At 47.3% G+C, this 57,671-nt stretch carries 61 protein-coding genes and 1 pseudogene (1 of these 62 running past the window's edge); 50 read left to right on the forward strand and 12 right to left on the reverse strand.

Annotated elements, in window-relative coordinates:
• The coding region (locus tag NC796_RS04870; protein WP_310682636.1) for a histidine kinase dimerization/phosphoacceptor domain -containing protein at window positions 1-535 on the forward strand (535 nt) is incomplete at its 5' end.
• A gap of 428 nt (window positions 536-963) precedes the next feature.
• Complete coding sequence (locus NC796_RS04875; RefSeq protein ID WP_310682638.1) at window positions 964-2,592, forward strand: ankyrin repeat domain-containing protein; 1,629 nt, start codon at window positions 964-966, stop codon at window positions 2,590-2,592.
• Window positions 2,593-2,708: 116 nt separating this feature from the next.
• Here NC796_RS04875 and NC796_RS04880 read toward each other — a convergent pair whose 3' ends face one another.
• From NC796_RS04880 to NC796_RS04895, 4 genes are all read right to left on the reverse strand, one after another.
• Complete coding sequence (locus NC796_RS04880) at window positions 2,709-3,389, reverse strand: hypothetical protein (protein WP_310682640.1); 681 nt, start codon at window positions 3,387-3,389, stop codon at window positions 2,709-2,711.
• Between the two features lie 145 nt (window positions 3,390-3,534).
• Entirely contained in the window at window positions 3,535-4,170 is a 636-nt protein-coding gene (locus NC796_RS04885; protein WP_310682642.1) for a hypothetical protein, read from the reverse strand.
• Between the two features lie 156 nt (window positions 4,171-4,326).
• Window positions 4,327-4,779: a VOC family protein gene (locus NC796_RS04890; RefSeq protein WP_310682644.1), complete on the reverse strand. Its 453-nt coding sequence runs from the start codon at window positions 4,777-4,779 to the stop codon at window positions 4,327-4,329.
• 345 nt (window positions 4,780-5,124) lie between these two features.
• Window positions 5,125-5,316: a hypothetical protein gene (locus NC796_RS04895; protein WP_310682646.1), complete on the reverse strand. Its 192-nt coding sequence runs from the start codon at window positions 5,314-5,316 to the stop codon at window positions 5,125-5,127.
• Window positions 5,317-5,446: 130 nt separating this feature from the next.
• Between NC796_RS04895 and NC796_RS04900 the strand changes: the two genes are divergently transcribed.
• Window positions 5,447-6,058, forward strand: coding sequence for a hypothetical protein (locus NC796_RS04900; protein ID WP_310682647.1), 612 nt, complete (start codon window positions 5,447-5,449; stop codon window positions 6,056-6,058).
• Between the two features lie 119 nt (window positions 6,059-6,177).
• Here the strand turns inward: NC796_RS04900 and NC796_RS04905 are convergent, their stop codons facing one another.
• A complete protein-coding gene (locus NC796_RS04905; RefSeq protein ID WP_310682648.1) occupies window positions 6,178-7,029 on the reverse strand; it encodes a hypothetical protein in 852 nt (283 codons plus the stop codon).
• A 502-nt stretch (window positions 7,030-7,531) separates the two neighbouring features.
• On the opposite strand from NC796_RS04905, the gene NC796_RS04910 reads away from it, so the two are divergent.
• Window positions 7,532-7,852, forward strand: a complete 321-nt coding sequence (locus NC796_RS04910; RefSeq protein ID WP_310682649.1) for a hypothetical protein — start codon at window positions 7,532-7,534, stop codon at window positions 7,850-7,852.
• A gap of 448 nt (window positions 7,853-8,300) precedes the next feature.
• Window positions 8,301-10,649, forward strand: a complete 2,349-nt coding sequence (locus NC796_RS04915) for a response regulator (RefSeq protein WP_310682650.1) — start codon at window positions 8,301-8,303, stop codon at window positions 10,647-10,649.
• 701 nt (window positions 10,650-11,350) lie between these two features.
• Here NC796_RS04915 and NC796_RS04920 read toward each other — a convergent pair.
• The 5 genes and pseudogenes from NC796_RS04920 to NC796_RS04940 all read right to left on the reverse strand — a co-directional run bounded on the left by NC796_RS04920 (window position 11,351) and on the right by NC796_RS04940 (window position 14,835).
• Window positions 11,351-12,109, reverse strand: coding sequence for a hypothetical protein (locus tag NC796_RS04920; RefSeq protein WP_310682651.1), 759 nt, complete (start codon window positions 12,107-12,109; stop codon window positions 11,351-11,353).
• An 88-nt stretch (window positions 12,110-12,197) separates the two neighbouring features.
• The gene (locus NC796_RS04925) at window positions 12,198-12,611 is read right to left on the reverse strand and encodes a cupin domain-containing protein (protein ID WP_310682652.1); all 414 of its coding nucleotides are present in this window, start codon (window positions 12,609-12,611) and stop codon (window positions 12,198-12,200) included.
• A gap of 147 nt (window positions 12,612-12,758) precedes the next feature.
• On the reverse strand, window positions 12,759-13,430 hold the full coding sequence (locus NC796_RS04930; protein ID WP_310682654.1) for a carboxymuconolactone decarboxylase family protein: 672 nt from the start codon (window positions 13,428-13,430) through the stop codon (window positions 12,759-12,761).
• Window positions 13,431-13,554: 124 nt separating this feature from the next.
• Window positions 13,555-13,870 (reverse strand): annotated as a pseudogene (locus NC796_RS04935) (nuclear transport factor 2 family protein); the annotation flags it as partial.
• Between the two features lie 116 nt (window positions 13,871-13,986).
• Window positions 13,987-14,835, reverse strand: coding sequence for an aldo/keto reductase (locus tag NC796_RS04940; protein WP_310682656.1), 849 nt, complete (start codon window positions 14,833-14,835; stop codon window positions 13,987-13,989).
• 637 nt (window positions 14,836-15,472) lie between these two features.
• Here NC796_RS04940 and NC796_RS04945 point away from each other — a divergent pair.
• From NC796_RS04945 to NC796_RS05135, 39 genes are all read left to right on the forward strand, one after another.
• A complete protein-coding gene (locus NC796_RS04945) occupies window positions 15,473-15,673 on the forward strand; it encodes a hypothetical protein (RefSeq protein WP_310682658.1) in 201 nt (66 codons plus the stop codon).
• A gap of 59 nt (window positions 15,674-15,732) precedes the next feature.
• A complete protein-coding gene (locus NC796_RS04950) occupies window positions 15,733-15,948 on the forward strand; it encodes a helix-turn-helix domain-containing protein (RefSeq protein WP_409070354.1) in 216 nt (71 codons plus the stop codon).
• A gap of 95 nt (window positions 15,949-16,043) precedes the next feature.
• Window positions 16,044-18,548 (forward strand): heavy metal translocating P-type ATPase, encoded by a 2,505-nt coding sequence (locus tag NC796_RS04955; protein ID WP_310682660.1) that lies wholly within the window; start codon window positions 16,044-16,046, stop codon window positions 18,546-18,548.
• A gap of 249 nt (window positions 18,549-18,797) precedes the next feature.
• Entirely contained in the window at window positions 18,798-19,232 is a 435-nt protein-coding gene (locus NC796_RS04960; RefSeq protein WP_310682662.1) for a hypothetical protein, read from the forward strand.
• 310 nt (window positions 19,233-19,542) lie between these two features.
• Entirely contained in the window at window positions 19,543-20,937 is a 1,395-nt protein-coding gene (locus NC796_RS04965; RefSeq protein ID WP_310682664.1) for a TolC family protein, read from the forward strand.
• A 20-nt stretch (window positions 20,938-20,957) separates the two neighbouring features.
• Entirely contained in the window at window positions 20,958-22,397 is a 1,440-nt protein-coding gene (locus NC796_RS04970; RefSeq protein ID WP_310682666.1) for an efflux RND transporter periplasmic adaptor subunit, read from the forward strand.
• Window positions 22,398-22,456: 59 nt separating this feature from the next.
• On the forward strand, window positions 22,457-25,621 hold the full coding sequence (locus tag NC796_RS04975) for an efflux RND transporter permease subunit (RefSeq protein WP_310682668.1): 3,165 nt from the start codon (window positions 22,457-22,459) through the stop codon (window positions 25,619-25,621).
• Between the two features lie 15 nt (window positions 25,622-25,636).
• The gene (locus NC796_RS04980) at window positions 25,637-25,999 is read left to right on the forward strand and encodes a P-II family nitrogen regulator (protein WP_310682670.1); all 363 of its coding nucleotides are present in this window, start codon (window positions 25,637-25,639) and stop codon (window positions 25,997-25,999) included.
• A 21-nt stretch (window positions 26,000-26,020) separates the two neighbouring features.
• Window positions 26,021-26,359, forward strand: a complete 339-nt coding sequence (locus NC796_RS04985; protein ID WP_310682672.1) for a P-II family nitrogen regulator — start codon at window positions 26,021-26,023, stop codon at window positions 26,357-26,359.
• A gap of 182 nt (window positions 26,360-26,541) precedes the next feature.
• On the forward strand, window positions 26,542-26,676 hold the full coding sequence (locus tag NC796_RS04990) for a hypothetical protein (protein WP_310682674.1): 135 nt from the start codon (window positions 26,542-26,544) through the stop codon (window positions 26,674-26,676).
• 2 nt (window positions 26,677-26,678) lie between these two features.
• Complete coding sequence (locus tag NC796_RS04995) at window positions 26,679-26,822, forward strand: hypothetical protein (protein ID WP_310682676.1); 144 nt, start codon at window positions 26,679-26,681, stop codon at window positions 26,820-26,822.
• A gap of 34 nt (window positions 26,823-26,856) precedes the next feature.
• Window positions 26,857-27,432, forward strand: a complete 576-nt coding sequence (locus NC796_RS05000) for an SCO family protein (RefSeq protein ID WP_310682678.1) — start codon at window positions 26,857-26,859, stop codon at window positions 27,430-27,432.
• A 44-nt stretch (window positions 27,433-27,476) separates the two neighbouring features.
• Window positions 27,477-27,974 carry a DUF411 domain-containing protein gene (locus tag NC796_RS05005; protein ID WP_310682680.1) on the forward strand — a complete coding sequence of 166 codons (498 nt, stop codon included), beginning with the start codon at window positions 27,477-27,479 and terminating at the stop codon, window positions 27,972-27,974.
• 50 nt (window positions 27,975-28,024) lie between these two features.
• Window positions 28,025-28,783 (forward strand): plastocyanin/azurin family copper-binding protein, encoded by a 759-nt coding sequence (locus tag NC796_RS05010; RefSeq protein WP_310682682.1) that lies wholly within the window; start codon window positions 28,025-28,027, stop codon window positions 28,781-28,783.
• 13 nt (window positions 28,784-28,796) lie between these two features.
• Complete coding sequence (locus NC796_RS05015) at window positions 28,797-29,381, forward strand: TlpA disulfide reductase family protein (RefSeq protein ID WP_310682683.1); 585 nt, start codon at window positions 28,797-28,799, stop codon at window positions 29,379-29,381.
• Window positions 29,382-29,412: 31 nt separating this feature from the next.
• The gene (locus tag NC796_RS05020; RefSeq protein ID WP_310682685.1) at window positions 29,413-31,209 is read left to right on the forward strand and encodes a cytochrome c biogenesis protein CcdA; all 1,797 of its coding nucleotides are present in this window, start codon (window positions 29,413-29,415) and stop codon (window positions 31,207-31,209) included.
• 15 nt (window positions 31,210-31,224) lie between these two features.
• Window positions 31,225-31,860 carry a class I SAM-dependent methyltransferase gene (locus tag NC796_RS05025; protein ID WP_310682687.1) on the forward strand — a complete coding sequence of 212 codons (636 nt, stop codon included), beginning with the start codon at window positions 31,225-31,227 and terminating at the stop codon, window positions 31,858-31,860.
• 52 nt (window positions 31,861-31,912) lie between these two features.
• Window positions 31,913-33,445: a multicopper oxidase domain-containing protein gene (locus NC796_RS05030; RefSeq protein ID WP_310682688.1), complete on the forward strand. Its 1,533-nt coding sequence runs from the start codon at window positions 31,913-31,915 to the stop codon at window positions 33,443-33,445.
• Between the two features lie 59 nt (window positions 33,446-33,504).
• On the forward strand, window positions 33,505-34,581 hold the full coding sequence (locus NC796_RS05035) for a DUF2231 domain-containing protein (RefSeq protein ID WP_310682689.1): 1,077 nt from the start codon (window positions 33,505-33,507) through the stop codon (window positions 34,579-34,581).
• Between the two features lie 9 nt (window positions 34,582-34,590).
• Window positions 34,591-34,851 carry a hypothetical protein gene (locus NC796_RS05040; RefSeq protein WP_310682690.1) on the forward strand — a complete coding sequence of 87 codons (261 nt, stop codon included), beginning with the start codon at window positions 34,591-34,593 and terminating at the stop codon, window positions 34,849-34,851.
• A 60-nt stretch (window positions 34,852-34,911) separates the two neighbouring features.
• Entirely contained in the window at window positions 34,912-35,283 is a 372-nt protein-coding gene (locus NC796_RS05045) for a hypothetical protein (RefSeq protein WP_310682691.1), read from the forward strand.
• Between the two features lie 185 nt (window positions 35,284-35,468).
• Window positions 35,469-36,296 (forward strand): hypothetical protein, encoded by an 828-nt coding sequence (locus NC796_RS05050; RefSeq protein WP_310682692.1) that lies wholly within the window; start codon window positions 35,469-35,471, stop codon window positions 36,294-36,296.
• A gap of 144 nt (window positions 36,297-36,440) precedes the next feature.
• Window positions 36,441-36,806: a heavy-metal-associated domain-containing protein gene (locus tag NC796_RS05055; protein WP_310682693.1), complete on the forward strand. Its 366-nt coding sequence runs from the start codon at window positions 36,441-36,443 to the stop codon at window positions 36,804-36,806.
• Window positions 36,803-37,234, forward strand: a complete 432-nt coding sequence (locus tag NC796_RS05060) for a hypothetical protein (RefSeq protein WP_310682694.1) — start codon at window positions 36,803-36,805, stop codon at window positions 37,232-37,234. Before NC796_RS05055 ends, NC796_RS05060 begins: the two co-directional genes overlap by 4 nt.
• 37 nt (window positions 37,235-37,271) lie before the next feature.
• On the forward strand, window positions 37,272-37,505 hold the full coding sequence (locus NC796_RS05065) for a heavy-metal-associated domain-containing protein (protein WP_310682695.1): 234 nt from the start codon (window positions 37,272-37,274) through the stop codon (window positions 37,503-37,505).
• Between the two features lie 84 nt (window positions 37,506-37,589).
• Window positions 37,590-39,980: a heavy metal translocating P-type ATPase gene (locus tag NC796_RS05070; RefSeq protein ID WP_409070355.1), complete on the forward strand. Its 2,391-nt coding sequence runs from the start codon at window positions 37,590-37,592 to the stop codon at window positions 39,978-39,980.
• A gap of 23 nt (window positions 39,981-40,003) precedes the next feature.
• A complete protein-coding gene (locus NC796_RS05075; RefSeq protein ID WP_310682696.1) occupies window positions 40,004-40,573 on the forward strand; it encodes a hypothetical protein in 570 nt (189 codons plus the stop codon).
• Window positions 40,574-40,643: 70 nt separating this feature from the next.
• Entirely contained in the window at window positions 40,644-41,060 is a 417-nt protein-coding gene (locus NC796_RS05080) for a hypothetical protein (RefSeq protein WP_310682698.1), read from the forward strand.
• Window positions 41,061-41,085: 25 nt separating this feature from the next.
• Complete coding sequence (locus NC796_RS05085) at window positions 41,086-41,955, forward strand: hypothetical protein (protein WP_310682700.1); 870 nt, start codon at window positions 41,086-41,088, stop codon at window positions 41,953-41,955.
• 23 nt (window positions 41,956-41,978) lie between these two features.
• Window positions 41,979-42,476, forward strand: a complete 498-nt coding sequence (locus tag NC796_RS05090; RefSeq protein WP_310682702.1) for a heavy metal-associated domain-containing protein — start codon at window positions 41,979-41,981, stop codon at window positions 42,474-42,476.
• Between the two features lie 30 nt (window positions 42,477-42,506).
• Window positions 42,507-42,965 (forward strand): heavy metal-responsive transcriptional regulator, encoded by a 459-nt coding sequence (locus tag NC796_RS05095; RefSeq protein ID WP_310682704.1) that lies wholly within the window; start codon window positions 42,507-42,509, stop codon window positions 42,963-42,965.
• A gap of 103 nt (window positions 42,966-43,068) precedes the next feature.
• On the forward strand, window positions 43,069-43,449 hold the full coding sequence (locus NC796_RS05100) for a metalloregulator ArsR/SmtB family transcription factor (protein ID WP_310682706.1): 381 nt from the start codon (window positions 43,069-43,071) through the stop codon (window positions 43,447-43,449).
• Window positions 43,446-44,057, forward strand: coding sequence for a mercuric transport protein MerTP (gene merTP / locus NC796_RS05105; protein ID WP_310682708.1), 612 nt, complete (start codon window positions 43,446-43,448; stop codon window positions 44,055-44,057). The genes NC796_RS05100 and merTP overlap by 4 nt, the downstream gene beginning before the upstream one ends.
• A gap of 82 nt (window positions 44,058-44,139) precedes the next feature.
• The gene (merA, locus tag NC796_RS05110; protein WP_310682710.1) at window positions 44,140-45,783 is read left to right on the forward strand and encodes a mercury(II) reductase; all 1,644 of its coding nucleotides are present in this window, start codon (window positions 44,140-44,142) and stop codon (window positions 45,781-45,783) included.
• A 31-nt stretch (window positions 45,784-45,814) separates the two neighbouring features.
• Window positions 45,815-46,072 carry a mercury resistance system transport protein MerF gene (merF, locus tag NC796_RS05115; protein ID WP_310682712.1) on the forward strand — a complete coding sequence of 86 codons (258 nt, stop codon included), beginning with the start codon at window positions 45,815-45,817 and terminating at the stop codon, window positions 46,070-46,072.
• Complete coding sequence (locus tag NC796_RS05120; RefSeq protein ID WP_310682713.1) at window positions 46,050-46,349, forward strand: hypothetical protein; 300 nt, start codon at window positions 46,050-46,052, stop codon at window positions 46,347-46,349. Before merF ends, NC796_RS05120 begins: the two co-directional genes overlap by 23 nt.
• Before the next feature lie 11 nt (window positions 46,350-46,360).
• Window positions 46,361-47,107 carry a hypothetical protein gene (locus NC796_RS05125; RefSeq protein WP_310682715.1) on the forward strand — a complete coding sequence of 249 codons (747 nt, stop codon included), beginning with the start codon at window positions 46,361-46,363 and terminating at the stop codon, window positions 47,105-47,107.
• Between the two features lie 26 nt (window positions 47,108-47,133).
• On the forward strand, window positions 47,134-47,607 hold the full coding sequence (locus NC796_RS05130; RefSeq protein ID WP_310682717.1) for a hypothetical protein: 474 nt from the start codon (window positions 47,134-47,136) through the stop codon (window positions 47,605-47,607).
• A gap of 824 nt (window positions 47,608-48,431) precedes the next feature.
• Window positions 48,432-49,289, forward strand: a complete 858-nt coding sequence (locus NC796_RS05135) for a hypothetical protein (protein ID WP_310682719.1) — start codon at window positions 48,432-48,434, stop codon at window positions 49,287-49,289.
• Window positions 49,290-49,665: 376 nt separating this feature from the next.
• Here the strand turns inward: NC796_RS05135 and NC796_RS05140 are convergent, their stop codons facing one another.
• Entirely contained in the window at window positions 49,666-50,817 is a 1,152-nt protein-coding gene (locus tag NC796_RS05140) for a tyrosine-type recombinase/integrase (protein WP_310682721.1), read from the reverse strand.
• Between the two features lie 374 nt (window positions 50,818-51,191).
• On the opposite strand from NC796_RS05140, the gene NC796_RS05145 reads away from it, so the two are divergent.
• The 5 genes from NC796_RS05145 to NC796_RS05165 all read left to right on the forward strand — a co-directional run bounded on the left by NC796_RS05145 (window position 51,192) and on the right by NC796_RS05165 (window position 55,678).
• Window positions 51,192-51,524: a hypothetical protein gene (locus NC796_RS05145; protein WP_310682724.1), complete on the forward strand. Its 333-nt coding sequence runs from the start codon at window positions 51,192-51,194 to the stop codon at window positions 51,522-51,524.
• 205 nt (window positions 51,525-51,729) lie between these two features.
• The gene (locus NC796_RS05150) at window positions 51,730-53,367 is read left to right on the forward strand and encodes a LuxR C-terminal-related transcriptional regulator (protein WP_310682726.1); all 1,638 of its coding nucleotides are present in this window, start codon (window positions 51,730-51,732) and stop codon (window positions 53,365-53,367) included.
• Window positions 53,368-53,513: 146 nt separating this feature from the next.
• Entirely contained in the window at window positions 53,514-54,434 is a 921-nt protein-coding gene (locus NC796_RS05155) for an alpha/beta hydrolase (RefSeq protein WP_310682728.1), read from the forward strand.
• A 179-nt stretch (window positions 54,435-54,613) separates the two neighbouring features.
• Window positions 54,614-54,814, forward strand: a complete 201-nt coding sequence (locus NC796_RS05160; RefSeq protein ID WP_310682729.1) for a hypothetical protein — start codon at window positions 54,614-54,616, stop codon at window positions 54,812-54,814.
• Window positions 54,815-54,859: 45 nt separating this feature from the next.
• A complete protein-coding gene (locus NC796_RS05165; protein WP_310682731.1) occupies window positions 54,860-55,678 on the forward strand; it encodes a methyltransferase domain-containing protein in 819 nt (272 codons plus the stop codon).
• Between the two features lie 274 nt (window positions 55,679-55,952).
• Here the strand turns inward: NC796_RS05165 and NC796_RS05170 are convergent, their stop codons facing one another.
• On the reverse strand, window positions 55,953-56,807 hold the full coding sequence (locus NC796_RS05170; RefSeq protein ID WP_310682733.1) for a 3-hydroxybutyryl-CoA dehydrogenase: 855 nt from the start codon (window positions 56,805-56,807) through the stop codon (window positions 55,953-55,955).
• Window positions 56,808-57,006: 199 nt separating this feature from the next.
• Between NC796_RS05170 and NC796_RS05175 the strand changes: the two genes are divergently transcribed.
• Window positions 57,007-57,671, forward strand: the 5' portion of a protein-coding gene (locus tag NC796_RS05175; RefSeq protein WP_310682735.1) for a penicillin acylase family protein. Its footprint extends 1,789 nt past the window's final position; 665 of the gene's 2,454 nt are visible here — the first part of the coding sequence; the start codon lies at window positions 57,007-57,009; its stop codon lies beyond the right edge, outside the window.

The following is a 57,671-nucleotide window of genomic DNA, read 5'->3' on the forward strand; positions in this document are numbered from 1 at the left end:
TCATCTGGAGATCACTTCACTCGAAACAACCCGAAACCGAATTTTTACTATTGCTGAAATTCACGAGATACTCTATCAGCAGCAAAGCCTAAAAAAAATTCCGTTCCATGAGTTTGTCAAACGACTGATTGGTATTTTATCCTCCAATAAGGATCAGAATGGCCACCCTAAAGTCAAACTTCAACTTAATTCATTGGACCTTAATATTAACCAGGCGGTACCGCTGGGCTTAATGCTCAACGAAATATTATCGCGACTAAGAAATGGGAATGGAAACAGCTTGTGTAAAAGTGTGCAACTTTCTTTGGATGTTGTTAGATCAAAAGAGATAAACGTCAACTTCGATATTCAGCACCTCAATCCTAAAATAAAGAAGCAAATCACGCAACCGGCTAACTACCTTCCAGCGACCTTGATTAAAGTTCTCTGTTCTCAACTAAAAGCAGAATTTGTTCACAAAAAGAATAATGGTATCGATTCATTCAATATTTATTTTACGAAGGAGGAGAAACTTGGGTCGGCCAGTAATATTTGATTCGTGAATTATTACCAAAATCGGTCGGTTTGCAATGTTATTTAAAAACTTTCAATAGACAAAGTGTGTCGTGAGATGAATTCATAAAGAAAGAGCCAATTAACCCTACCGAATGGACGATCGAATCAAGAAAAGTGAGAAAAAGACTTTTGGAGGCCATATATAGGTTATGGGTTCCTCAATTTATTATCTGGGCATAATCGAAAAAATCACCAGATGATTACAACTCCATTTAGTTCGATGATTTAGGCTGTGCAGATCTTTTGTTTGTTTCTTCCCTAGATAGTACTTACTATTTTAAATAGCGTAAAAGGGCGCATCCAGTCCGCGGAAAGGACAGAAGTCCACCTTAAAGAATTTGTTGTAAGTCTACGAACTTACTTTCTGCCTGTATGTGCGGACAACGGGCGTAACGGAAGGAGTTCGTCATGCCATCTAAATCATTACCATCCAGGCCGAGCTTGGATCATCTCAAACACCAGGCGAAGGATTTGCTCAAAGGCTGGAAAGCGGGAAAACCTGAATCGCTTGCCCGGATTCGGGAATTTCACCCTGAATTCTCAGACAAAAGCGAGTACGAAGCCCGGCACACCCGGTTCTTACTTAGTGATGCACAACTAGTGATAGCGCGTGAATACGGATTCAAGAGCTGGTCGAAGCTGAAGACACACATCAAACAACCGGGCTCTCAAAATCAAGCCTGGTACCGGACCATATATAAAAGGCTGAAGTCGCTGGGGGTTCGTATGATTGCTATACCCGTGCTCAAAGATTTTCGTCAGGCATTTGAATCAAGGGACGCATCGGCGGTTCGGAAACTACTTCAGCAGCATCCCATTATGCGTAGAATAATTGATGAGCCGCTCTTCCCGTTCGCCTCACCGGCGCTCGTATACTTTGCCGGGCAGAATGACCTCGCACTGGTAGAGGTGTTACTTGAATTCGGCGCCGACCCGAACCGACGCAGCGATTGGTGGGCGGGAGGCTGGCATGCTCTGCACTCCGCCGAGGGTACCGTAGCCGAACATCTGCTCGAAGCCGGTGCCGAGCCGGATGCCTGTGCGGCCGCTCATTTAGATCGGCCTGATTTGCTTCGCGACATGTTGGATGAGGATCCGTCGCGTATCCATGAACGCGGCGGCGACGGACAGACGCCCCTGCATTTTGCCCGCTCGCGTGATGTGGTGGATTTGCTGCTTGACTGGGGAGCCGACCCGAATATACGGGACCTCGACCACCGTAGCACCCCGGCACAATGGATGCTTAAAGCCAAGCGCGGGGCGGGGCGTTACGAGCTGGCTGCCTATCTCGTTGAACGAGGTGCCTCAATCGACATTTTCCTTGCCGCAGCGCTCGGCCTGACGGAAAGGCTTCGCGAATTGCTTCAGGACGCCCCAACTCTTCTTGAACTTCGAACCGGCCGGGGTGAATACGGAGAAAAGCCGCCAATCAGTTTCCATATTTATACCTGGACCATCGGCCAACACCTTTCGCCGCTTCAGGTCGCTGCACAATTCGAACAGCATGAGGCGTTCGAAGTGCTGCAAACTTTTGCGAATCCCAAAGACCATTTCTTGGCTGCATGTGCCCAAGGGGATGAGTCTGAAGCGAAGCAGCTTCTTAGTGAGCATCCAGGGCTTTTCGATGAACTGACAAAGGAAGATCGACGCGCTCTGCCGGATGCAGGCTGGGCCGCCAACGCCGCCGCGGTTGGACTCATGCTTGAACTCGGATTCGAGCCAACCACTCCTGGCCAGGATGGGGGAACGGTGCTTCACTGTGCGGCATGGATGGGGGATGCTCAGAGCGTCCGGATTGCATTGCGTTATCCGGAAGTTCGTGCGCTGGTCAACCAACCGGACTCCACCCATGATAGTACGCCGATCGGCTGGTGTTGCCACGGTGCCTGCCATAACGGAAACCCCGAGGGTGACTACCCGGCTGTTGCGCGATTGCTTCTGGAGGCGGGGGCAAAGCCTGAGAGTAACCTGGAAGGTGTGCCTGAAGATGTGCTCTTTGTGATCCGAGAATACGAAGAAAACCGGCGGAACCCATAACGACTTGGCGCTTAAGGTGCGTACGAATTAGTGTTAATTTTATTTCCAGTTTATGAGTTGGCACCGGGAAATCAAAACCGGAAGCTAGGGCGGGGCACGTCCGTTGAAGCGCCTTGTTATGGCTCGAAATCACCAATGAAATTCAGAAAAGTCTTGCCTAATTCAGTAATCTCAAGTGGTCTAACTTTAGATCCTGACGATTCAAGAATATCCTTTTTGGATGCAAATTCCGGGTATTCTTCAAGATCCCCAGTTTGAATCAAAAACCGAGAGTTGAGATCTTCAATTATAGATCTAAAAACCAGTCTTTCTATTTCAAGTTTTGAAACTAAAATGAATTGACTGTATAGTTTTCCCAGTTCTTCTATCTTGGAAAATTGTCCCGAATATTTCTCAAGGTTGGCTAATACCGTAATATGTGTAACACTCAATTCATCTACGAAATGAAGGAACTGATACATTTTGTCAAAATTTACTGCATCAGGGTTCCCTACATTAATCAGGGCATTCTTTAAAGCTAGGATTTTTTCTTCTTGGTGGTTATGAACTGCAATTGATGTGGCGTTAAGAAGTGCAGAAACAAATTTCGGATCATTAGCAACTTCTTCAGGTGACCGGTGGTATTTTTTATTTATTTCATCTAAAACAGCTATTATTTCATTTCGCCAGTTCTCTTTCCTTTTTTCAATTGGATTTAAAAAAAGATCTCCTAGTTCTGCAATCAATCCTCCTGCGAAGGGTATTCCCGCAGCTGCTCCTTTGAGTGCAGCAACAATTATTTCTTCTTTATTTGGCATATTGTTTTACTAAAAATCCCATAAGTTGCAGGCGCCGGATGTCGAGTTAATTACAAAATGAAAGATTAACTAATAAATGGAAGGGAGGCAAGGCAACGGCGAGGTGCATCCCCTTAATGCGCTTGATAGCCACATTTTTTGAGCGTTAGGCTTCTATAGTCCCTAATTGTGTTCCAAATTCAGTCTCAAGATTATTTTTAATCTTTGGAATTTGCTTTTCGACGATATCTGAAGCTTCATCCGAAATTTTTAATGCATACTGACTATCGACATTATATCGGTCTTTAAATGTACTCAAACGCAAACTTTCTGAATATTTTTCAACCAATTCATCAATCAACTGACAAGTTTCTCCGGTCAACATGATCCGCTTTTTATCAAAGTATATTTTGAACCTTTGATAGCTTTCAGCTGCTTCAGACATCTCTCTTTTTCTGCGATCTTTATATTTTTCACCAGTACTTGGTTTCAAGAAAGCAGTTAACTCTTTAATACTTTGATCTAATTGGACTAGTCGGCTATATATTTCTGACATAACTTCAAGCCTTTTTTCATGCACTCGAGAGTGTTTTAGATAATCAATTTGAAGCTGCTTTCTGTGACTTTCTAGTTCAAAATCTAACTTTTGCTGGTGCTCAGATGAGATTCTATCAAGTTCTGTTTTAAAAGAAACCAGCCTTTTATCAATTAAATGATTACCAATTGAACGTAATAACCAAGCAATAGCAGCTATTACAATCGAAAAAATTCCAAGATCTTTAAGTAGTTGTGTTATGTCCATAGAAGAATTAATGTGGCTAACGACCTTGCGCATAAGGTGCGCACGAAAAAATGTTGATTAGTTAAATAATGAACGGAAAGCTAAAAAGCCAGAAAGCGGCGGTAAAGGGCGAGGTGCCCCCTTAAAGGCGGGTTATATGGCGATATTAGACATCACTTATTCATTATTGAGCTCTTCTGCCAAGCCGATGAGAAGCCCTTCCGTTCCGCGAATGTAGCAGAGCCTATACGAGTCCTCATACTGAACCACTTCGCCAACAAGCTGAGCGCCATGTTTGCTTAACCTAGATACCATCTCATCAATGTTTTCAACAGTAAACATGACGCGAAGGTAGCCGAGAGCATTCACAGGGGCCGTACGGTGATCTGAAATAGTAGGCGGAGTGAGAAATCGCGAAAGTTCTAACCGGCTGTGGCTATCGGGGGTAACCATCATGGCAATCTCTACGCATTGAGAGCCCAGTCCCGTGACGCGACCTGCCCATTCACCTTCGACAGTAGTTCGCCCTTCGAGGATCAGGCCAATCTCTGCGAAGAAAGAGATTGCGTCATCGAGGGATTCTACAACGATGCTGACATTGTCCATTCTTAGTAACTTGTTTTTTGCCATAGTTTTATCTCCTAATGTGTTCAAAGTTATTATCCCATATAAAGTTTTGCTGAATTAGTTGCATTACGCTGTCATAACGCCAATGTAATTCGTGTTATCATTGCATCAAAAGAAATTGAACATCTTTAATTATACTGATTAGATGGACTATTCGCTTGGTGGAAATGCGACATTGCCAAAGGGCAATTAAGACAATAACTTTTATTAATGAGCAGAATTGCAAAGCCATATAACGACATTGCACTTAAGGGGCAGGCGCCGGAGTGTCGAGTTAATTACAAAATTAAAGGTTAACCAATTAACGGGAGGCGGGCAAGAATGGGGCGAGGGGCGTCCCGACGATCCTTATAGAATAGGACGTGAAAGTTGGAGCATACTATCGATGTTATTCATCTTGGTATAATCCTGCATTATGAGTCCCTTCTCAAGAAGCTGCAGATCTGCCGGATGTTGCAGCAGATGAACCCACAGATCTTGCGCTTCTTGTTTCGTTAGCTCTTCTTTCAAGTAATAGCCTATTTGTTTGACGATAGTCATAAATCACTTCTAGCTGCATAATTTGCCTAATAGATCCTTCGTAATTGGAAAATGGTAGGATGTCCCAATTAAATATCATCCCTGTCACAGCTCTCTATCCACTATCTTGCTATATTAATAGCAGAACATAATGATGAATGTGAAAAGGGAGAACGTTATGGCATATCAATGTAAACAGATTTCGGATTCCGTATATCGTGGTTCGGTATATATTTTCTCTTTAATCCTGGTTTTTTTGGCCTTCATTTGCTTAAGCCCGGTACAGGGCCAAATAAGTAGCTTGAAAATCGGTGATCGGATCAAGATTACAGTACCGTCGATGAGTAAATGGCCTATTGTTGGAAAGGTTGATACCATCTCAAACTCTACACTCCGGTTATATTCTGACAAAAAAAATCTGGTAATCCCATTATCAGCTATTGACAAAATGAAGGTGAGTCACGGAAAAAGAAAGGCGAGACCAGAAGGAGCGATTCTGGGGACTGCAGCAGGTCTTTTTATAAGTCTGCAGTTTACCAAAAGCTATAAGGATTGCCAGGGATTGAGCTGTATTGGACGGCTCTATAATTATTTAATCGTTCCTGGAGGTATATTTGGTGGAGCAGCTGCAGGTGTTCTTGTTGGATCCCTTTTCGAAGTCGAAATTTGGAAACCCATACGATTAAAAGCAGACTTGACTGTCACAAATAATAATTATCGCACTAACACCTTTCCCTCTCTAAGTATCAAGTGGACGATGTGAGGGCGACCGGTATTTTCACCTGGTTTACGACGCTGATAAGTTTGATGATCAGATGCTTTTCGATGAGATGGACATTGATGTGAAGATCCGAAAAGATAGGTGTTAAAAAATAAAATAACTCATTTAAAAACAGAAAAACTGGCTACTATCGAATCATCATTTTTTACAATTTTGGGATCCAGTATACCCTTTGCATCGTATTTACCTAAAATATCCAGTAATTCGTCTATAAAAACCGAATAGTCTAATTCTTCCTGTACATAATAATTGAGCTGATCATCAGCCTTTAATTCATATCGTTCAAACTGTCCTCTATATTCACTTATTGAAACTCTGCGGGGCGTTCTTTCAAGTGTGATGTCAGCAATTATTTGTAAATCACTTGTGTTATGAACGTGAGATTTTAATACAACGAAGCCGTTCTGGGTTATAGGCTCATAATTAATTACTTGACTACGAGTACCTACCTTTTCCTCCAGGGAAATAGTTGATTTATCCTGCTTTACAGAATTAACCAAGGAGCGAAACCTTTTGACTGCTGAACCAACCCTTCTTCTGTAATCATCATAATTATTTACAGTAAAATAATTGTAATTTCCCGAGCTGAACAAAGATCCCTTTATCATGCTCTTATCTACGACATTTTCATCATCACTAGCCGTCAAATTAAAATCAATAACGCCCCCGTAGTCATTAACTACAGAAAAAGAATATTCCTTATTACTTATCCAAATACTGGTTCCTGGCTCAACTGTCCTTCCGGAAGGTGTTTTAAATGGAACAGTTGTCCTTGTGTCTTTTATTGAGTCTACCTGGAGTAATGTGGCTAAGTTATCAATGAAATCTCTCGTTTCTGTGAGTGATAACCTGATGCTTGTTTTAGGATCCTTATAAATATCAACCGGCGTAGACAAGCTAAGTATGCTTCCATAGACGGTCCCCCATGATGCCTCTTTTTTTGTAAACTTCATTTTCATTAATGTTTGGCCATAATCATACAGAGTGATTTCGCCTAAATTATGTTCGAGTAGGAGTCCATTATTTATTGCTAGGGTGTCGGGATTTTGGTATTCGTTTTGTCCCCAACTACTGGATGCAGAAAAAAATAAAATTGTTAATACAAATAAGAGCGTACGCATTGTCTCCCTTAAACCAACATTCGAATTTATATTAAAATAAAATAACCCCGACCGTTTTCAAACGACCATGGCTAACTATACAAAGTTATATTACACTCTATAGATACTTTTCAGAGCAAATCCTTACAAAGGAATTTGAATTGGACGGCAGGACAGGCGTGTATGTGGCAATTTAGTAGAAAGTGGATTTCCCTCTATATAATGGAAATGGTGGCGTCCAGGCGTCCAAGAGGAGAACTGGTCTTTGCGATCAAGACCAGATATGTTGAAATTGCTAAAATATGGTACGGACAAATTTCTTTCTCAAAGAGAGAATGTAAAAACAGGAGTTATCATGGCATACTACCTGGTAAAAGCCCGACCTAAAAAAGAAGGTTTGGATGAGCTTTTCGAGCAGTTGGAAAAGGATGCTTTTCTGGATCTGCGACCGTTTGGAAAGGCACTAACGCATGGGCTACGAAATGCTCGTCTGCGCCAAACTGGTATTGCTGTTTGGGAAGAGGAGGATTATTGCAGCCCTCCTCTGGCCGAAGAACGAGCTGCTGTGCTCGATGATTATTTCGAGGAGATTGAGGTCGAAAAAGTTCAAGAAGGAGAAGGATGGCACCAGATCCAGAACCTGCCAAAGTTATTCCCCACGCTGGCTGATACATGACCGGTCTACTTCAGTTTAGTCTCTCCGTGATCGATAGACCTGGCTTCTCCTTCCCACGTCCGTTTTAAAGGTACCCATCGGTTGAGTCTAGGTTTGATTTTTTTGTAAGGTTAGGTGACGTAGAATGCCCCGGCCGAGAGCTTCTTTAAAACTTTTAAAGCAGAACTACCGATAGAACCTAAGCAGTATGGGTACCAAAGATTGCGAGGAGAAATCTTCCAATTTATTGAGATCTGGTATTACCGCCAGCGCTTGCATTCTACGCTGGACTACCGCCACACCGGCGGAAATGCAAGAGTATTTAACCCAACAACAAGAACGGGCTGCATGATCTGGCTTATCTTACTGTCCATTTTTTAGCAATTCCACATCACCAATATTACTACTATTTAATTCTAAATAGTAGTAATATTTATATGGGACTGCTCTAAAATAAATGAGGGCGCGTATGAAAAAAGATAGAAATCATAGCGAGAGTTTTGAGAGGATGCGCGACCTGGTAACACAAAAAGACTGGAGCCAAACGCCCCTTGGCCCTAAGGAGGAATGGCCACAAAGTCTCAAGACCTTGGTAGAATTACTGCTGGATCACCCATTCCCATCCATATTAGTCTGGGGACCAGATCTTATCCAGATTTATAATGATGGTTATCGTATGATCGCTGCCAATAAGCATCCCGAGTCGTTGGGTCAACCCACGCAGAAGTGCTGGCCGGAGGTCTGGCATATCAACCAGCCGATCTATGAAAAAGTGTTCAATGAGGGCAACTCGATATTGCTGGAAGATCAACTCTTTCCGATTCACAGCCATGAATATAAGGAGGATGCATACTTTACCCTCTCGTATAGTCCGGCACGCAATGATATGGGAGATGTTACTGGTGTTTTCCTGACGATATTTGAGACCACTGAACACAGGGAAGCAGAACAGAAACTCCGCGAGAGCGAGTCTCGATTGGACGCTTTTGTGACAGCAACCTCAGAAGTTGTCTATCGCATGAGTCCCGACTGGTCTGAGATGTACTACTTAAATGGCCGGGAGTTCATCGTTGACACTGAGGAGCCCCGCAAAACGTGGCTAGAGGAATACATACCTGAGGATGAGCAGCCTCGTGTGATGGAAGAAATCGACAAAGCCATCAAAACGAAAAGTATGTTCAACCTCGAACACCAAGTGGTGCAGGTGGATGGAACCCTGGGGTGGACCTATTCTCGTGCAATACCCATTCTCGACAGAGAAGGTGAAATAAAGGAGTGGTTCGGTACCGCGACTGATATTACCCAACGCAAACAGCGAGAGGTAGACCTTCGCGAAACCAAGGGAAAACTGCAGATGGCACAAGATACTGCCCAATTGGGATATTGGGAGCTGGATTTGGATACAAACGACTTTTCCTGTTCTTCTATTTGTAACGCTCATTTCGGTCGTGCACCCGAGGAATCCCTAACATATGAGGATATATTACAGTCCATTCATCCCGATGATTGGGATATCAAGAAGCAAATTATGCAGAATGCGTTGGAGACAGGAGAAGAGTATGAGGTAGAATACCGCATTTTCTGGCCTGATGATACCCAGCGATGGATCTACACCCGCGCCCGTCCCTTGGGTGAAGCCAAGCTTTCCGGTGTAACTCTTGATATTACCGAACACAAGAAAATTGAGCAGGAGTTGGAACGTCATATCAGGGCAGTTCAGACCTCTCGGATAAAGTTGCGATCACTGGTCAATGAATTGAACAAAGCCGAAGAAAATCAACGCTATATATTGGCTTGTGAACTGCATGACAACTTGGGACAAATATTAGACTTGTGCAAAATAAAATTCGATGTGTTGATGAAAGACAATCCGCAACATATTCCGACTGCTGTTCATGAAATAAGAGATCTCATCAACGAAGCCATTAGTTGCACACGGAGATTGGTGAATGACCTGAAGCCGACTCCTACAGAGAAAAAAGAAGAGTTGGATTCGGCACTAAAATGGGTGGCCGGAAAAATGGAAAGGCACGGTCTTGTGGTGAATATCGAAAATGGCGATACGCACAAAGCTTTAGACCAAAGAAGCCTAAATACGCTCGTACAAGCTGTACAGGAGCTGCTTTTTAATGTAGTGAAACATGCCGATACGGATCAGGCCTGGCTTACCGTTAATTATCCCAACAATTTTGTGCAAATTAAAGTTAAGGATGAAGGTAAAGGATTTGATCCAAAGCAATATATGGAATCAGACGGACAAGACGGCTTCGGCCTGTTTAATGTTCGACGACGAATTGACCTGCTGGGCGGTACCGTTACTATTGAGTCGGAACCCGGGGAAGGTACTACGGCCATAGTACAAATTCCGTTAAAGGAAACAGATACGTCTGATGGGACTTCGAAATCACAAAAATCAACAAGAAAGGCCGACCCGACTTCATCCTTAACTCCCGCTGTGATAAGCGTCTTGGTGGTTGATGACCATCAGATGATGCGCGAGGGGATAGCTGGAATTATTAACACGGAAAACGATATGTATGTTGTCGATGAGGCGTCAACGGGTGAGAAGGCTATCAGTCTGGTTGGTCAAGTGCAACCGGATGTCGTTATAATGGATATTAACTTGCCTGGTATAAACGGTATTGAGGCAACCCAAAAGATTAAGGACGACTATCCGAATACCAAAGTTATCGGCATATCATTTCTTAACGATCAGGAATTGATTAATAACGTACTTAACGCCGGTGCTTCCGATTTCATCGGCAAGGATGAAACATTGCAAAGCATTTGCCAAGCCATCCGTGATGCAGTCAGCTAATTTTTTATACTGTTAAACATTGTTAGACCATAACAGTAATCCTGGTCAACTATAGGTCGAAGCTAAGATGCAACACTTTTCTACTCTTGTTGGGATAACTACTTTTACAGTTAACAATAAGAGTAGGTTTTTATACTTCCCTTTTCTGTCTCGGTGTCGGCCAGCTGGACCAACGGGTGCCCGGGGGTCGATAAAACTTTTTGGGTAGATTCTTCCATAATCTAGGGGATTTTACCGTTAACTTATCTACAAAATGAGCCTTTTATCCACACTAAATCACGGTTTTTGGAGTTTTTAAGGAGCGACTAATTATTCGGACGCCACTGGGGATTCTATAGATCAGGGGGAGGGGCTTTACCAGGCTTCCATTTTTTTAGATTAAAATGAAGTCGATGGGCGTGGTCACTATTGTTAGGGGCAAATTTCTGAATGACTTCTAGATTTTCTTTGCTTTCGATTTATAAATCTAAATAGGTGTAGTAGTATCAGAGGGATTTGAATACTTTGCGAATTATTTATGACTACTGTGAACCCACTAATGTACCAACTTTGAGTATCACTGGTGCTGACTTTTGCTATTTTATCCGTGTACACAGCCGCCAAGAGTCCCGGGGCCACCCATCTTTGTGGGGACCCAGCCGCGATCAACGGTATTGACATATACATTAATATCGTGTCAAAGAATAAATTCGTTTCTTTTACTAAAGTCGAAACGAGTAATTTAAACTGATATTCCATAGAGGGTCATCATTTTCAATCTCGCTATCAATAACTTTGTTGATGGTGGTTGAGAATGTAAATGGAATATCTATCATACCCAGAGCAATACTTGAGGCCACATAAAAACCGTCGATCTCATCAATTTTTAAGTAATAGACCTGTGGCCTTAGATTCATGTACAGATCATTAAAAAGAGAGATATTTGGAATACTGCTGTACAGGCTCAGATAGTGCGTTTGGTCCGGCACGGATGATTCAAAACCGTGTCCGCCCAAATAATAGAACCCAACATCAAAATTTTCGGTAACGGAATAACTTGTATTCAAATCACCGGCTAAAAATCGTCGTGCCTCAATAATTTCTTCGTATTGGTTGGTCTCATCGATCAGAGCAGGTACGGTTCGAAATGAATAGGCAGGATGGGCACCTATTCTAAATGAAAATTTATCGTGGTTTACGATATCATACCGAAACCAAAACAGGAAAGACCACGGTTTGCCTTCCAGTGAGAATCTTAGTTCCGGTTCGAATCGAAATCTTTTTCCAATTGACAAATTAAAAATTGCCGCCGGCTCACCAAGAGCCAGTGATGGCACAGTGGAAATTCCCTCATTCATTACACTTATGCTACCCGAGACATCCAGTTTTTCGTTAGAATTTCCCTGTGATAAACCCGGATATGCAAGGATATTAAAAACAATCAACAGGATGGAGGTTTTAAATAACCTTGAATGTGTCATATGTCTGATTGTACGTTCAAAGGCAGTGTTTGATCTTTTTATTACTGATAAGGCTTTTAAATTAAATTTTTCGACTTGATCAGAAATGTTAACTGCCATCGGCCCTCTCATACTCTTTCTCCGTTACCGGACCCGACCAGCTTGTTCTGCCTTCATCTAAATCGGGTACAATAGCCGTGTGCGTCATTGATTGTTCGGGAGAGCCACCATGCCAGTGGGGGACATTTGCCGGCGCTTTGATCACGTCGCCCTCACGGATGACCTGTATTGGTTTTCCTTCCTCTTGATAATATCCAACACCTTCCGTTACGATGAGAATCTGTCCGCCTGCATGGCTGTGCCAATTGGTTCTTGCCTTAGGCTCAAACATTACTTTACCTGCTACGGTATTTAGGTTGTCACCCGGTTCTACGATCATATTGACCCACACGGTTCCGGTAAAATTGCCAACCAGAAACCTCGTTTCCTTTCGGCAGGATAGTGGACATATTATAATGTTCATCACTTTCAGTTTGAGCCATTACCTGGAGTGCAGGCATCAGCAAAAAAGCGATCACTAACATTGAAGTCGTTTGTTGTATAAAATTCATATTTGATAATGTTTTATTTGATGATTTTTGAGATAGTAGATTTGCCGGGTTTTTAAAGCCTATTCAGACCTGTTGTCCAGTACGTTATCCAATACGGATTGAGCTGTTGCAGCTTTTTCTTCACCTAACGTGGTTTCAATGATATCCACAAAATGCTGCAATTGGCCGGGGGTTAATCCGACATTCAGGGAGATGTTCATATGCCCGCCGAGCATCGGTTCCACGCCATCAAGGCTGCTGAGTATGGAAATGACCACCAACTCTCGTTGGGCGTAGGTTAACACATCACGTTCAAACAGATCCGCAAACAGGTGTTCTTTTAGGAATCTGTCAATGGCGGGAGCAAAAGCTCCGTAGCCCGAATCCGGATTACCCCAATTTGAACCGGTCAGCTCGTACAGGGTTTCCACTCCCCGTTCGTATTTGCTTCGTTCATCATTGATTGGAGATGCTTCCGGGCCCTGTTCATCCTGGATGCCGTCAGCCTCACGCTCATCCAGGACCTCCATAAAGGTATTAAGCCCGCGAATACTGCGGGGGAATCCGGCGTATGCATACAGATGAACCATCGATTCTTTGATCTCATTGACCGTCAGGCCGGCATCCAATCCGTTATGCAGTGCAGGTTTTAAGCTTTGAAGGTCACCGATGGCCGTGTAGGCTGCAATCGGGATTAATCCTTTTTGTTTTTCAGTCAACGCCTGGTTGTTACCCGGGTTACCTAGTGCCATAAGGTTAACAGAATAACAGCTTATGGCTAGAACTAATACGATGAACCTTTGCATTGTGATTTTCCAACTTAAAGAGTTACAGATTAATTTCTATAGGACAGGCAGTTCAGCAAGATAACGAGGATCAGTCATCGCCTCCTGACATCAATCTTGTGAATGACAAAGAGCCCAACTTCCAGCTGTCGTTCTGTTTTACATACACTTCGGTAACCTCAAAGGGATTGGTAACTTCATTCCCACCAACTTCGGCTACCAGGGTAATCCGGTTCAACAGGATGGCCGTATTGTCGATGATATTCACCGATACCTCGTGGATATTGACATCTTTGTACCAGATTCCTCCACTTTCTATGATGTTGAGTTCACGGTCTTTGTCCCAGGTTCCTCCCATTATGGACAAACTCCGCTTTTTCGTGAAAGAGGTTCTCCAGGGCCTCCACACATTACCCAACCGGTCGAGGACATGATAAGCAGCAGTGTCAAAGAAGCTATTTTAAAGCAGGTCTTTGCAAGTTTTCGATTCATCATGACGTTATTTGTAATCGGTTTGATTGGTTTAGTTTTCTATTCTTTCAGAAAACCACTGGATAATCTCCGGGTCGCGGTGACTGAAGAATTGGCTCTTACTGGTATCCAGCGATTGTATCGATTCCATATCTCCATCCGAAAGTTCAAAGTCGAATACTTCAATATTCTCCTTTATTCGTTCCTTATGGACGGTTTTGGGAATTACTACAACACCTCGCTGAATAAGCCATCTTAAGACTATCTGGGCGGCGGATTTGTTATATTTCTCACCGATGGAGACCAACAACTCATTGCTGAACGTGTTGTTCTTACCCTCAGCAAATGGAGCCCACGATTCATGTTGAACATCGTTTTCTTCCAAAAACCTTTGGTCCTCGTATCGCTGATAAAAGGGATGAGTCTCAATTTGATTTACGGCCGGAACCACTTCATTGTTGACGATCAGATCCATCACGCGGTCAGGGTGAAAATTGCTGACACCGATCGCTTTCAGGGTTCCATCGTGATACAACTTTTCCATTGCCCGCCATGAACCATGTACATCTCCAAACGGCTGGTGAATTAAGTACAGATCAAGATAATCTGTTTGCAGTTTGTTCAGGGATTCTTCTACGGCCTTTTTGGTTGCTTCATACCCGACATGCGAAATCCAGAGTTTGGAGGTGAGAAAGATCTCTTTTCTGTCTACCCCGCTTTCTATGATTGCCGCACCAACCGCTTCTTCGTTTTGATAAGCTGCTGCTGTATCGATGGAGCGGTATCCGACGTCGATGGCGTCGAGGACACATCGCTTGCATTCATAATAGGCCGCTATTTGATAAACACCATACCCAAGGATAGGCATTTTTACGCAATTATTTAACACTACAATCTTCATAATTTTTATATCCTTTAAATTATACTCCATCTAGTAAAGCTGCGCTCAATCCTCCGCTTTTAACTCCGAATCTTGTATTCTGGTTGTTATTTGTTCTTGTGATACCTCTTGGAATTGCTTTCCCTAATGAGCAATCTCTCTGGCGTTGGTTTTATTGCGTGCTCTTTGGGATTGTGGGCGGGATTGGATTTCTCATCCTAATTCTTTGGTTGTTTTTTGCGTTATGAACCTTACAGGCTCAGAGCCTTGTTCGTCATTTACTCAAGTAAAGGCAAGAGCTGGGTGTATTCCCCTCCTGCCAAACTCCCGGAACATGATATTGAGGTACAGTTCAGTAGTATACCCCGTAACCGGTAAGATTGAACTGACCGTCAAAGGTATCAGTGAAAAACCTAAAGAAGAATGAATCCTGCTGACTGCTGAGGAGAAACCCTTTGTGTCCCAGGTATGGCTGGGCACCTTTGTGCTGATGGCCGGATTCAGCGTGTCAATTCTTCGACATTGGAGTCGGGAGCGTAAAAAATCCTAATCATATTCACACGTTAGCGGTTAAGTGACGTTTTATAAATTCCAAAATAAGAAACCTAAATACATGGTTTATGGCAGAAAGTGATGTATCCAAACTCAGAATCAAAATATGGTATGTCCGTGCTGCGAGCTGGTAGTACAAAGCGCTCTGGAAGAGCTGGGCCTTGAGGTCGTGGACATTGAGTTGGGAAGAGCCGTAGTAAAAAACTTCGACAAACCATCACGCGAGGCGATTGACAAGGCGCTGGAAGAATATGGTTTTGAGTTACTGGAAGGAATAGACCAGGGGTACCCAATGCCAACTATCTGACGGAAGACCTAAATCGGAATTATGCTGCTTTAAGCACTATTTTTTCGAACACCGAAGACATTACCATTGAAAGATATGTGATTCGCCTGAAAATTGAACGCGTCAGAGAATTGCTCTCCTATGGCGAAATGACCCTCAGTGAGATTGCCCACCAGCTAAATTACAGAAGCGTTGCCCATCTCTCCAATCAGTTTAAGCAAATTACCGGCATGCCAGTTACAGATTACAAAAAAGCCAGCAACTATTTCAGACAATCCCTGGACGAGCTCGGTTAAAATTTTGCAACAATTAAAAAGAATTCTATAACGCATGACTTGACAGGCTTTGTTATAATTTTCAGAAAATCAAAGCTGAATCTAGTTCTGGAATAATGGAAGATAATACCATACAGAAAAAAAACCTGCCTATCTCCGGCATGCATTGTGCCAGCTGCGTATCGGCTGTAGAAAAATCCCTCAATAGACTTGAGGGCGTGGAACAAGCGTCGGTAAACTTGGCCACCGAATCGGCTACAGTCTCTTATGATAAAGAAAAAGTTTCCAATGATGATTTGGAGCATGCTGTTCAAGAAGCCGGGTATTCCCTAGCCGAAGAGGAAACACAATCCCGCACGCTCAGGATTGAAGGCATGCACTGCGCCAGTTGTGTCAGCTCAGTGCAGCAGTCGCTGGAAGAGCTGGACGGCGTTCAGGAAGCCTCCGTCAACTTGGCCACCGAATCGGCAAAAGTGACTTATATCGGTGATTTGTCGCTGCAGGATTTTGAAAAAGCCGTTGACCGTGCCGGATACAAGCTACTGAAAGAAGAATCCGAATCTGCCCAAACCAAAGCCGAAGCCAAGCGGCAGCGCGAGCAAGAGAAACTAGATAAGGCTGAATCACGAATGTGGTGGGCCTGGGGCGCAACCATTCCTATTATACTGTGGATGTTTGCCGATATGATCTGGGGTTATACCTTTCTGGGTAGCCTCGGGTATGAGCTGGGTATGATCGGACTTTCCTCGCTGGTGCTGTTTTATCCGGGCTGGGAGACGATGAAAAGCGCCTGGAAGTCAACAAAGAATCTGACGCCGAATATGGACGTGTTGATTGCCATGGGTACGCTGGCAGCGCTGGGCACAGGATTTGTTGCCCTATTGCACCAGTTCGGGCTGGCTCCGGCCTTTTACAGTTTTGCCGGCATTGCGGGTATGATTATGGCCTTCCATGTAACCGGCCGGTATGTGGAGACCAAGGCCAAGGGCCGTGCTTCCCAGGCCATCCAGAAACTGCTAACCCTGGAGGCCAAAGAGGCCACCGTAGAACGAGACGGTGAAGAAGTTAAGGTCTCGGTTAAGGATCTGCTGCCGGGGGACATTATGATCGTGCGTCCGGGTGAAAAAATTCCTACGGATGGAGAGGTTGTGGACGGTGAAAGCAGCGTAGACGAATCAATCGCCACCGGTGAGTCAATGCCGGTGGATAAAGCCCCGGGCGATGAAGTAATCGGGTCCACCATCAACAAAAACGGTATGCTAAAAGTAAAAGCCACCAAAGTAGGCAAAGACACATTCCTGAGCCAGGTGATCAGGATGGTGGAAGAGGCCCAGGGCTCCAAAGTGCCCATCCAGGAGTTTGCCGACAGGGTTACCGCGGTATTTGTGCCGGTGGTCATCGGCATTGCCCTGGCTACCCTGGCATCCTGGCTAATCTTCCCCGGCTTCTTCGGGGGCATTGCCGAGTGGGCGGCAACCTTCATTCCGTGGATTAATCCCGGGATGGGTCAGGTGGCCCTGGCCTTTTATGCCGCCATTGCGGTACTAGTCATTGCCTGTCCCTGCGCGCTTGGGCTGGCTACCCCCACTGCCCTAATGGTCGGCTCCGGCATGGGCGCCGAAAATGGCGTACTGATTCGAAAGGGCGAAGCGATCCAGATGATGAAAGATGTGAATGCTATTGTATTGGATAAAACTGGTACCATTACCGAAGGCAAGCCCGGCGTAACCGATCTGATCACACTTAACGGCGCATCGGAAGAAGAAGTACTACACATGGCTGGTTCAGCGGAAAGCAGCTCTGAACACCCGCTGGGGCAAGCTATTGTAGAATATGCCAAAAACAAAAATGGTCAACTTAGCTCAGCCGAAGGTTTTGAGGCGATCACCGGCAAGGGTATTAAGGCAAGCGTTGAAGGCAAAGAAATTTTCATAGGGACAAGAAAACTCCTTGATGAATCGGGGATCAGCATAGATGACTCTGTTGAAGACCAGATGGGCCGCCTGGAAGAGCAAGCGAAAACAGCGATGCTGGTAGCTGTTGCAGGAGACATCGCTGGCATTATCGCAGTGGCCGACCCCATCAAAGAAGATAGTAAAAAAGCAATTGCCGCCTTGAAAGAATTTGGTCTGACACCCATTATGATTACCGGCGACAACGAACGCACCGCCAAAGCCGTAGCTGCTGAGGTAGGCATAGATCAAGTTATTGCCGGGGTAATGCCCGACCAGAAGTCGGACGAAGTAAAACGGTTGCAGGAGCAGGGCAAAGTGGTTGCGATGGTCGGAGACGGCATCAACGACGCCCCGGCATTAACGCAGGCCCACATTGGAATCGCCATCGGTACCGGCACGGATGTGGCCATTGAATCCGGTGATATTGTTCTGGTGAAAGGAGATTTAAGCGCCGTGGTAAAATCAGTAAAATTAAGCCGGGCCACCTTTACCAAGATCAAGCAAAACCTGTTCTGGGCCTTTTTCTACAATGTGGTGATGATTCCGTTGGCCATGCTCGGTATGCTGCACCCCGTGCTGGCCGAGATCGCCATGGCATTCAGTTCGGTGAACGTGGTGACGAATTCACGACGGCTGCAGAGGAAAAATATTCAACCTGAATATTAGCGTAGAAGAACAATTGTTAATTGGTAACGGTGGAAATAATACAGTTCAGCTATTGTGTAGTTAAAATTAACATAAACGATATTTGAATAGGCTTGTTGCCAAAGTCTGCCAATTGCGAACCGCTGTAATTTTCAACAGAAAAATAGAATAAGAAACCAGATTCTGGTGTATCTGGAAACTGAAAAATAATTTTGAACGAACACAATAATTGCTAATATTCATTTGGTCTAAATCGAAATTTCTACTGTATTGCCTAAATTAAAACAAATATACCGGTTTCTGGCTGCCACGGTATTGATTGCTGTGATGGCGAATGTGGCTTTGCCATCGGCGTTGGCCACCGTACAGTATATTTGCAATGCAGAGTACATGGAGCTTTCGGGAAGTTCTGATTTCGGCGAATGCTGTTCCTCATCCAGTGCCGATACTGGGGTGCATCACGCTACTGATCTTAAAGAGGAATTTTGTGTAACAGAACAAGTCTGTGAGCAGGAGCTGACAACCGTTTTCTCGGAGACTCATGTTATCCTGCCGGAGGTGCCCCAACTTTTTGCGACTCTGACAACGACCGGTTCATCTCTTTTATCTCTTTTAACCAACACATTTACCCCTCTTACCCTTAATAGTGCTGTCCCCATTTCTGAGCCTCCCCTCTTTTTGCTGAACAGCGTGTTTCTGAATTAGCGATTACCCATTGTTTATTCTGCATTCGATTGTGGAGTAAATACCCGTCTCTTATTCTGATTTTCCAATCTTCCTGTAGTCAAGACTGAATGGCTTATATGCCGTTACATTGATAGTGGGCTAAATTTAAAGCCATTCCATTGATCGGAAGACCGAAATTTCGGCAGAGAGGACTCTCAAATCATTTACACAATTCTATATCAAAGAACAAGAATTGTGTAACGCATCATCTTTTAGAGCTGCCTAGGTTTTAAGCCGTAATCGCACAACAGAAATTCGATTCATTTTAAAATTATAACTATTCCCAAATATGAAGCTTTTGCCACAAACCACTAATCCGTCTACCCGGGTAAGCGAGTATATATCCTCCGGGCTTTTATGGCCGGTCGTATTGGACAGGGTCGGGAGCCGGTTGATGGTACAAATTACTGCAGGGCTGATCTTCTTCCTGCTTGTTACTAGTGCCAAAGTTCACGCCCAACAGGATACCACGGCCACCCAACTCGACCATTACCTCCAGGAGGCGGCCCGAAATAATCCGGAGCTTCAAGCCCTGGTTTATAAATACCGTTCCATATTGGAACAGGCTCCGCAGGTCGGCACCTTGCCCGATCCGGAAGTGATGTTTATGTATTTCGCCAATCCGAGAAATTATTCCAGTCCGCTCAGCCGAATGACGCTTTCCGCCTCGCAGTGGTTTTCCTGGTTCGGAACGCTGAATACCGCTGAAAAAAGAGTGCAAAGTCTTGCCAGAGCACAACTGGACGAGGTTATCAATACCCGGAACAGGCTCTTCCGGGATATTAAGGAAGTGCGGTTTCAGATGTACGAAATCAACCACCATATCAAAGTTTTTCGGGAAAACCTGGAGCTGTTGAGTATGCTTGAATCCACGGTAGACATTATATATGAAACCGGTGAAGCCAGCCAGGTTGATCTCATCCGATTACAGATTGAAAAGGACAAGATTCGTACTCGCATTGAACAGATGGAGGATAGACTTGTGCCTCACCAGATCGAATTTAATACGCTGCTGAATCGGGATCCACAGGCTGCCATCGACATGCCAATGCCTATGGAAACGAATACCCTGGGGCTGTCACCTGATAAAATTTTGGCCAAAATTCAGGCTCAAAATCCCCGTCTTTCCCGGCTTGACTATAACAAACAGGCCGCCGAGTACGCTCTGGAGGGAGCACGGCTGAGTGGGCTCCCTTCTTTTGGCGTGGGCGTTGAAGCTATGCTCCCCAACTTCATGTACATGCCACTGATGCCGGGAGAGCGAACTGCATTGGTGGCCAAGCTCTCGGTAAAAGTGCCTTTATATCGAAACAAGTACAACGCACAACAACGGGAAGCCAGGCTGGATATCCGCTCCATCCAGGCACAACAAACCGATGTCAGAGGCAGGCTGTATGCGGATGCGGAAAAACGGCTACAACAGTACCGGGATGCCCAGTACCGGATCAACCTGTATGAAGATCAACTCATGCCTAAAACCCGGAGGGCATTGGAAATTGCCATTGAAGCCTACTCAACGGAGGTGGGCAATTTTGAAGAGTTAATACAGCTTCAGCGACAGATACTGGATTATGAAATGGGGCTCAATACGGCTTACGTGGAACGCAATATTGCCGTGGCCGAGCTCGAATATCTCTATGGAAAATATAATGTCAGCCCGGAAGAAATTGAACCAAGTAATTAACAGATCAAAACACCAAAAAAATGAATACTAAACACCTTTTTCTCTTTATATCAGCCCTTATACTGGTCGCGGCAGGTGGCTACTGGTTCGGTCTTCAAACCGGTAATTCCAGATCAATGCAGAACACTTCTGCCGATACTTCTCAAGCTGAAACCAGTTCTGCCGCACAACCTCAACAAGAGGGAGACCGCGAAATTCTGTACTGGAAAGCCCCAATGGATCCGACCGAAATCTATGACGAGCCCGGCAAGTCCAAGATGGGGATGGACCTTGTTCCGGTCTATGCCGACGAGGCCCAGGATACGGAAGGACAGGTAAGCATCAACCCGGTCGTGGTTCAAAATATGAACGTTCGTACCGCACCAGTCCAGCGTAAAGATCTTTCCACCACAGTAAGGACCGTAGGGAAAGTGGAATATGATGAGCAGAAGCTTCATAATATAAGCACCAAGATTTCCGGATGGATTGAACAGCTCCATGTTGACTATACCGGACAGATGGTCCGGCAGGGAGATCCGCTGTTCAGCATTTATTCCCCAAAACTGGTCACCACCCAGCGGGAATACCTGCTGGCGCTGAACACGCTGGATAAAATAAGTGGCAGCGATTACGAAACCGTTCGCAGCGGGAGCAACAGCCTGCTTAAGGCCGCCCGAAAGCGCCTCGACTACTGGGATATACCGGAATCGGAAATTGAACGCCTGCGAGAGACCGGTGAAGTTCAGAAGACCCTGACTCTGCACGCCCCGGCTTCGGGTGTAGTAACCATGAAGAGTGCTATAGAAGGCGAACACATAAAGGCCGGTAACAATGTATATAAGATTGCTGACCTGTCAACAGTGTGGGTACAAACCAGTATTTATGACTATGAGGTGCCTTGGGTGCGCGAAGGCCAGCCGGCCGAAATGGAGCTTTCTTACCAGCCTGGCAACGTGTACAAAGGCAAAGTAGCCTATGTCTATCCCGAGGTCGACCGGAAAACCCGTACAGTACAGGTGCGACTGGAGTTTCCCAACCCGGACTTGAATCTCAAGCCAGGCATGTATGCTAGTGTGCGTATCGAAAGTCGCCCGATTTCTGACGCGGTCGTCATCCCGTCCGAGGCTGTACTTCGTACCGGAGAACGCAACGTAGTATTTGTGGCTCTGGGGGAAGGGAAGTTTGAACCCCGTGAAGTCACGCTGGGCGTGGAAGGCGGCCCCCGGAACGAGGAGCTGCAGGTGCTGTCAGGTGCAGAACCCGGCGAAATGGTGGTGACTTCCGCCCAGTTCCTGATCGACAGCGAAAGCAGACTCCAGGAAGCCATCCAGAAGATGCTGCAGCAAAAAAAGCCGGCTGATACCACTATGAAGGATATGGAAATGGAGATGAAAAATATGCAGATGGATATGGATACCGATACCGGGTCCGCCACCGATACTGTACAAAAGCAGCGCATGAAAGAGATGAACAGGCAGTAAGTTACCTGGATCTGAAGGATCAAGTTACTAAGAATTTATAACCTTTTGGAGTATAACAGATGTTACAGAAAATTATAGAATGGTCGGTGAATAACCGCTTTATGGTGATCATAGCCAGCGTATTGTTGTTGGCCGGCGGAACCTACGTGTTGTATGATACCCCGGTGGATGCCATTCCTGACCTCAGTGATGTACAGGTGATCGTATTCACCAAATATTCAGGGCAGGCTCCCCAAGTGGTGGAGGATCAGGTAACCTACCCGCTAACGACCACCATGATGTCGGTTCCCAACACCAAAGTCGTACGCGGGTATTCCTTTTTCGGTTTCTCAATGATCTATATCATCTTTGAAGATGGCACGGATATGTACTGGGCCCGCAGTCGAGTGCTGGAATACCTGAATACGGCCGCCGGTGCTCTGCCCGAAGGGGTGACGCCCAACCTGGGCCCGGACGCTACGGGAGTGGGCTGGGTATATGAATATGTGCTGGACGGCGGCGATCAATACGACCTGCAGCAGTTGCGCTCTATCCAGGATTGGTTTCTTAAATACGAGTTGTTGAGTGTGGACGGTGTTGCTGAGGTAGCCAGTATGGGCGGTTTCGTGAAGCAGTACCAGGTGGATGTCGACCCTGACAAGTTACTGGCATACGATATACCGCTGAAGAAGGTGAAAATGGCCATTAAAGAAAGCAACAAAGACGTAGGCGGGCGCCTGGTTGAGATGGCCGAAACCGAATTTATGGTAAGAGGCAAGGGGTATATCCAATCGGTGGCCGATGTGGAGAGCATTCCCATAGGATTTGATGCGGCTGCCGGCACCCCGATACAACTGAAAAGCGTTGCCAACGTGCACCTTGGGCCGGAACTGCGGCGAGGCGTACTTGACTGGAATGGCGAGGGAGAAACCGTGGGAGGAGTGGTGGTTATGCGCTACGGCGAAAATGCCTTGCAGACCATTCAAAACGTTAAGAATAAGCTAAAGGAGCTGGAAAGTGGCCTACCAGAAGGCGTTACCATCAAGGCGGCCTACGACCGGTCCAGCCTTATCGATCGGTCCATAGCATTTTTGGTAGAGAAGCTTCTTGAAGAAATTTTGATTGTAGCGCTGATCACCATGATCTTCCTGCTGCACTTTCGCAGTTCATTGGTGGCTATTCTGAGCTTGCCTCTGGGTATTCTGGCCGCCTTTATCGTGATGTATTTTCAGGGCATTAATGCCAATATTATGTCGCTGAGTGGTATTGCCATTGCGATCGGGGCCATGGTGGATGCCGCCATTGTAATGGTGGAAAACGCCCACAAGCATCTGGAGCGGGATGCGGGTAAGAAAGACCATTGGCGGATTATTATTGATGCTTCAAAAGAGGTGGGACCCGCGCTGTTTTTCTCGCTGCTGATTATCACCGTCTCCTTTTTGCCTATTTTTGCTCTGCAGGGACAAGAAGGACGGCTGTTTGCGCCCCTGGCCTTTACCAAGACCTACGCTATGGCCGCGGCAGCCCTGCTGTCGGTTACGCTCGTCCCTGTGTTGATGGGCTATTGGATTCGCGGAAAAATCAGGCCAGAACATGAGAATCCTGTCAACCGGTTTCTTATCTGGATCTACCGGCCGGTCATAAATTTTGCCCTGCGGTTCAAATGGTCCACGCTCATTGCCGCGGTCGTTATACTCGGCGTATCCGTATTTCCATTGCAACGACTCGGTTCGGAATTCATGCCTCCTATCAATGAGGGGGATATACTGTATATGCCCACGACGGATCCCGGCCTGAGCATCACCAAAGCCAAAGAACTGCTGCAACAGACCGATAAAATCATAAAAAGCTTTCCCGAGGTAGAAACCGTATTGGGTAAAGCCGGACGAGCGCAGACCTCTACCGATCCAGCTCCGCTTTCGATGTTTGAAACCACTATTCAGCTTAAACCAGAGGAAGAGTGGCGAGAGGGGATGACCATGGAAAAACTGCAGCAGAAAATGGATCAGTCGATAAAAATCCCCGGCCTAACCAATGCCTGGACGATGCCGATCAAGACACGTATCGACATGCTGGCTACAGGAATTAAAACACCGGTGGGTGTTAAAATAACCGGCCCGGACCTACAGCAGTTAGCTGAACTCAGCGGGGATGTTGCCTCAGCAGTACGTGACGTCCCTGGCACGCTGACCGCCTTTGCTGACAAAACAACCGGGGGTAATTACCTCGACTTTAACATCAACAGGGATGAAGCCGCACGGTACGGTCTAACGGTCGGTGACGTACAGGATGTGATTCAGTCAGCTATTGGCGGCATGAATATTACCGAAACCGTGGAGGGACTGGAGCGGTACCCGGTCAACCTGCGCTATGCGCGGGAGGTCCGCGATAACATGACCGATCTCAAGCGGGTACTGATTCCCACCCCGTCGGGCGCACAGATTCCCCTCAGTTACGTGGCCGACCTGCAGATTCAGAAAGGAGCCCCCGTGATCAAAACCGAAAACGCCCGCTACTCAAGCTGGGTTTACGTAGATCTCAATACGTCCGATATAGGGGCCTATGTTGCCAATGCACAGCAGGCAGTAAACGAGCAGATTGATCTACCACAGGGCTACAGCATAACCTGGAGCGGGCAGTACGAATATATGCAGCGGGCCAAACAGCGGCTGCAGATCGTGGTACCGATCACCCTGCTGATCATCTTCCTGTTGCTCTATTTTAACTTCAAAAGTCTGCAGGAAAGCCTGATCGTTATCTTGACGCTGCCGTTTTCCCTGGTTGGCTCATTCTGGCTGCTCTGGCTGCTCGATTACAATCTCAGTGTGGCGGTCGGCGTGGGAGCCATTGCGCTGGCAGGCGTGGCGGCGGAAATCGGGGTGATCATGCTGACCTACCTCGACAACGCCTACAACGATCGCAAGTACCACGACCGGATGAATTCTCTGGACGATCTGAAACAAGCCATCCTGGAGGGGTCGGCCCAGCGAATTCGCCCGATATTCATGACCGTTTGTGCTATTATCGGCGGCCTGTTGCCCATCATGTGGGGCATGGGTACCGGGGCAACGGTCATGAAACGTATTGCCGCGCCGATGGTGGGCGGCATGGTCTCGGCCACCTTGTTGAGCCTGGTGGTATTGCCGGTCATCTACTACCTGTGGAAAAGGCCTGAAGTGAAGCGCCTGGCGGCCGCCCATATCGAAGGCCATAATCCGGACCAGGACACATCTGATAATCAATAACAGGAGGGATCTATTATGAAAGAAATCAAAGCTTTTATTCGAAAACGAAAGTCCGAAGAAGTGGTCGATGCGCTGGAGGCCATCGGCATTGACCGCATGACCCTGATTGATGTAATGGGAGTCGGGAGCACCGACCCCAACCAGTCCCAGTTTTCGGTGCGAATTGCCGAACGCTATGCTGAATTTGCCAAACTGGTACTGGTTTGTAAAAAGGAAGAAGTATCCCAAATTGTGGAGGTTATTCGGGAAAAAGCGCATACCGGTATCAAAGGAGATGGTATGATCTATGTTTCTGACGTGGAGCAAGCCATCCATATTCGAACCGGAAGAACCGGGCGGGATGCATTGCTTTCAGGGGATGAGCCAAGAACATCTTAACAATCTATAGTAGGAAAAATCATGAAACTCATCAAAGCGTACATTCGCCTCGATATGTTCGAAGAAGTACACCGTGCACTAAATGAAGAAGGCTTTACCAGCATGACGGTAATGGAAGCCGAAGGAATGGGAAGTTACAGTGATCCGGAGAACCGGCATGGATCACTAAAATTCCCGGCCCTGCATTCCAAGGTGGTAAAACTCGAAATGGTCTCGGAAGACGATCATGTAGATGCCGTCGTCAAGATTATTCATGAAAATGCCAGCACGGGTCATAAAGGCGACGGGATTATGGTAGTGCTCCCGGTTGAGCGCAGTATCAGAGTCCGAGACGGCGAACAAAGAACCTATACCGTCTGATAACAATTTCAACAAATCAAAACCAAACAAATCCAATCACTATGAAACGACTACTAACACTTACGATATTTGCTGGAGCTTTATTCGTGGCTCAACCAGTCCAGGACCAGCAGCAGGACGCGCGACAAAACAACATTGAGATGAAGTAGGTTTCTACCATGATGAAGGAAATGATGCAAAAGATGATGGAGAACCCTCAGATGCATAAGAAAATGATGCGTATGATGATAAAAAATATGCATGGAGACAGTGCCAAGTCCGGCATGCAGGGCATGATGGACGATAAAATGGACAGGCATGTGCATGAAGATGTATGAACATGATGGGTGGAGATATGGACATGGATATGAATAATCGGCATTGCATTGCTGCTCGTTCTCCTATTCGCCTGTTGTATCCCGATGATCAAAATAATGCTGAAGGGCGACAAGCAGGACGGAGAAGCCTGAAACAATCAGCATGATGAGCTTTCTGACAATTACAAAAAAAGATGACCAATGACTCTATCACGAATTTCATTTGTTGTGTTTGTTTTACTGGGCATGTTAATGACCGGTTGCAACTCACCGGAAGTACTGGATGACTTGGGCGCTCGGACCTGGAAACTGGTTGACCAAGACAGTACCGCCATAACATTTCCAGACGATTTTAAAGGGAAGATAATTGTTACCGGCTATATCTTTACGAACTGCCCCGGCGTCTGTCCAGCCATTACCGCCAATATGAAAAAAATAAGCAGCCAGATTTCAGATATGAAGGATGTGCATTTTGTCGGTATCACCTTCGATCCGATGCGGGACCGCCCATCGGTACTCAGAGAATACATGAACAAATTCGATCTGAGCGAACGCCGGTTCACGTTTCTCACCGGCGACTCGGCCACCGTCTACTCGCTGCTGGACCGGGTAGGTATACGGACCGAAATGCAGCCCGACACCACCGCTGGCGGATACCGGTTCAACCATACTAACCAGATCAATCTCATTGACCGTCGGGGACGGACCCGCACCGAATACGGTGGTAGTATGGTCCCGCCTGAACACGTGGTCGAAGATATTAACAAACTGCAATAAAAAGCTAAGCTAAAACACCAAATTACCAACACACATTTGAATCTATGACATTTATATCCAAAAAATACTTCTTGTACCTCACCCTAATTTTTCTTGGAGTAGCCGGTTTTTCCGCCTGTTCTCAGGAAAAGCAGGATAAAGCCAAAACAGACGAGGCAACACTCACCCAAACCGAACCCATCAGCGTCACCATGTACAAAAATCCTAACTGCCAATGCTGTTCGAAATGGGCGGCCTACCTGGAAGAGAACGGATTCTCAGTAAAAGAAATACCGTCGGATACCCTTGCTTCCGTTAAAAAACAAAAAGGAGTCCCCAATAAATTGGGTGCTTGCCATACGGCGATGATCGACGGATACGTGGTGGAAGGCCACGTCCCGGTCGAGGCGATTAACAAGCTGCTAAAGGAGCGGCCAAAGGCCAAAGGAATTGCCGTGCCCGGCATGCCGGCTCAATCCCCGGGTATGGCGGAAGAACCCGGGCCGGTTGACGTGTATTTTTTCAACGGACCAGACCAGGTGGCGTTTTTCGACAAGTTTTAATGATTAACGTGATGAGTTTCTGCTCTAAATCCAGCTAACACAACTTTACCATGACATCCAAAAACAAACTCAAATACCTGTTTATACTGGGAGTCCTTATTGCCGCTGGCTTCGCCCTGGCGGATTCACTGGGCTTTTTTAACCCGAAGCCCTACACGGCAGTAAACCACGGTTCTCATAATCACTATGTGCCGGACAACCTGGATCCCGGTGTCGGCATCAACCGATTCCCGATGGAAGAACCGGCACCCGGAGAAATGATCACCCCGACCGGGCAAATTGTCAAGAAAACGGAATGGAAACAGCCACAAAAGACGGCCTCCGAAGGTCCTGAAAATCAACATCCTGCCGGCGATAATATTCGAACCATTGCGATCATCGGCACTGATCAGATGAAATTTGTAGCCAAAGAGGAAGGGGATCGTATCGGCACGGGAAGTGCCATCAAGACCTTCAATGGAAAGTCCTACTTAATGTTGAATCAGATACAGGTCAAGCCGGGGGAGCAGCTCAGGATTCGCCTGAGAACGCTTAGTCAGCTCAAACCCGAGATGATGGCTCACAACTGGGTATTGCTGGACCAAGGTGTCAATGCCCAGGCGTTTGTCAACGCGGCCAACCGGGAAAACGACTATATCCCTCCCGCCAGAGAAAAAGACATAATCGCTAATACCGGACTGGCTGCCAGTGGAGAAACCGTAGAAATTACTTTTTCCACCCCAGAGGAGCCCGGCCGTTATGAGTACGTGTGCTCGTTTATGGCACACTTTGCCGCCGGGATGCGGGGACAGTTAATCGTTCAATCATAAACAATATGATATTATGAAGTATTTAATACTTACAGGCTTGTTGGTTTTTCTGAGCGCCTGCGGAGCGAAGCAAAACGAATCCCGGCAGCAGGCGCGACAAAACGAGAGCGGTTCGGCCCAGCGCGTCGAGCGGCTGGATCCCTACTCGGCTCCGTTGCACCGGGCCCAAAAAAAGGCGACGGCCACGGATTTTGAAGTGACGCTTTTAAACGGCGAAACATTCCGGCTTTCCGAGCAAAAAGGGAAGGTCGTGCTGATAAATATCTGGGCGACCTGGTGTCCACCCTGCCGGGACGAGACGCCCGACCTGGTCGATCTGCACGAGAAATACAAAGACGAGGGTTACCTCACCCTCGGGGTCTCCATCGACGAGCAGGGAGAATCGGTGGTGCGCCCGTTTATGGAAGAATACGGTGTCACCTACCCGATGTACATCGACAGCGATGGAACTGTGATGGAAAAATATGGCCCTACTATGGGCATCCCGACCACCTATATTATCGGCCGGCAAGGTAACCTGCGCTATTTCGCAGTCGGAGCGGTTACGAAAAAAGAGTTGGAACCGAGGATTAAGGAATTGTTAGCAGAAGGAAACTAACTTCTAACCAATTGAAATGATCTAATTATCTATGAAGATTCACCAGTTCATAATTGCTTCATTCGCAATCCTGCTTTTATTGGGATTGGGGAACAAACTTCCTGCCCAACCAGCGGGGAGCGCCGGAAAAGTGGAGGTAGAAGTCAAGCTTTCCCAAAATGTGGTTCCGGCCGAAGATACGGCTAAAGCTGCGGTAGTGATGCATATTGAGGAGGGATGGCACGTCAATGCCCACAAACCTACCCTGGATTACCTGATTGGCACGGAATTGAAGATTGAAGAGCACCCTGGCTTTACGGTTTCGGGAATTCAATATCCAGAGTCAGAGCGGTTTACCTTTGCTTTCGCCGGAGAACCGCTGGATGTTTATCAGGGCGACGCCCCCATATTTTTTACACTGGCAACATCTCACGGTCTGGCTCCCGGCTCCTACCCCCTGACCGGCAACCTGCGCGTGCAGGCCTGCGACGACAAATCTTGTCTGCCACCCTCCACTATTGACATTTCAATCCCGGTTGACGTTGTAGCGGCCAATACCGGCTTTAAATCGATCAATAAGAACCTTTTTTCTGCAAATGCGGGTGAATCTATAAGTTCATCCTCTGCTTCACTCAGTGACAATTCCATCGCCTCCATGTTTAACGAGCGCGGGACGATTCTGGCCTTTCTGGGGATTTTACTGATTGGTCTGGCGCTCAACCTGACGCCCTGCGTGTATCCGATGCTATCGGTCACGGTGTCGCTGTTTGGCGGGCAAGCCGAACAAAAGACAAGCACCCGCAAGACTTTTGTGATGGCCTCGATTTACGTGCTGGGGATCGTCAGTATGTACAGCGTACTGGGTGTAGCAGCCGCTTATACCGGCAACCTGTTCGGTAATTGGCTGCAAAGTTCAGCGGTGTTGGCAGGAGTCGGAATTATTCTATTGGCCATGGCGCTGAGTATGTTTGGATTATATGAGCTACAACCGCCTCAGTGGTTCTTGCAGAAACTAGGAAGCACGCAGGGAGCCGTGGGTCCAACCGGACATTTCCTGTCCGGCATTATGGTGGGTATTTTTGCTGCCCCGTGTATCGGTCCGCCGGTGATCGCGCTTCTGACCTTCGTCGGCGCCCAAGGCGATCCCATGTTTGGTTTTATCGTATTTTTTGTGATGGCCCTGGGTCTGGGACTTCCATATCTCATTCTTGGCACTTTCAGCAGTTTGCTGACAAAACTACCGCGTTCTGGAGAATGGATGGTTTGGGTAAAAAAAGTTTTTGGCGTGGTTCTGGTGGGTGCCGCCCTCTTTTTCCTGGCGCTGGCCTGGTTTCCGAAATATGTGCTCTACATCCTGCCTCCGACATTGATTCTAGGTGGTATCTATCTTGGTTTTTTGGAAACATCGGGACGTAATATGAAGATTTTTTCGCGTGTCAAGCGCGTAGTAGGTATCGCCGGTATGATAGGCGGGTTGCTCGTAATCATGAATCTGGCCAAGCCAACGGTGGACTGGGAGACGTACACCCCGGACAAACTTGAGGAGGCGGCTTCGAAAGAAATGCCTGTCGTGCTGGATTTTACGGCCGACTGGTGCGTGCCCTGCCTGGAGCTGGACCGCATTACCTTCACCGATCCAGAGGTGATCGCTGCACTGGAACCATATCGCACCATTAAAGTCGACCTTACCGATTACGAATCCCGGGAAGCTGAAGCACTCCGCAAACAGTTCGGCGTAGCCGGGGTACCAACGATCATATTCTTGGACGAAAATGGCAATGAAGTGGAGGAAGCCCGCATCGTGGGATTTGTAAACGCGGACGAATTTCTGAGACGAATGCCGGAATAAATAAATCAAAAGATTATGCCTCAAACGAACCCACATACCGGACTAATATCCCGGCTAAATGCCTGGATGCTGCACAAGGGGGAAGACCGATACAACCAGCGGGTAGAAGAACGAAAACGCCGGATATTTTCCGGTCTCTCGGGTTCGGTGCTTGAAATCGGTCCCGGTACCGGAGCCAATTTGGAGTTCTACCCCGAGAGGGTGCTTTTGACTGGACTGGAACCCAATCCGCACATGAAGCGATACCTGAAAGAAAAAGCCGACAAACTCGGAAGGCAGATCGAGATCCTCACCGGAGCTGCAGAAGATATTCCGCTGGAAAATGAAAGCATGGACGGCGTAGTAAGTACGCTGGTCTTGTGCTCCGTTAGCGATTTACAGCAGACATTACACGAAATTAAACGGGTACTTAAACCCGGTGGCACATTTTTATTTATGGAACATGTGGCTGCACAAGAACACACTTTTTTACGCCGTATCCAACGGTGGATTAAACCGTTGTGGAGACGGATGGCCGAAGGTTGTCGGCCCGACCGGGAAACCTGGAAAGCGATTGAAGAGGCCGGATTTAACGAACTGCATTTGGAACATTTCACGCTCTCATTACCCGTAGTTGGCCCGCATATTATGGGAAGAGCTACGAAAAAATAAATTTAATAACCCTTATCGAAGATGGAATCGCTCACGTAAAGTGAAAAATAGTATGGAACGCAAAGACTTCTTAAAACTCGTAAGCACCGGAGCTGGAATACTAACGCTTTCACCGGCCTTGCTGGCCTGCCAGTCGGAAAACAAGGGAGGACCCAATCCTTCCGTTGATGCCTTTTCACGACCGTTGTCATTTCCGGAAGAAATTCGAGCTTCTGAATTCGAATTGGCGGCCGAAACCGCCCGGCGAAAATTGGCTGGTGGAGCGGCCTCGGATGTCTATACCCTCAACGGCTCGCTGCCCAGCCCCACCATCCGGGTGCAACGCGGCGATACACTGTCCATCGACTACCGGAACCGCATTGACCAGGAAAGTATTATTCACTGGCATGGGCTGGTGGTGCCCCCCGACATGGACGGCCATCCGAAAGATGCTGTCCGGCCGGGACAAACCTACAACTACCGGTTCGATATCGACCAAAGAGCGGGCACCTACTGGTATCATCCGCATCCCGATAAACTTACAGGTCCGCAGGTATACCGGGGGCTGGGTGGATTTTTGCTTGTGGAGGATGAAGAGGAACAAGCGCTGAACCTGCCGTCCGGGGAGCAGGAGCTGCCGTTTATCATCCAGGAAAAACAGTTCAACGACCGGGGACAAATGGTGTACAGCCTGAATATGATGGATCGCATGATGGGTTATTTCGGAAACACCCTGCTGGTAAACGGGATGAAGGCCCCCTACCACGAAGTGAGCACCCGCTTCTACCGGCTCCGACTACTAAACGGCTCCAACGCCCGGATCATGGAGCTGGCTCTGAGTGATGAAAATCCTTTTTATGTAATCGGCAACGACGGTGGCCTGCTCGACCGGCCCTATGAAGTCTCTTCAGTAACATTAAGCCCGGGAGAACGGGCTGATCTGCTGGTGGATTTCAGCCGGTATAAAGCCGGGGATACCGTCCGTATGAGTGCCCGGCTGCTCAACGGCATGGGAGGTATGATGGAGGACATGATGGACAGGGACGGGGGCGGAATGATGAACGGCGAAGTCAATATGATGGAACGCATGCAGGGTATGATGGGAGGCAACAGCAATAATTCCCAAAATAAGGGTGGAGCATTTCTAGAATTCCGGATTACCCGGGAAACAGAGGACCCGTTTCGGTTGCCCCAAACGCTTACGGAGCTGTCTTTCCCCGACGCGGCCGATGCCGACCGGACCCGGCGCATTGATCTGACCATGGAGATGATGCAGGGATCGGCTATTAACGGCCGGTTCTTTGAAATGCTACGGGTTGATGAGAAAGTCTCTCAGGGGGCACTGGAAATATGGGAGTTCGTTAACAACACGATGATGCCCCATCCCATGCATATCCATGTGACCCATTTTAAGGTGCTGGATCGCAGTGGTGGGAGCTTGGCCCCTCACGAACGAGGCTGGAAAGATACCGTGCGGGTGGACGCCGGGGAAACGGTGCGGGTGCTGACCGAATTCGATGCCCAGGAGGGCTTGTACGTTTTTCACTGCCACAACCTGGAACACGAAGACAACGGAATGATGGCCAATTTTGAGATTATATCCTGATGTTGTACATAGCTCTGTAAGATGTTAATCACAAAATACTCTATTGAAACCATATGCTTATGGAATTGATACCCGAATGGGCCCCCAACATTCATCCGATACTGGTACATTTTCCCATTGCCATTATTCTGCTGTCAGTATTAATGGACTTGCTGAACTTCTTTCTGCCCGACAAGTGGTGGGACGATCTTAAAACGACGATACTGTATGGCATTGGTGCCATTTCGGCCGTAGCTGCTTATTATACCGGCACCTTGGCGGCCGACAGCATATTTGTGCCGTCCGGAGCACAATCCGTGCTCAACGAACATGCCGACTGGGCACTGTGGACCGTCTGGTTCTTTGGGATCTATGCTGTATTGCGAATTCTGCTCCACTGGTATCAAAAAATAGATCAGCAGGCCATTCGAATTGGACTGTTTGTCTTTGCCTTGCCCGGAATATTTTTTCTGTATGAAACAGGAGACCACGGGGCCAAGATGGTCTTTGGCTACGGAGCGGGTACCGGTCAGCTGGTAGAGCAGTCTGGCACTATCTCGGTTTCCACGGATAGCCTGCAACTGGCAAGTACCACTTTTATTGTCAGTGAAAATGGGAACTGGTCGTGGGAGATCGGTCCGAATGGCGTGAGCACGCTGCTTTCCCGGTTCCGGTGGCTGGAGGGATCTGCTTCAGAGCTGCAACCAACCGTTGTTAGCAACGACAACAATCACCTGCTTCAGATAACCGTCGATTCTACCAATAATTTCTTTGTGGGAAAAAACTCATTCCAAAACGTGCAGGTCGATTACTATCTGGACTTGTCCGATTTTGAGGGGGGAATCTCGCTCGTCAACCACGTGCAGGATGCCCAAAACTATGATTTTGTGACATTGTCCTCTGGCGGCACGATTTCCCAGGGACGGGTAAGTGAGGGCAATCGTGAAGTATTTGCCGAAGAATCCTACTCGGCATCGGGTATGCTGTTTATTCGCACCGTCGTCAATGGCACACACTTTCGGGTCTACATCAATAAAGAAATGGCGCTGCATGGCCACGGCGATGCACCCGAAGCCGGCAGCGTGGGCCTAAGGCTGGATGGAACCGGAACTGTACTTATCGATCGGATGACCTTAACGCAACTCAACAATCATTAAACCAACATTATGTTTACTCGGATATTATTGACTGCAGTTTTCCTATTTATAATCGGTACTTCCATATCTGTAGGTCAGCCTTCTGCTACAAAGAAGAATGTAATCAAGACGATTGAGGGCAATACCGCCTGGGTTTCAACTCTAACGCATACCCGGGGCACTTATAACGATAGAAAATTAGATCTCAACAGCCTCGAACTAGCTGTTCTCAAAAAAGAAGGGAGCTGGGAAATCAACGCGCTGCACTGGTCGTCAAGGTCCAGGAAATAAGAAAAACAACCTTTACTTTTATATTTTATTTCTACCCACATTTGAATAAGAAAAGAAATAATGGTTACCAGAATCATTGCCATATTGATAAGCGGCATTCTGGCGTTGCAATATGTTCCCGTTACGTTTAACGGAAAGACGGTCATCATTGATATCAGTTGCTGCAAAGATCTGATGGATTGTTGTTCCTCGGGAGCACAGGCGTACAGCTTGCACAGAGATCACGGTGAAAACGGTTCCTATACAAATTGCCACGCTTCCTCAGATATGTCGGTTTTCATTTTTATGGTATCCAAATGCGTGTTCCACAAAGCTCCCTTTACCCCAATCTTGGTTCAGAAAATATATTATACTCCCTTCAACAAGTATGTAAATCCACAAGATCCGGTTGACCGGCTGCTCAAACCTCCCCAGGCCTTCCTTCATGGGTGAAGTACGTCCCTACATCAAGGTGAAAATAATATCCCTATCTGATGATAGAGTCACAGCGGTTAAAAGCAATTTTCACCGTTCCACGGCTATTTAAGCAGTATGAAAACTGACTTATTACCAACCCGTACTTCGCCTCCGTGATATTAGCCTAACAAATCAACTTTTCACCCAATGGAGGATTACCAATGAAGAAATTCTATCTAATACTATTATTACTCAGTACCATTTTTCTGATGTTATCAAACATTACGCATGCGCAGCATTCTCACGCAGGGGATTCAAAGCAACCGGGACACCATACTGGATTGCATTTTGTCCATCCGCTGTTTACCGAGTCGGTCTCCCCGGATACGAAACTGCGCATGGATTACCAGTTTCAACATCCGGGATCGGCAAGCGAAACGGAGCTGGAAGGTGAATACGCATTCTCCCGGATCTTCAGTGTTGAAGCCGGCGTTCATTATGATCCGGTAGAAAAAAGCATTGGCAACACCCATTTGCTGTTCAAATTTGCCAACTATGCGCTCGAAGAGCTGGGCATACTCCTGGGATACGGTCTCTCCCTCGATCTTCCAACCGGCAGTGGCCACTCTCATGGAACAGAAGAGGGACACAGCCGGGAACCGGCTGGCCATCAAGAGGCGGAGAACATCTATCAATTTTCGCTGTTCCTTAACGCGGGTGTGAAAGCCGGAAACCTGGAACTGGTCGGGTGGACCCTGTTTCATATCCCCACGAATCAGGAACACCAGGAGAATGTTTCTACCAGCTTGGAATACAACATTTCGGCCTTATATCATCTGTCTTCCAGGCTTCAGCCGTTGCTGGAGCTGAACGGTACCCAACGGCTGAGTGGTATCAACACTGAGAACGAATTGTTTTTCTCTCCTGGCCTGAGGATTAAGCTCCTAAAGGAGACTCCCTTAATTATAGGGTTGGGAGCGCAGTTGCCGCTTAACGAAATTCAGAATGCCGAAACCCAATTTTTGGTATCAGCATTCTACCATTTTTAATTAATCAAACCAAAGGGACCTTCTTAATAAAGGAGGTCCCATTTTTTTGGTAAATATTGATTAATAGACTGGAATTACTATTTGACTCTCGACCATGGTACAGGGCTTATATTACGGGTGTAATCCGAACTAAACTACCTAGCCATGATGAAATCAACAGCAGCATTATTGACATTTATACTAATCGTTATTGGCTTCTCTTCCGCTTCACTTGCACAAAATAAAGCGTCAAACGATCAAACAAAGACGGTAGGTGAGCAAATTTCCCTGCAAATTGAAGGGATGGCCTGCAGCATGTGCGAACAGAACTGCAAGAGATCCCTCGAAAAACTGAAAGGGGTGAAAGTCAAATCAATATCATCCAAGGAAGGTATTGCTAAATTGACTTACAAGGGTAGTAACCCAATTAGCGATGAGACGATCAAAGAGGCCGTAGAAAATGCCGGTTATAAACTGACAAAAATCCAGCGGAAAGATTCAAACGAATCTGACGGCGAAACCAAACAATGATGGTTCCGCTGATCCTGTATTTGGTCGTGGTTAGCCTGCTGTTGCATACGCCGTGGGAACTGGCCCAGACCAAAGCTTTAAATACCTGTGCCGGTAAACCCTGGCGAATACGCCTGGGTAATTGCTCGGTTGGTATTGTCTCGGATGTGTTATATACCGTGGGACTGTATTATTTGATAAGCTGGTGGCTTTCCGATGCGCTGTGGCTAAGTGAGGCAGGCCTGCTGCACTACGGATTTGTGTTGATCATAAGTTTTGTAGGAGCCTATATCACAGAGCTTATCGCCCAGCGGCTCGGCTTGTGGCATTTTAACCGGAAAGTGCCGCACTTTCCCAAACAAATGGGAGATGTGGCGCTGACTCCGGTCCTGCAATTGCCCTTGCTGGTGGCACTGACCTATTTATTAACGCAATGGATTTTGCTTTAAATCAAAAACCTAATATCGGAAAATCAAAGATAGCATCATGGAAAAACTGACATTCAATATTCCCGATCTGCATTGCGAAGGCTGCGCCGACCGCACGACCAACATTTTGGAGCGTCTCGACGGCGTAAATAACACTAACGTAGCCTTCGACGATAAATCTGCCGAAGTGGAGTTTGATCCCGAGCAAGCTTCTTTTGAGGATTTCAAAAATGCTCTGGCCAAAGCCAACTATACGGCCGAGCGTAAATCAACAGCCAAAACAGAGAAGTAGTTGGTGGCCAATTGTTTTAAGATCCATGACTAATAACGGAAACGAATAACTGCTATGCAAAACCTGCAACTCCACATTGGCGGTATGGCCTGTTCGTTCTGCGCCCAGAGTATCGAGAAAGCCCTGGGGCAAAAAGATGGTGTCGATACCGTCAGCGTCAGCCTGGCCCACGAGCAGGTGCTGATTGAATACGACCCGGATCGTATCGAGGAACCGAACCTCAAGCAGGTGCTGCTCGATCTTGGCTATACCATCCGCGACCCCGACAAGGTCAAGGCCTTTGAGGAACAGCAGCAGGAACTGAAGACGCATCGCAACCGCCTGCTGGTTGCTTCGGTGCTTACTCTGGCTGCGCTCGGTATTATGTCGATGATGTGGGCGGGTGTCATGGCCTGGTGGCATCCGTATGCAACCATGATATTGGCCCTGGCCACGATGTTCGGCCCGGGCTGGTACATCAAGAAAAAGGCCTGGCAGTCGCTGCGCCGGGGCATACTCAACCAGCATAACCTGCTGGAGTTCGGGGCTTTTTCTGGTCTGATCGGCGGCATCGCTGGCCTGTACAACCCCGTCTTTCCGGCCACCGAGTTTTTTGGCGTATCGGTCTTTATCACAACCTACCACATACTGTCCGGCTGGTCGGCCAACAAGGTGCGGGCCCGGGCCTCAGAGTCGGTACGCAAGCTTCTGGACCTGCAACCTGACACCGCCCGCCGGGTGAATGAGGATGGCAACGAACGGGAAGTAGAAATTGATCAGCTGGAGATCGGCGATCGGGTCCGGATCCGTCCCGGCGAAAATATTCCCGTCGATGGGGAGATTCTTAAAGGTCGCTCCGGGGTGGACGAGAGCATCGTGACCGGTGAATCCATCCCCGTGGAAAAAGGCGAAGGCGATCAGGTGGTGGGCGGATCGATCAACCAGACGGGTAGCCTGCTGGTTAAAGTGACGGCCCTTGGAGACGATTCTTTCCTGCAGCAGATTGCCCGACACATCGAGGCGGCCCGCGCCATGAAGCCCGGCATCATCCAGCTGGTGGACCACGTGCTCAAATACTACGTGCCCGGCGTAGTGGGGTTTGCCATACTATCCCTGCTTATTTGGACGCTGGGCCTCTGGCTGGTAACAGGCGAAACGAACCTGCCCCGCGCAATCTTTGCCATGCTGGATGTATTCGTGCTGGGCTATCCCTGCGCTTTGGGTATGGCCACGCCGCTGGCGATGATTCGAGGCGGAGGCATGGCGGCCGACCGGGGCATCCTGATGCGTTCGGGGGGAGCCTTTCAGATCATGAAGGACATTGACACCGTGGTGCTGGACAAGACCGGTACGCTTACTATTGGCGAACCCAAAGTCGTGGACGTGTTTACCACCGACCACATGAGTAAAAATGAATTTCTCAGGCTGGCCGGGGCCGCTGAACGAAACTCCGAACACCCGCTTGCACAGGCGGTGGTTGATTATGCAGGAGGTAACGTTGACCGATTCCCCGAAGCCACTGATTTCGATTCTACCACCGGCAAAGGAATCCGGGCCACCGTTGACGGTCGCACCATCCGGGTGGGCAGCCTGGAATTCCTGCGGGAACAGGGAATTAACATAGAACAAAACAGCTCCTGGATTTCCGACCATGAACAGCAGGGGCACACCGTCATCGCCATGGCCACCGACGAAACCCTGTCCGGATTTTTTGCCCTGGCTGATACGCTCAAGGAGGACGCGGAAGAGACGGTTGGGCGACTGAAGGACATGGGACTGAACCTGGTGCTGCTGACCGGTGACAACAAGCGAACGGCCCGGGCGATCGCTGATCAGGTAGGGATCGAACAGATCGAAGCCCGGGTGCAGCCGGATCAAAAGGCTGAACGCATCCGCAGCATACAAGAGGAAGGCAAGCGCGTGGCGATGGTCGGCGACGGCATCAACGACGCCCCGGCCCTGACGCAAGCCGATGTGGGTATGGCTATCGGCACGGGCACCGACATTGCCATCGAATCGGCCGATGTGATCCTGATGGGTGAACGGTTGTACGCCCTGGTCGAGGCCTTCGAAATTGGGGAAAACTCCTTCAAGAAAACCAAACAGAACCTGTTGCTGGCCTTCAGCTTCAACGGCATCGGCGTGCCCCTGGCAACAACCGGACTACTCTATCCGGTCTGGGCGATGATCGCCATGGTGGCCAGCGTGACGGCCGTATTGGCGAACTCCTTCTTGGGGCGACTCATTTCCAAAGCTTCCCGGTTCAGAGAACAGGAGAAAAGCCGACAGCAATCCATTACCTATCGCGTCCCCAACATGCACTGCGAAGAAACCATTTCCAGCACGCTCAACAAGCGATTTGAGGATGTTATCGTAGAAACGGATCTGGATCAAAACGAAGTAACGGTCGTGTTCACCAATGGCAACGTCAACGATTCCAGCCTGCGCGAGGCGCTGGTGGAAATGGGATATAAACCGGAATTGGAGCACCGATAACTTTTATTAAAAGTTCAATTATTATGATACGATATTCTATTTTTCTTTTGCTATCGCTCGTACTTCTATTCTCGGGTTGTGAACAAAACTTCGTTAAAGACTGGGACAGCCAGCCGCAGGATATGACCGCCGCGATGGGCGTGGTGCCCGACTCCCTGCAGGCCATAAACCTGGCGCCTTTGGTCAAGGCCTATCACGATGGTGGAGACCTTTACTTCATCCACACCGAAGCATCGGACTCTTCGGTAGCCAATATGCTGACCGAGATGATGGGACCAAAGGTAGTGCATATGCCGAAGCTGGCACAAACCCCTGATACATTGCTTGCTGATATTTACGTCTTTAAAAACGGGATCGAAGGACACGGCCCGTTTGGATTCCAACCCGATATCTTTGGTTCCGTTCCAGGTGATCCCACCTATAGCCCACTACGTTCCATTCACCTGGTTCGCTGGAACGAAGAGGCCGAACCCCGAGAATTGAAAACCTTCGAGGCTCTCATGGATGCTCGATCTAATGGAAAACTTACGATTGAAGAGGCCGGCATTGTGGTCAATATGCCCGTACTGGTCTGGCCCGGTGGACACCGGTAAATTACCGCTTGACTCTGGGGTATGGTACAGGCCTTATATTGTATGATAGAATATAAAACAGTCATTAATTATGGATTCGACCCAAACCACTAAAACCAACAATCAAACCTGGAAGCAGAAAGCCTCCAGCTTTGTTGCCCTGTTTACCTCTACCGGCACATTAATATGCTGTGCCCTGCCCGCGGCGGTTGCCGCTTTTGCTGGCGGTGCGGCCGTGACCTCCATGATTTCTACGTTTCCGTGGATGGTTACCCTGTCTGGCTACAAAGTATGGATTTTTCTTGGATCCGGAATTATGCTGCTTATAAGTGGCATTCTGGTGTACCGCCCAAAAGGTAAAGTGGCATGCAGCATTACCGGAGGTCAGGGATGTGAAATGGCTGGCCGATTTACCAAAGTTATGTTTTGGTCTTCGGTCATCATTTATAGCACCGGAGCTTTTTTTGCCTACGCACTGGTTCCAATTATGAGGTTTCTGGGAATTTAACCATCTATTTAGTCAGCCAAATACTATGAGTACTCGTTATCCAAAGATTGTTACTAGGTTACTATTAATTTTCATTGTTGTCGGACTGTCGCAGGTAGTTGTCAGTAATTCCTATGCCCAAGGTGGTCACGGCCCGGTATTTACGTTGGCTACCCCCACCCTCGGACAGGGTGAACTCAGTTTTGATGTGATGGCGATGTCTACCCGGCAAGGCAACTCGGCATGGATGCTCCGCCAGAACTGGCATTACGGTCTGACCGAAGATATTCAACTGAACATATCAGTTCCCACCCCTCTGCAAAGAATTGCTAATCCCCCTCAAGGCCGACTTGGCACCATGATGGGCAGTTACGGTGACCTGGAGGTCTCGGGGCTGTTTCGCTTATTTAAAACCTATCCGGGGGTCGGGCAACGGTTTGAATCGACCCTGTTGCTCAGTGGGTCAGTCCCGACCGAAGACAAACGAGGAGGCCTTCATGTAGGTCCAAGCCTGCACGGCGGACTCGTAACCGGCTATGCTTCGCGGACCTTCTACGGGTGGGCCGGGGGCGGTTATCAGTATTACACCGAGCAGCACAACGACCGGCTGGGAGATATTGCGTATGTCACCGGCGTAATTGGCTACCGGCCGCCCGTCTTCCAACACGATTATCCCAAACCGGACTGGCGTATTTTTGTAGAGAGCGTCACCGAATGGGTTGGCAATAATGAAATGGGAGGTCTTGAACAGCCAAATACAGGTGGCACAAAATCGTTGCTCGGTCCCAGTGTATTGGGACTGTACGGGAAGTGGGGATTGTCCGGGGGTATTTTATTTCCGGTATACTCGAGCTTTCCCGGCACGCAAGACTCCGAATCGTATCGGCTGAACTTTGTACTATCATATTGGTTTTAACTATAAAAACGTGAGGTTTTATTATGAAGAATTACATCGTATTATTTCTAATCGGTCATTTCCTGATTCCCCTGCAGGGGCAGGGTCAACTTTTGGAAGTCAAACAAACCGTGTTTGGCATGGACTGTGCGCCCTGTGCCTACGGTCTGGAAAAGCGCATTCAAAAAATGGATGGAGTAGAATCCGCTTCGGTCAGCCTTAACGACGGTTTGTTAACGGCTAACCTGAAACAAGATAATAAACTAACTCTTAGCGACATTCGCCAGGCCGTTGAGGAAAGCGGATTTAAAGCCAAGGAAGCGAACATCACTGTAACAGGAACGGTGACCAAGAATGAATCAGGCAGTCTTGTTTTGGAAACAGTTGTGGGAGAGCATTTCATATTGGAAGCTGAAAATGAACGCAAACTTAAGGATATTTCAAATACCAACGGCTCTCTGACCATAACCGGTAAAGCGGAAACGAGTGACGGGGCCGGGACTAAGCTGTGGATAGCGAGCTTTGATAAAACAAAAGCGTAATTCTCTTTCATCCCAACAGATTTCGAAATTATGAGAGAAAACATGGACGAAAAGTATGAGGGCATCACAACCTACAAAATCGGGGAAGTGGCCCGCAGAGCTTCCGTCAACAAAGAAACGGTTCGCTACTACGAAAAGCGAGAGCTTATTCCACAACCAGATCGTCGTCGGTCGGGCTACCGGATTTTTACCCAACGGCATATCGACCAGATCAAGTTTATTAAACGAGCACAGGAACTGGGCTTCACCCTAAGTGAGATCCAGGAGCTGCTGGATCTTCGTATGGACGAGCACACCACTTGCACCGAGATCAAAAGTGAGGCGCAAGAAAAATACCAGGATGTGGTAAAAAAAATCGAAGATCTACAGCGAATTAAGTGGACCCTGCTTGAGCTGATCGACTCATGCGCGGGGGAAGGACCGAAAGGTGATTGCCCTATTCTTGGTGCCTTGGAAGGAGAGACTGATACAGGACAGAATTTAAGATAATAGCAAGTAGAGATATTTTTTATCTTTATTTAAGTATTTAATTAAATAATATATTTATTATATTCGTGTTGTATTAATGAAACACAACTAACCCCCAACAATCATGAGCAAACAAGAATGTATTCGTGAGGTCGCTGACCTTAATCAGATTAACAGGTGCATTGAGTCCCTGGACGAAGTAGAAGAATCCATTGACCGACTGGTGGACATTCTTAAGCTGACTGCCAATGACGTACGTCTAAAAATCCTTTACCTTCTTAACAAGGAAGATGAGCTTTGTCCCTGCGACCTGAGTGATATCCTGGATATGAGCGTACCGGCGGTCTCCCAGCACCTTCGCAAACTCAAAGACGGAGGACTGGTGGAGACCGAGCGGGACGGGCAAACTATTTTTTATTCGTTGAATCCGCTATTTAACAGGATTCTTTCACCAAATTTCGATCAAATCAAAGATAACAATATTCTGGAGGTATTAGCCGCATGAAGGAGCAAAACCAAGATAACACTGATACAAAGTGGATGGGTGCCGGCCTGTTTGCCGCGTTTGTCGCGTCCCTTTGTTGCGTAACTCCAGTGCTCGCATTTCTGGCAGGTATCGGCGGTGTGGCATCTACCTTTTCGTGGATCGAGCCCTTTCGCCCGTACTTGATAGGGCTTACCGCTTTGCTGCTGGGCTTTGCCTGGTACCAAAAACTTAAACCCCAATGGGATCCGGAGTGCGCCTGTGAGGAAGATCCCTCGTTCTGGAACACCAAGGGATTTTTAGGTATCGTAACCATACTGGCCGCACTACTGCTGGCTTTTCCCTACTACTCGGATGCCTTTTTCCCTAAACAGGACAAGCAGGTCGTGTACGTGCAGGAAAGCCAGGTGCAAACCATCACCTGGGACATCAAAGGGATGACCTGCACCGGCTGTGAGGCAACTGTCGAAAATGCTGCCAGCGGTGTAGATGGAGTTCTGGAAGCCGCCGCTTCCTATGATGCTGGTAAGGCAACCATCAAGTATGACCAGAGCAAGACCAACCAGGAAACAATTAAAGCCGCTATCAACAAAACCGGTTTTACGGTAGCCGAGAAGCAGGCCAATTAGCAGTAGCCGTATTACCTGCTTTGACCATACCCGACCATTTATTCTATCATTAATTTAAGAATTTGCTTAAATAATAAATGTTATGAAAGAACAAACCTTGAAAGTATCCATAAGCGGCATGACCTGTGACGGCTGTGCCCGAACCGTGGCCAACCAATTTGAGGATAAAAAGGGAGTGCTGGACAAAACCGTCAGCTACCCCGACGAGCAAGCCGAGATCACCTACGATCCGGAACAAATCACCAAAGAGGAACTGATCGACACTATCAATGCGACTGGACACTACAAGGTAACCGGTGAAATCGGTGACCAGGATAACGGCAGGAGCCGGTATTCTCTGGTGATCATCGGCGGCGGTTCCACCGCCTTTGCCGCAGCCATCAAGGCCAGCGAGCTGGGTGGCACCGCCCTCATCATCAACAAAGGGCTGCCCACCGGAGGTACCTGCGTGAACGTGGGCTGCGTGCCCTCCAAGACGCTGATTCGTGCTGCCGAGGCCCACCATCGGGCAAAGAATCCCGGTTTTGAAGGCATTGAAACACAAAGTCGTATTACCGATTTCAAGAAGATCATCGACCAGAAACGGGAGATGGTTCAGGATCTGCGCCAGCAAAAGTATATCGACGTGATCAAAGACGATCCCAGCATTACCCTGCTGGAAGAACGAGGCACCCTGGTTGACGAGCATACGGTCGAGGCAGGAGGCGAAACGTACCATGCCGATAACATTCTGATCGCCACCGGGGCATCCACCTTTGTCCCGGACGTGCCGGGACTGGAAGAGACCGGCTACCTGACCAACGAAACCGCCTACGAGCTCAAAGAACTCCCCGAACATCTGATTGTATTAGGCGGTGGCTATATCGCCTTGGAAAACGCTCAGCTTTTTGCACGGTTGGGTTCAAAAGTGACCATCGTACAACGCTCGGAGCACGTGCTCAGCGACCAGCCCAAAGAGCTGGCACAGGCGCTGACCGGATACCTGGAAGCGGAAGGTATCGCCGTGCTCACCAATACCGAACTTCAACAGGTACAGTCTGACGGAGATGGAAAAGTGGTATCATTGACTGTGGACGGCAAAGAAACCACCCTCAAAGCCACCCATCTTTTGGTTGCCACCGGTCGCCGGGGCAATACCAAAGACCTGGGACTGAAAAATGTAGGTCTTGCCACCAAAGGACGCGGCTACCTGCCCGTGGACAAAACCATGCGTACATCCGTTCCCAATATCTTTGCCGCCGGCGATGTGACCGGCAAGCACCAGTATGTCTATACCGCCGCTTACGAGGGTAACTTGGCGGCAGAAAATGCTTTCCGCAGTTCTTCCCGAAAAGCCGACTATTCGGTGCTGCCGTGGGTGATTTTCACCAACCCACAGGTAGCCGGCATCGGCATGGATGAGCTTCAGGCCCGCGAAGCCGGTATTGACTACGACACCGCCAAGCTTACCCTGGACAACGTGCCCCGCTCCATTGCGGCCCGCGATACCCGCGGGTTCATCAAGCTGATCCGAAACAGAGAAAACGACCGGCTGGTGGGCGCACGCATCCTGGCCCCAGAGGGCTCGGAGCTGCTGATGGAGCTGGCCTTGGCTATGCGGCATGGGGTGACTGTGCAGTCGCTCAAATCTGAATTCTATCCTTACCTGACCCTGTCGGAAGGTATTAAATTAGCGGCGCTCACTTTCGACAAAGACGTCAAGAAGCTTAGCTGCTGCGCTGTATAAATGACAATCCCCAATTAATACCAAAATATCTATGTCTCGTTTTGATTTCCTGAAAAACAAATATGCCAAAGTCGGTTTCTGGGGTATGCTTGTTGCAGCTATTTGCTGTTTTACGCCGCTGCTGATGTGGGGATTTGCTACCGTGGGGCTGGCGGCCTTTACCGCCTACCTCGACTATGTGCTCCTTCCCGCACTTTTCATCTTCATGGCACTGCTTCTCATTGGTTATAATCAGTACCAAAAAAATAAATCATCAAAGCAAAAAGATGAAGAAGGCCGAAAGTACTAACAACCAACGCAATGACTGGGCGGATGCTGTGCCCGCACTCGTGATTCTTCTGCTCCACGTGATCTGCTGTATTGGAGTGGCCCTGTTTGTGCTGCTCGGAGGAGTAGGGATGTCGGCCATGCTCGCGTCCAGGGGATTTTGGGCTATTGCCATTGGAGGGCTTGCTGTTTCCATAGCAGGGTACTTGTTTTTCAGGCATAAAAACAGCTCCTCATCTACCACCTCTCACTCTGGAAAAGGAAATAAATCAACGGAAATTCAGTCTAATAGAAAATGATGGAGTCCGCGATGAATACAACACAATCGAAAGATACCAAACGCATCCTGCTCATCCTGCTGGCCCTGTTCTTGGGCGGGGCCGTACCTATTCAGCTGGTGACGCTCTCGACCGGCTATGCTCAGCTTGTGATAGAAAAAATAAAGGGACCGGAGATGATCATGACCGCCCATCAGTTTGCCAGCGGATATATTCCATTTGTCTATATCCCGGCGATTCTGGGATTAATTGTTATAGCGTGGTACTGCAAAACGCACTACCCGGATGTTTATCGGCGGATTGTAGTCGGTTTCGGCATTGGTGCGCTGGCTACGGTTGGACTGGATTTTTTTCGGCAGATGGCGGTCATCTATGAATGGCTACCCGGTGACACTCCTGAAATGTTCGGCATGATTGCTACCGGCAGCAAGAATTTCGCCTGGTACTACTCGGTTGGCTTTGTCATCCACTTCCTGAACGGCGCCAACTTCGGATTGATTTATGCTTTTGTGTGGGGTAAGCAATCCGGCTATAAAAGCGCGATAAGCTGGGCGGTATTCTGGCTAATCCTGGTCGAAATCGGTATGATGACAGCACCACCTATGGAGCCGATGGTTGGGCCATTCGGCATCAACTATGCCTGGCCCCAACTGTTTCTCAGCACCCTGATAGCCCACATCGCATTTGGGATCATACTGGGAATAGGCGTGCAGTATTTTCTAAAAGGGGAAGATAAGCGATGGTTAGTGCCGTTTCTACTAAACAAAAACTTAGGTTGAATAACATGAAACAGTCAGTTAACAGAATGAGTAGTTTAAAACCTCTTTTTAAAGCCGTGTTACAATATGACGATTCTATTGAAACACCTTTTTTTGACGAAAGCGAACCCGGATCCTACATTGGAAAAGGAAGGGGAACCATGGAAGGCGATAAGATAACCGGCCACTTCATATGGCGGCTCAATGCCGAAAATTGTGCATTTCTATGGACAAAAAAAGGGGATACTCCGCCACCCGGGATGCATCTCTGCAACACCTACTTTACCGGGCTGATGACTACTGAAAATGGAGCAGAGATTTCATTTAATGCGCGGGGTTATGGATTCAGAGGATATGACTCTGAACATCCTTATCTATGGAAACTAACCGCTGCTCTACGCTTTGGAACAGATAATAAACAGTTTCATTATCTGAATAACTCGCTAGGAATTTGGGAAGGAACCTTTAATGAAAACAACAAAGAGGCTTTGTATCACGCTTATCTTTCCGCACTTAAATGAAATTATATATGGCCGCAGTCGCCGGTGCATATTCTTTCAGATATAAATTTGATACGGAAATATTGCTAACATTTTAAAAATGGAAATGACTATGGCTTCGAATAAATTTGACCTCATCGTCATCGGAACCGGATCAGGCGGCTCACAGCACTAAAAAGATGGTCTATGCTTATCCTTCATGCTTCCGATATTCCGTATATGATATAGTTGCATTACCTTTGCCTTTAACTCACGATCACTTCAAGTTGATTAGTAACTATGGAATATTCCATTATCTGGATTTCCCACTATATACATAAGTAGCTTTTTATGTACAAGTTTTATTGCCACTAATGGTAACGAAAAGTTCTATACGCATATCTTTTAAATCTTAATTAGGTCTAATCCACAGGTTTGAATTCTATTAAATTTTATCAAATTTCGTTACGCGCTACTTTCAAGTAGCGTCTCTCTTGATGAATAGTCAGGGTCCCTAGCTTTGAACGGCTAGGGGCATATTTTTTTGAGCAGCAAAATTTTTACAATTTCATTGGATAAAGAGATTCGATAATTGATCCCTTAATTATAACCTTTCCTATAAATAAAAACCTGTGAGACAAATGCTGTTTTCCAAGCTTTCCAAGGTATTATCATAACTATCCAGCCTTAAAAGTTGTTGTGCACTTTGTCGTAGATCTAATCAGAATAGGGTAGGCATGGAACATCAGAAACAATAGCTGGTAAAAGGTAGGCTATTGGGGGTACCACTGGTTCTTATGTGTATTACACTTGCAATAGGTTGCTCAACAAAATATAACTATATGAACTAAATATTTGGACATATCATGCTACAGAACAAAAAAATACTCAATATATTGGTTGTACTTACCCTGGCCACAGGCTTATCCCTGACAGGATGCGAGTCGGCTACAAACAGCGGTAGTCCCTCACAGGGTGATGTAACCCTTCAGTTCGCGACCCCAATTTCTTCCGCCTCGAAAGCCAAAATCTCTTCTTCCAACCAGCTCCAGCAGACCAGCGATACGCTGACCATTGAAGGAAATAACGGAAAGCTGATTATCCATGACCTCCGCTTCATCGTGGAGGATTTCGAACTCGAACGTTCAGACGGAGAATGTGAGGATACCGAGGGCGGCGCCGAAGACCAGTGCGAAGAGTTTGAATCCAAACCCTTTTTCGTTGACCTGCCCCTACAAGGAGATACACTGAATCTGGATACCGCACCAATTCAACCTGGACTTTACAAGGAACTTGAATTTGAGCTCGATGATCTGGACCTAGATGAAGAAGACGGGGAAGAACGAGAATACAAGCAGCAGTTGATCAACCAAGTACGTGGTGAATTCCCGGACTGGCCAGACGAAGTGAGCATGGTTATAATCGGGGATTTTATCTCCAGCCAAGGAGATACGACCGCCTTTAAAACCTTTGCAGAAGCGGAGCTTGAAATTGAAATAGAGTTCAGCCCGCCCTTGGAAGTTGGTGAAAATACGGTAAACAAACTGCTCAGAGTCAATATTGATCCGGCAGCCTGGTTCCTTCGCAATGACGGAACGGTCAGAGACTTGTCACAATACGATTACGAAAGTACCGGGCAAATTCTTGAATTCGAAGTCGAAATTGAAAACGGATTCAAAAGTGTCGAAGTTGATGAAGACGATGAGCAAAATGACGACGATTAACCATGGATAAGCAAAAAAGATAAAGTCGACTTCTTGGTTATAGCGCCAGGCATCAATCTTTAGGTGCCTGGTGTTTTTATTTTAGTAATTTTAGCAATTTTAACTGGAAAAAATGTTAAATAGTTCAAAATTACATATATGTAAGGCTTTTTCGGGAAACTGTTTCCCACAATTCCCCCTTGGTACTACAAAAAGTACTACATAAAATTCCCAAATTGCAGCCCATTGCTGGCACAGCGATATCTCGTACTGGCTTTGGAACATAGAGACCAAGGTACCCCCGTTTAATATTTAATTTAATTGAAAGGTGACTATGTTAGTACCTTTTAAAACCTACTCTCATACTTTTTACAACTTACTTTGGTTCTATAATCCTTTAGGTAATCAGCCCATTACGGTTGGCTGTAGCCAGCAAATCATTGGCAGCCAGGTGTACATACCTGTTAGTTACTTCAATGCGTTTGTGGCCCAACATATTTTTAACCTCAATTACGTTGAAGCCGCTACGAAGCAGAAAGGTCGCGCACGAGTGGCGCAGCCCGTGAAAATGAATGGAGTCCTTAAATCCGGCTTTCTTGCAATAAAACTTAAATTGCGTCGAAACAGTCCGGCCCGCTAGTTTGATGTGGTGCTTGTCGGTTGATTTCGGGCTGGGAAATACGTAGCCGGTTTGGGGATTTCCCATAAACTTCTGCCACGCCCGAAGCCGCCAGTAGACCGGATCAAAAATGGGAACGGACCGTTCCAGCCCGTTCTTGGTATCGGTAACCCGCAAGAACCGTTCTTCCAGATTCACATGGGACCACTGCAGCTGGGTCACTTCCTTGAGGCGCAGCCCGGTATAAAAGGTCAGGGTAATCAGGGGCTTAAACCAAAATTGCATTTGCCGGGGATGTTTAATGGTTCCGGCCTTACGCTGGGCATGTTGATATGTCCGGAATGTATTAAATAGTTTGTTGAGCTGCTGCTGGTCAATAATCTTTTCCACCAAATTATCTCGAACTTTTGGCAAACGAATATCATCGCACGGATTTTCTTCGATAATGTCATTTTCTACAACCCAATTGAAAAAGGCCCGAAGATGGCCAAGGTAATTTTTCTGTGAGGCTAAGGCCAGTTCCTCCCGAAGGCAAAACACCCGTATGTCGCCCGTGTTAACCCGACTAATCGGCATGGTTTCGCCTACCTGCTCGGCAAACTCCTGGAGAATATACCGGTAGGTCTGTTTGGTCTTCGCTGTGACATTCGTTTTTTGGGCTAAAAACTGTTCGCGCAGACTCTTAAGAAATGGACTGGTAAACGCGGTACCATTGAGTTTCTGGGTTTTCTCAAATTCTTTGAGGTTCCAGTCGTCGGCAAAGGGATTGATCTGACCGGCCTCATAGAGCCGTTCGTACTCCAACTTCTTTTGTTCGGCGACCTTTTTGTAGCGGGTGCCCAGTGCGTAGGTTTTGGTAATCGGTTTTCCATCCAGGTGCGTCTTGAAGACTAGGGAATAGTTGCCCCCTCGTTTTTTTAAGCTGGCCATATTTCGTAGGTTGGGATTGGTTAGTAGTCAACCAAAATGTACTACTATTTGTACTACCGGAAAAGGAAAAAATGTTGCTCTCGTGAAAAAGTTTCATTTTTCCGGGAGTGAAAGAAAAGCTTATTATAACCTATAAATGTGTTTAATGGGCTTTTAAGTTTGTTTTTGATGAGGTCATTAAAAAATCTGCTAACCCACATCATCCTGAACTTGTTTCAGGATCTCGTGGGGTTCATGACGTTGATATAGACCAACAAGTGATCAACGCTAGTTCTCCGACAGATGTCGGAGATCCGGGATGACACAGAGGGGATTTATCTGTTTTTTGCCATTAAGTTTAATCCCTAAACGCGTTATAAATTTGATTTTCTTTTATGGAAAGTAATCATGAAGAGGAAGTAATTCAGATCGATGAAACCAGGCATCTGGACGTCCCAACTCGAAAAGAACGAGTACTCCATTCGTTATTCTCAATATTTCTCGGGTTCCTTTTAGTGCAGATTATCGGTTTCTGGCTATTCCCGGGCGTTGGGCTCGGAGGGCTCTATATGTTTTCTTCTGCCCATTCCCTGGTTAGCTTTATTGGTGATATAACAAATATAGTTATCGTTGCTTTTCTTGCGATTTGCGGTGTCTTCGGCTGGTTTCAGGGCCAATATTTTACTGATCGTTTGAAGGGCTGTATTACATGGTGGAAGTTTTGGTGAATACTAGCTAAAACCCAGTTTGTTCTTTCGTCAAGAAAGGATTTTGTATTGCTTTTCTTTTTATTTTTGATCTGATGAAGCAAAATATCATTCCAGATTCTTGAAGTTCGTGTCGATCGTATTAAATTAGAAAAAAAGCCCTAACCTTGGATCTAAATAAAACAATCGGTTTGGGTTAATAAATTTTTGGGTAAGGGACAGTCCTATGACTCGAACCAAAGAACTCAAAAGTGGCCGCAAAGCATTCAGGCAGCAGGCTTGGGCCGATGCGTACGCCGCTCTTTCATCAGCAGATAACAAAACAGCGCTTGCCCCCGAGGACCTTCAAAATCTTGCTAAAGCAGCATTTCTTATCGGTAAAGAACCTGAAAGTATAGACATCTGGACACGGGCTCATCATGAATACCTTGAGCGTGATGCCATTCCGCATGCAGTATACTGCGCGTTTTGGATCGGAATGATTCTGTTCAATCTGGGTGAAGGTGCCCAGGGAAGTGGCTGGATGGCCCGTGCCCGCAGACTAATTGACAGCTACCAAAACGTATGTGCTGAGGAGGGATTTCTGCTGGTGCCGGAGGCTCTACAGCATATGCGCAGTGGCGACCATGAAACTGCTCATCAACTGTTTAGCAGAGCTGTAGAGCTTGGAGAGGATTTCCAGAACAAAGATCTGATGACATTGGGGCAGCTCGGCCGGGGACAGGCCCTGATAAACCAGAATAAGATTGAAGAAGGCACTACCCTGCTTGACGAAGCGATGGTAGCAATCCTTGCAGATGAAATATCCCCGATTGTAGCTGGCATCGTATATTGTGCGGTTATTGAAACTTGTCAAAAAATCTATGACTTGCGCCGAGCACAAGAATGGACGTCAGCACTCACCCGCTGGTGCGATTCCCACCCCGAGCTGGTCCCCTACCGTGGGCAATGCCTGGTCCGCCGCGCAGAGATTATGCAACTCCACGGAGAATGGTCTGCCGCTATAACAGAAGTAAAACGAGCTTGTGAGCTGCTTTCCGCCCCCCCTGGAGAGCCCGCTGCAGGAGAAGCATTTTACCGGCTCGCAGAACTCTACCGGCTACAGGGCAATTCCAATAAAGCCCTGGAGATGTACCGACAAGCCAGCAAATTTGGACGTAAGCCTCAACCCGGCCTGGCGCTACTAAGATTGGAACAAGGAAAGCCCGATGTGGCCAAAGCGGCGATCCAGCAATTAGAAAAAGAAAAACAGGATCCCATAGGTCGCTCCCGCCTGTTGCCGGCATTTGTAGACATCATGCTTGAGACTAGTGAAATTTCTGCGGCACGTGTAGCTGCAGACGAACTTTCAAAAATAGCATCTCAGTTCAAGGCTCCCTACCTGCAGGCCAAAGCCGATCATGCCGGGGGAAGTATTCTTTTAGCTAATGGAGAAGCCCGTTCATCAATCGAAAAACTGCGCCGGGCCTGGGAGCTATTTCAAAGTATTGAGGCGACATACGAATCTGCACGCACCCGCTTGCTCATTGCCCGGGCATGCCGCGAACTCGGTGATACTGACACCATGCAGATGGAACTTGAAGCTGCACGGTGGATTTTCCATCGACTTGGTGCCATACCCGACATTGAGAAGGTGGACTCCTATCTCGACAAGGACTCGCTGGATCCTGCGCACGGACTGACCTCGCGTGAGCAACAGGTATTGAAGCTGCTTGCCACAGGAAAAACGAACAAAGAGATCGGTGCTGAGCTTTTCATCAGCGAGCGAACAGTGGATCGGCATGTCAGCAATATCCTGGGAAAACTTAATGTCCCATCGCGTGCCGCTGCTACGGCGTATGCCTATGAACATAATCTCATCTAAGCCTTTTGGGTAATACTACCCATTTCCCCATCACTACAAAATTGGGTAGTCCCTCCGATTCGAGAGCCCGTCTTGTCATTTATATTCTTTTAGAGAATTCCCTGAGTGATCTCTCGTGAGCCAACCCCAATGAAGCGGAGGATGTCATGGACAAACAAATTCATCCCAATAAAAAGGAACTACAAACCGAAACAAGCACGAATCGTGAGCATCTGCTGGCAGATCTACCAGTCACGGAAAAATGCTATGAGCTTGCAGGCCTGTCAACAGCCGTATTGGCGGGCGGAGATGGTCCACCCGTCATATTGCTGCACGGCCCCGGTGAAACATCTGTCTGGTGGATGAGAGTCATCCCCAAACTGGTAAAAACACACAAAGTGATTGTTCCCGATTTGCCGGGCCACGGTTCCTCTAGGATAGCCGGGGGTACCTTGAATGCAGATATTGTATTCGAATGGCTCAGTAAACTGATAGAGCATACCTGTCCCACTCCTCCCGTACTGGTAGGAAATATTCTCGGCGGATCTATTGCGGCCCGTTTTAGTGTGAATCACGGAGAACAAGTGGGACAGTTGATACTTGTAAATTCTCTTGGACTCGGAAAATTTAGACCGGCCCCAAGTTTCGCTTTCAGGTTATTCCGTTTTATGATCTGGCCGACCGAGAAAAATTTCGACCGTTTCTTTCCACATTGTATGTACGATGTAGATGATCTGAGGAGCAATATGGGGAAATACTGGGAACCTTTTATTGCATACAATCTCGAATGCGCAAATGACAAAGAAAGTAGTAATGCCATGCAATTCCTGATGAAAACGCTTGGTATTCCCAAGATACCTGAGGATGATCTCGAAAAGATCGACGTGTCAACGGCATTAATCTGGGGTCGCCATGACAAGGCAAACAAGCTGTCAATCGCGGAAGCGACAAGCGAACGCCATGGATGGCCCCTATATGTCATTGAAAATGCCCGGGACGATCCCAAACTCGAACAGCCCGAAGCATTTGTGAAAGCCCTATATACCGCCCTCGAAAATAGTAAAGACTCAATCGAGGAAACACGTTGAGCGGATAGGTAATGCCTATCAGCCATCCTGAACCTATGAACTAAGATTGATTCAGGATCTGGCAAAGACGACAAACGTTGAATTAAATATGATCCCATTATCAAACTTAACTCTATTAGCTCGGCTGATGGTACCCGGCCTTGGTAAAGTTGACCGCCCGGAAGGGATCGGAGGGAAGCGTGAAGAAAAAATCTGTGATTTTTTTAGTGGACCGTAGAGACCTTCAGGTCACCTTTACCTGCGCCGGCGATTTTTTTCTTTGTTTTTTCATCGCTGAAAAAACAACAAACAAGAACGAGGAGAAGGTTAACTTTAAAAGTTTTTTAGCGGAAAACAGTGATTGTGAACTATGGCTTCACAACTCAACCGCTAAGCAGTAGATGAATTAAGTTACAAAGAAAAAACACCTATTAGGAGGTACTGACATGACTAATCAGCATTATGACGAATCCTTTGGCAGAAAAGCACCAGAAAACTATGAACAATTTTTTGTTCCGGCTATTGGACGCCCCCTGGCGGAAGATATCATTCGGGAGGCAGCACTTACGCCCGGTGAGAAGGTCCTTGATGTTGCATGTGGGACAGGCATCGTAGCCAGGCTGGCAGCAGAAAAAGTCACACCAAACGGCACGGTCTCCGGGCTGGATGTCAATCCCGGTATGCTGGCAGTCGCGCGATCCATCGCCCCGGATGACGCAGTAATTGACTGGTACCAGGCAAGTGCAGAAGCGATGCCCCTGTCTGACGAGATCTTCGATGTAGTAATATGCCAATTGAGCCTTCAGTTTATCGAAAATAAAGTGGTTGCCCTGCAGGAAATGCAGCGTGTACTTACCCCAGGTGGACGTATTTTGTTAAATGTTCCCGGCCCGATATCAGAACTGTTTACCATTATGGCAACTGAAATGGAACAAAATATAAGTACAAAAGCTGCTGGTTTCGTCAAGCAGGTATTTTCCCTACATGACACTGGTGAAATTGATCAACTTATGAGCAACGCTGGATTTGAGGAGATTAAAATTCAGCCGGAAATCAAGAGCTTGAAACTGCCAAGTCCTGAAGAATTTCTCTGGCAGTATGTGCACAGCACCCCGATGGCGGCGGTTGTATCTGAAGCTGACGAGAAGTCGCAAAGTGCTCTTGAATATGCGGTGACCAAAGAATGGAGTAAATTTGCGCAAAATGGTTCCATGACCTATAAACAGAGAATTGTAACAGTGAGCGCCAAAAAAGTGGAAACATAATATCGGTAGTTGTATACGCTAGACAGTAGCTATTTGACAATCAGGAACCAACCTTCCCATTTGCTGGCGGATTTTTATCACTAGAAAAATAAATATCACAACGGGAATAAGACTACTAAATGATAACCAAGACTCTTTGCCAGACTACCCAAACCTCTTTGCTAGGCTACACAAGTCTCTTTGGCAGACCACCCAAGCCCCTTTGGTAGGCTACCCAAGCCTCTTTGGTGGGCTACTCAGAGTCTTTTGGTAGGCTACTACGTGATTATTAACCCTAATCATACACATAAAACCCTTCCCCGGTCTTATTCCCCAATTTGCCCGCATTCACCATCTTGACTAACAGTGGGCAAGGACGATATTTCGGATCCTTGAACCCATCATACAGTACTTCCATAATATCCAGACACACATCCAGGCCAATAAAATCTGCCAGTCGCAAGGGGCCCATCGGGTGATTCATCCCCAATTTCATGACGGTATCCACATCCTCTGGCTCGGCTACGCCTTCGTGCACGCAAAAGATCGCCTCGTTGATCATCGGCATCAGCACGCGATTGGAGACAAATCCCGGTGAATCTTCCGCTTCCACCGGTGTCTTGTCGATCAGTTTGGAGATCTGTTCTACACTCTCAAATGTCTCACTACTCGTTTCCAGCCCTTTCACCAATTCCACAAGCGTCATAATCGGCACCGGGTTAAAGAAATGCATCCCGATAAATCGATCTGGGCGGCCGGTAACGGCGGCTAACTTGGTAATGGATATCGATGACGTGTTGGAAGCTAAAATAGTATCTTCGGAAACCGCTTCATCAACTTTTTGAAACACCTCCTTTTTCAGGTCAAGAACCTCTGGAACGGCCTCTACCACAAGATCCGCTTCTTCGACTCCCTTTACGAGGTTGGTGTAGGTTTTAATATTGTCGAGCGTCTCAATTTTCTGAACGGAATCGATCTTTGCCTTCTCAACCATTCGCTCCAGGTTCTTTTCGATGGTAGCCAAAGCTTTATCCGCCAGCTCCTGCGAGGTTTCCACCAAGTGAACCGGGATCTCATTCATGGCAAAGACATGAGCAATACCGTTCCCCATTGTTCCACCTCCAATGACTGCTACTTTCTTGATATCCATTTTAGTTACTAGTTATTGGTTATTGGTTGCTTGTTATCAGGCTGTTATTTTCTGAGCTCAGTGTCAAGTATTATTCGCAGAAACCAAGCGTTATCATATCTCAGTAATAACAATTTGTTAATTGATAATTGTCTTTCTCCATTGAACCCACAATTTAGTTTTGTACATTTCTACAAATTTTTGATTCACCCCATCATCAATGAACAAATTTCTGAAAATTCTGCTGCTTGTAGTAATCGTTCTAACCGGATTAACCGGGCTCGGAATCTACTGGACTTTCTATCGAACCCTGCCGGATTATGAAGCGACGCATACCATACAGGGATTGAATAATGAGGTTCAGATTCACTGGGATTACTACGGTGTTCCCCACATTTATGCCGATAATAAACACGACCTGTATTACAGCCTGGGGTATGTGCACGCCCAGGATCGGCTCTGGCAGATGACCCTCACGCAGATGGCTTCCGAAGGTCGTCTGGCGGAATTTCTGGGGGAGGATCTTATTGAAGCCGATATTTTCCAGCGCACACTCGGATTCTGGAAAACGGCTCAGCAAATTGAAAAACAGTTGCCCGACTCCACACGGCAAGTCCTGCAATCCTATGCGGAAGGGGTCAACAACTATGTCGAAAGCCATCCCAATGAACTGCCGCTGGAATTTTCTCTGGTGGATATGGAACCGATTGAGTGGACCGTCACGCACTCGCTCGCCCTGGCCCGGCTGATGGCCTGGGAGCTCAACATTGCGTGGAAAAATGAGCTATCACTGGCTTATCTTTCACAACACCTGTCCCCCCAACAGTTTGTGGAGCTGTTACCCCAAAACGGTCTGCTATCCGACAGCCTGGCACAAACGCAGTT

The organism is Aliifodinibius sp. S!AR15-10 (assembly GCF_031569985.1).
Lineage (GTDB): Bacteria > Bacteroidota > Rhodothermia > Balneolales > Balneolaceae > JAMQKA01.

Excerpts from the sequence above, each read along its gene's own strand:
- NC796_RS04875 (WP_310682638.1), top strand. The coding sequence starts at position 964 with ATGCCATCTAAATCATTACCATCCAGGCCGAGCTTGGATCATCTCAAA.
- NC796_RS04880 (WP_310682640.1), bottom strand. The coding sequence starts at position 3,389 with ATGCCAAATAAAGAAGAAATAATTGTTGCTGCACTCAAAGGAGCAGCT.
- NC796_RS04885 (WP_310682642.1), bottom strand. The coding sequence starts at position 4,170 with ATGGACATAACACAACTACTTAAAGATCTTGGAATTTTTTCGATTGTA.
- NC796_RS04890 (WP_310682644.1), bottom strand. The coding sequence starts at position 4,779 with ATGGCAAAAAACAAGTTACTAAGAATGGACAATGTCAGCATCGTTGTA.
- NC796_RS04895 (WP_310682646.1), bottom strand. The coding sequence starts at position 5,316 with ATGACTATCGTCAAACAAATAGGCTATTACTTGAAAGAAGAGCTAACG.
- NC796_RS04900 (WP_310682647.1), top strand. The coding sequence starts at position 5,447 with ATGATGAATGTGAAAAGGGAGAACGTTATGGCATATCAATGTAAACAG.
- NC796_RS04905 (WP_310682648.1), bottom strand. The coding sequence starts at position 7,029 with ATGAAGTTTACAAAAAAAGAGGCATCATGGGGGACCGTCTATGGAAGC.
- NC796_RS04910 (WP_310682649.1), top strand. The coding sequence starts at position 7,532 with ATGGCATACTACCTGGTAAAAGCCCGACCTAAAAAAGAAGGTTTGGAT.
- NC796_RS04915 (WP_310682650.1), top strand. The coding sequence starts at position 8,301 with ATGAAAAAAGATAGAAATCATAGCGAGAGTTTTGAGAGGATGCGCGAC.
- NC796_RS04920 (WP_310682651.1), bottom strand. The coding sequence starts at position 12,109 with ATGACACATTCAAGGTTATTTAAAACCTCCATCCTGTTGATTGTTTTT.
- NC796_RS04925 (WP_310682652.1), bottom strand. The coding sequence starts at position 12,611 with ATGAACATTATAATATGTCCACTATCCTGCCGAAAGGAAACGAGGTTT.
- NC796_RS04930 (WP_310682654.1), bottom strand. The coding sequence starts at position 13,430 with ATGGCACTAGGTAACCCGGGTAACAACCAGGCGTTGACTGAAAAACAA.
- NC796_RS04940 (WP_310682656.1), bottom strand. The coding sequence starts at position 14,835 with ATGAAGATTGTAGTGTTAAATAATTGCGTAAAAATGCCTATCCTTGGG.
- NC796_RS04945 (WP_310682658.1), top strand. The coding sequence starts at position 15,473 with ATGGTATGTCCGTGCTGCGAGCTGGTAGTACAAAGCGCTCTGGAAGAG.
- NC796_RS04955 (WP_310682660.1), top strand. The coding sequence starts at position 16,044 with ATGGAAGATAATACCATACAGAAAAAAAACCTGCCTATCTCCGGCATG.
- NC796_RS04965 (WP_310682664.1), top strand. The coding sequence starts at position 19,543 with ATGAAGCTTTTGCCACAAACCACTAATCCGTCTACCCGGGTAAGCGAG.
- NC796_RS04970 (WP_310682666.1), top strand. The coding sequence starts at position 20,958 with ATGAATACTAAACACCTTTTTCTCTTTATATCAGCCCTTATACTGGTC.
- NC796_RS04975 (WP_310682668.1), top strand. The coding sequence starts at position 22,457 with ATGTTACAGAAAATTATAGAATGGTCGGTGAATAACCGCTTTATGGTG.
- NC796_RS04980 (WP_310682670.1), top strand. The coding sequence starts at position 25,637 with ATGAAAGAAATCAAAGCTTTTATTCGAAAACGAAAGTCCGAAGAAGTG.
- NC796_RS04985 (WP_310682672.1), top strand. The coding sequence starts at position 26,021 with ATGAAACTCATCAAAGCGTACATTCGCCTCGATATGTTCGAAGAAGTA.
- NC796_RS04990 (WP_310682674.1), top strand. The coding sequence starts at position 26,542 with ATGATGGAGAACCCTCAGATGCATAAGAAAATGATGCGTATGATGATA.
- NC796_RS04995 (WP_310682676.1), top strand. The coding sequence starts at position 26,679 with ATGATGGGTGGAGATATGGACATGGATATGAATAATCGGCATTGCATT.
- NC796_RS05000 (WP_310682678.1), top strand. The coding sequence starts at position 26,857 with ATGACTCTATCACGAATTTCATTTGTTGTGTTTGTTTTACTGGGCATG.
- NC796_RS05005 (WP_310682680.1), top strand. The coding sequence starts at position 27,477 with ATGACATTTATATCCAAAAAATACTTCTTGTACCTCACCCTAATTTTT.
- NC796_RS05010 (WP_310682682.1), top strand. The coding sequence starts at position 28,025 with ATGACATCCAAAAACAAACTCAAATACCTGTTTATACTGGGAGTCCTT.
- NC796_RS05015 (WP_310682683.1), top strand. The coding sequence starts at position 28,797 with ATGAAGTATTTAATACTTACAGGCTTGTTGGTTTTTCTGAGCGCCTGC.
- NC796_RS05020 (WP_310682685.1), top strand. The coding sequence starts at position 29,413 with ATGAAGATTCACCAGTTCATAATTGCTTCATTCGCAATCCTGCTTTTA.
- NC796_RS05025 (WP_310682687.1), top strand. The coding sequence starts at position 31,225 with ATGCCTCAAACGAACCCACATACCGGACTAATATCCCGGCTAAATGCC.
- NC796_RS05030 (WP_310682688.1), top strand. The coding sequence starts at position 31,913 with ATGGAACGCAAAGACTTCTTAAAACTCGTAAGCACCGGAGCTGGAATA.
- NC796_RS05035 (WP_310682689.1), top strand. The coding sequence starts at position 33,505 with ATGGAATTGATACCCGAATGGGCCCCCAACATTCATCCGATACTGGTA.
- NC796_RS05040 (WP_310682690.1), top strand. The coding sequence starts at position 34,591 with ATGTTTACTCGGATATTATTGACTGCAGTTTTCCTATTTATAATCGGT.
- NC796_RS05045 (WP_310682691.1), top strand. The coding sequence starts at position 34,912 with ATGGTTACCAGAATCATTGCCATATTGATAAGCGGCATTCTGGCGTTG.
- NC796_RS05050 (WP_310682692.1), top strand. The coding sequence starts at position 35,469 with ATGAAGAAATTCTATCTAATACTATTATTACTCAGTACCATTTTTCTG.
- NC796_RS05055 (WP_310682693.1), top strand. The coding sequence starts at position 36,441 with ATGATGAAATCAACAGCAGCATTATTGACATTTATACTAATCGTTATT.
- NC796_RS05060 (WP_310682694.1), top strand. The coding sequence starts at position 36,803 with ATGATGGTTCCGCTGATCCTGTATTTGGTCGTGGTTAGCCTGCTGTTG.
- NC796_RS05065 (WP_310682695.1), top strand. The coding sequence starts at position 37,272 with ATGGAAAAACTGACATTCAATATTCCCGATCTGCATTGCGAAGGCTGC.
- NC796_RS05070 (WP_409070355.1), top strand. The coding sequence starts at position 37,590 with ATGGCCTGTTCGTTCTGCGCCCAGAGTATCGAGAAAGCCCTGGGGCAA.
- NC796_RS05075 (WP_310682696.1), top strand. The coding sequence starts at position 40,004 with ATGATACGATATTCTATTTTTCTTTTGCTATCGCTCGTACTTCTATTC.
- NC796_RS05080 (WP_310682698.1), top strand. The coding sequence starts at position 40,644 with ATGGATTCGACCCAAACCACTAAAACCAACAATCAAACCTGGAAGCAG.
- NC796_RS05085 (WP_310682700.1), top strand. The coding sequence starts at position 41,086 with ATGAGTACTCGTTATCCAAAGATTGTTACTAGGTTACTATTAATTTTC.
- NC796_RS05090 (WP_310682702.1), top strand. The coding sequence starts at position 41,979 with ATGAAGAATTACATCGTATTATTTCTAATCGGTCATTTCCTGATTCCC.
- NC796_RS05095 (WP_310682704.1), top strand. The coding sequence starts at position 42,507 with ATGAGAGAAAACATGGACGAAAAGTATGAGGGCATCACAACCTACAAA.
- NC796_RS05100 (WP_310682706.1), top strand. The coding sequence starts at position 43,069 with ATGAGCAAACAAGAATGTATTCGTGAGGTCGCTGACCTTAATCAGATT.
- merTP (WP_310682708.1), top strand. The coding sequence starts at position 43,446 with ATGAAGGAGCAAAACCAAGATAACACTGATACAAAGTGGATGGGTGCC.
- merA (WP_310682710.1), top strand. The coding sequence starts at position 44,140 with ATGAAAGAACAAACCTTGAAAGTATCCATAAGCGGCATGACCTGTGAC.
- merF (WP_310682712.1), top strand. The coding sequence starts at position 45,815 with ATGTCTCGTTTTGATTTCCTGAAAAACAAATATGCCAAAGTCGGTTTC.
- NC796_RS05120 (WP_310682713.1), top strand. The coding sequence starts at position 46,050 with ATGAAGAAGGCCGAAAGTACTAACAACCAACGCAATGACTGGGCGGAT.
- NC796_RS05125 (WP_310682715.1), top strand. The coding sequence starts at position 46,361 with ATGAATACAACACAATCGAAAGATACCAAACGCATCCTGCTCATCCTG.
- NC796_RS05130 (WP_310682717.1), top strand. The coding sequence starts at position 47,134 with ATGAGTAGTTTAAAACCTCTTTTTAAAGCCGTGTTACAATATGACGAT.
- NC796_RS05135 (WP_310682719.1), top strand. The coding sequence starts at position 48,432 with ATGCTACAGAACAAAAAAATACTCAATATATTGGTTGTACTTACCCTG.
- NC796_RS05140 (WP_310682721.1), bottom strand. The coding sequence starts at position 50,817 with ATGGCCAGCTTAAAAAAACGAGGGGGCAACTATTCCCTAGTCTTCAAG.
- NC796_RS05145 (WP_310682724.1), top strand. The coding sequence starts at position 51,192 with ATGGAAAGTAATCATGAAGAGGAAGTAATTCAGATCGATGAAACCAGG.
- NC796_RS05150 (WP_310682726.1), top strand. The coding sequence starts at position 51,730 with ATGACTCGAACCAAAGAACTCAAAAGTGGCCGCAAAGCATTCAGGCAG.
- NC796_RS05155 (WP_310682728.1), top strand. The coding sequence starts at position 53,514 with ATGGACAAACAAATTCATCCCAATAAAAAGGAACTACAAACCGAAACA.
- NC796_RS05165 (WP_310682731.1), top strand. The coding sequence starts at position 54,860 with ATGACTAATCAGCATTATGACGAATCCTTTGGCAGAAAAGCACCAGAA.
- NC796_RS05170 (WP_310682733.1), bottom strand. The coding sequence starts at position 56,807 with ATGGATATCAAGAAAGTAGCAGTCATTGGAGGTGGAACAATGGGGAAC.